Origin of the sequence: Agreia bicolorata (genome assembly GCF_000938265.1) — a bacterium.
Taxonomy (GTDB): Bacteria; Actinomycetota; Actinomycetes; order Actinomycetales; family Microbacteriaceae; genus Agreia; species Agreia bicolorata.
On sequence record NZ_JYFC01000002.1, the window covers coordinates 624,282 to 680,849 of the forward strand.

The 56,568-nt window shown below is 65.2% G+C and carries 57 protein-coding genes, 2 tRNA genes and 1 riboswitch (2 of these 60 running past the window's edge); of the genes, 36 read left to right on the forward strand and 23 right to left on the reverse strand.

The features are described from left to right. Together TZ00_RS06435 and TZ00_RS06440 are read right to left on the reverse strand one after the other, a co-directional pair. Window positions 1-329 carry the 5' portion of a branched-chain amino acid ABC transporter permease gene (locus tag TZ00_RS06435; protein ID WP_044440074.1) on the reverse strand. Its footprint begins 649 nt before the window's first position, so the window shows 329 of its 978 coding nt (coding positions 1-329); its start codon is at window positions 327-329; its stop codon lies beyond the left edge, outside the window. Window positions 330-340: 11 nt separating this feature from the next. Continuing rightward, window positions 341-1,717 (reverse strand): branched-chain amino acid ABC transporter permease, encoded by a 1,377-nt coding sequence (locus TZ00_RS06440; RefSeq protein ID WP_084605941.1) that lies wholly within the window; start codon window positions 1,715-1,717, stop codon window positions 341-343. A 257-nt stretch (window positions 1,718-1,974) separates the two neighbouring features. On the opposite strand from TZ00_RS06440, the gene guaB reads away from it, so the two are divergent. The 8 genes from guaB to guaA all read left to right on the forward strand — a co-directional run bounded on the left by guaB (window position 1,975) and on the right by guaA (window position 11,383). Beyond that, window positions 1,975-3,477, forward strand: a complete 1,503-nt coding sequence (gene guaB / locus TZ00_RS06445; RefSeq protein WP_044440078.1) for an IMP dehydrogenase — start codon at window positions 1,975-1,977, stop codon at window positions 3,475-3,477. A gap of 34 nt (window positions 3,478-3,511) precedes the next feature. Further along, the gene (locus TZ00_RS06450; RefSeq protein WP_044440080.1) at window positions 3,512-4,630 is read left to right on the forward strand and encodes a GuaB3 family IMP dehydrogenase-related protein; all 1,119 of its coding nucleotides are present in this window, start codon (window positions 3,512-3,514) and stop codon (window positions 4,628-4,630) included. A 57-nt stretch (window positions 4,631-4,687) separates the two neighbouring features. Further along, window positions 4,688-6,412 (forward strand): glycerol-3-phosphate dehydrogenase/oxidase, encoded by a 1,725-nt coding sequence (locus TZ00_RS06455; RefSeq protein WP_044440082.1) that lies wholly within the window; start codon window positions 4,688-4,690, stop codon window positions 6,410-6,412. Window positions 6,413-6,534: 122 nt separating this feature from the next. Continuing rightward, a complete protein-coding gene (locus TZ00_RS06460) occupies window positions 6,535-7,068 on the forward strand; it encodes a cation:proton antiporter regulatory subunit (RefSeq protein WP_044440084.1) in 534 nt (177 codons plus the stop codon). Between the two features lie 3 nt (window positions 7,069-7,071). Then, a complete protein-coding gene (locus TZ00_RS06465; RefSeq protein WP_044440085.1) occupies window positions 7,072-8,517 on the forward strand; it encodes a cation:proton antiporter in 1,446 nt (481 codons plus the stop codon). Next, window positions 8,514-9,341: an SURF1 family cytochrome oxidase biogenesis protein gene (locus TZ00_RS06470; RefSeq protein ID WP_152631098.1), complete on the forward strand. Its 828-nt coding sequence runs from the start codon at window positions 8,514-8,516 to the stop codon at window positions 9,339-9,341. Before TZ00_RS06465 ends, TZ00_RS06470 begins: the two co-directional genes overlap by 4 nt. A 4-nt stretch (window positions 9,342-9,345) precedes the next feature. Then, window positions 9,346-9,798 (forward strand): DUF3817 domain-containing protein, encoded by a 453-nt coding sequence (locus tag TZ00_RS06475; RefSeq protein ID WP_044440088.1) that lies wholly within the window; start codon window positions 9,346-9,348, stop codon window positions 9,796-9,798. After that, the gene (guaA, locus tag TZ00_RS06480; RefSeq protein WP_044440447.1) at window positions 9,794-11,383 is read left to right on the forward strand and encodes a glutamine-hydrolyzing GMP synthase; all 1,590 of its coding nucleotides are present in this window, start codon (window positions 9,794-9,796) and stop codon (window positions 11,381-11,383) included. Before TZ00_RS06475 ends, guaA begins: the two co-directional genes overlap by 5 nt. Here guaA and TZ00_RS06485 read toward each other — a convergent pair. Both TZ00_RS06485 and TZ00_RS06490 read right to left on the reverse strand, forming a co-directional pair. After that, window positions 11,367-12,506, reverse strand: coding sequence for a DUF418 domain-containing protein (locus TZ00_RS06485; protein ID WP_052521347.1), 1,140 nt, complete (start codon window positions 12,504-12,506; stop codon window positions 11,367-11,369). The genes guaA and TZ00_RS06485 overlap by 17 nt on opposite strands. A 14-nt stretch (window positions 12,507-12,520) precedes the next feature. Then, entirely contained in the window at window positions 12,521-13,306 is a 786-nt protein-coding gene (locus TZ00_RS06490; RefSeq protein WP_044440090.1) for a Bax inhibitor-1/YccA family protein, read from the reverse strand. Between the two features lie 127 nt (window positions 13,307-13,433). On the opposite strand from TZ00_RS06490, the gene TZ00_RS06495 reads away from it, so the two are divergent. Together TZ00_RS06495 and TZ00_RS06500 are read left to right on the forward strand one after the other, a co-directional pair. Beyond that, window positions 13,434-14,492, forward strand: coding sequence for a glycerophosphodiester phosphodiesterase family protein (locus tag TZ00_RS06495; RefSeq protein WP_044440450.1), 1,059 nt, complete (start codon window positions 13,434-13,436; stop codon window positions 14,490-14,492). Window positions 14,493-14,504: 12 nt separating this feature from the next. Next, the gene (locus TZ00_RS06500) at window positions 14,505-16,919 is read left to right on the forward strand and encodes an ATP-dependent helicase (protein WP_044440092.1); all 2,415 of its coding nucleotides are present in this window, start codon (window positions 14,505-14,507) and stop codon (window positions 16,917-16,919) included. Between the two features lie 66 nt (window positions 16,920-16,985). Here the strand turns inward: TZ00_RS06500 and TZ00_RS06505 are convergent, their stop codons facing one another. Both TZ00_RS06505 and TZ00_RS06510 read right to left on the reverse strand, forming a co-directional pair. Further along, window positions 16,986-17,789, reverse strand: a complete 804-nt coding sequence (locus tag TZ00_RS06505) for an oxygenase MpaB family protein (protein ID WP_238579599.1) — start codon at window positions 17,787-17,789, stop codon at window positions 16,986-16,988. 61 nt (window positions 17,790-17,850) lie between these two features. Continuing rightward, entirely contained in the window at window positions 17,851-19,407 is a 1,557-nt protein-coding gene (locus TZ00_RS06510; RefSeq protein WP_152631099.1) for a hypothetical protein, read from the reverse strand. 256 nt (window positions 19,408-19,663) lie between these two features. Here TZ00_RS06510 and sucC point away from each other — a divergent pair, with 256 nt between their 5' ends. From sucC to TZ00_RS06555, 9 genes are all read left to right on the forward strand, one after another. Further along, window positions 19,664-20,827: an ADP-forming succinate--CoA ligase subunit beta gene (gene sucC / locus TZ00_RS06515; RefSeq protein ID WP_044440453.1), complete on the forward strand. Its 1,164-nt coding sequence runs from the start codon at window positions 19,664-19,666 to the stop codon at window positions 20,825-20,827. A 36-nt stretch (window positions 20,828-20,863) separates the two neighbouring features. Next, window positions 20,864-21,751 carry a succinate--CoA ligase subunit alpha gene (gene sucD / locus TZ00_RS06520; RefSeq protein ID WP_044440093.1) on the forward strand — a complete coding sequence of 296 codons (888 nt, stop codon included), beginning with the start codon at window positions 20,864-20,866 and terminating at the stop codon, window positions 21,749-21,751. Between the two features lie 83 nt (window positions 21,752-21,834). After that, window positions 21,835-22,374: a hypothetical protein gene (locus TZ00_RS06525; RefSeq protein WP_052521349.1), complete on the forward strand. Its 540-nt coding sequence runs from the start codon at window positions 21,835-21,837 to the stop codon at window positions 22,372-22,374. 52 nt (window positions 22,375-22,426) lie between these two features. Next, window positions 22,427-23,758 (forward strand): cell division protein PerM, encoded by a 1,332-nt coding sequence (locus tag TZ00_RS06530; protein ID WP_052521350.1) that lies wholly within the window; start codon window positions 22,427-22,429, stop codon window positions 23,756-23,758. A 2-nt stretch (window positions 23,759-23,760) separates the two neighbouring features. After that, window positions 23,761-24,354 (forward strand): phosphoribosylglycinamide formyltransferase, encoded by a 594-nt coding sequence (gene purN, locus TZ00_RS06535; protein WP_044440456.1) that lies wholly within the window; start codon window positions 23,761-23,763, stop codon window positions 24,352-24,354. Next, window positions 24,351-25,958, forward strand: a complete 1,608-nt coding sequence (gene purH, locus TZ00_RS06540; RefSeq protein ID WP_044440094.1) for a bifunctional phosphoribosylaminoimidazolecarboxamide formyltransferase/IMP cyclohydrolase — start codon at window positions 24,351-24,353, stop codon at window positions 25,956-25,958. Before purN ends, purH begins: the two co-directional genes overlap by 4 nt. A gap of 44 nt (window positions 25,959-26,002) precedes the next feature. Then, entirely contained in the window at window positions 26,003-27,211 is a 1,209-nt protein-coding gene (gene ddaH / locus TZ00_RS20485) for a dimethylargininase (RefSeq protein ID WP_044440095.1), read from the forward strand. A 168-nt stretch (window positions 27,212-27,379) separates the two neighbouring features. Then, on the forward strand, window positions 27,380-29,104 hold the full coding sequence (locus tag TZ00_RS06550) for an ABC transporter ATP-binding protein (RefSeq protein ID WP_084605943.1): 1,725 nt from the start codon (window positions 27,380-27,382) through the stop codon (window positions 29,102-29,104). After that, entirely contained in the window at window positions 29,101-30,915 is a 1,815-nt protein-coding gene (locus tag TZ00_RS06555) for an ABC transporter ATP-binding protein (RefSeq protein ID WP_044440098.1), read from the forward strand. The genes TZ00_RS06550 and TZ00_RS06555 overlap by 4 nt, the downstream gene beginning before the upstream one ends. 7 nt (window positions 30,916-30,922) lie before the next feature. Here TZ00_RS06555 and TZ00_RS06560 read toward each other — a convergent pair whose 3' ends face one another. The 3 genes from TZ00_RS06560 to TZ00_RS06570 are packed head-to-tail and all read right to left on the reverse strand — an operon-like array spanning window position 30,923 to window position 32,165. After that, window positions 30,923-31,327: a hypothetical protein gene (locus TZ00_RS06560; protein ID WP_044440099.1), complete on the reverse strand. Its 405-nt coding sequence runs from the start codon at window positions 31,325-31,327 to the stop codon at window positions 30,923-30,925. Then, window positions 31,324-31,695, reverse strand: coding sequence for an MGMT family protein (locus TZ00_RS06565; RefSeq protein ID WP_044440100.1), 372 nt, complete (start codon window positions 31,693-31,695; stop codon window positions 31,324-31,326). The genes TZ00_RS06560 and TZ00_RS06565 overlap by 4 nt, the downstream gene beginning before the upstream one ends. A 17-nt stretch (window positions 31,696-31,712) precedes the next feature. After that, window positions 31,713-32,165, reverse strand: coding sequence for a GNAT family N-acetyltransferase (locus TZ00_RS06570; protein ID WP_044440101.1), 453 nt, complete (start codon window positions 32,163-32,165; stop codon window positions 31,713-31,715). Window positions 32,166-32,296: 131 nt separating this feature from the next. Here TZ00_RS06570 and TZ00_RS06575 point away from each other — a divergent pair, with 131 nt between their 5' ends. Beyond that, window positions 32,297-33,511: an NADP-dependent isocitrate dehydrogenase gene (locus TZ00_RS06575; protein ID WP_044440457.1), complete on the forward strand. Its 1,215-nt coding sequence runs from the start codon at window positions 32,297-32,299 to the stop codon at window positions 33,509-33,511. A gap of 106 nt (window positions 33,512-33,617) precedes the next feature. Here the strand turns inward: TZ00_RS06575 and nagA are convergent, their stop codons facing one another. Genes nagA through purU form a run of 3 tightly spaced genes read right to left on the reverse strand, consistent with a single transcriptional unit; the run spans window position 33,618 to window position 36,020 of the window. Next, entirely contained in the window at window positions 33,618-34,766 is a 1,149-nt protein-coding gene (gene nagA, locus TZ00_RS06580; protein ID WP_044440102.1) for an N-acetylglucosamine-6-phosphate deacetylase, read from the reverse strand. Further along, window positions 34,766-35,128, reverse strand: a complete 363-nt coding sequence (locus TZ00_RS06585) for a YrdB family protein (protein ID WP_238579600.1) — start codon at window positions 35,126-35,128, stop codon at window positions 34,766-34,768. Before TZ00_RS06585 ends, nagA begins: the two co-directional genes overlap by 1 nt. A 22-nt stretch (window positions 35,129-35,150) precedes the next feature. Next, entirely contained in the window at window positions 35,151-36,020 is an 870-nt protein-coding gene (gene purU / locus TZ00_RS06590) for a formyltetrahydrofolate deformylase (protein WP_044440105.1), read from the reverse strand. Between the two features lie 199 nt (window positions 36,021-36,219). Between purU and TZ00_RS06595 the strand changes: the two genes are divergently transcribed. Then, window positions 36,220-37,455, forward strand: coding sequence for an MFS transporter (locus TZ00_RS06595; protein ID WP_044440107.1), 1,236 nt, complete (start codon window positions 36,220-36,222; stop codon window positions 37,453-37,455). Window positions 37,456-37,495: 40 nt separating this feature from the next. Here the strand turns inward: TZ00_RS06595 and TZ00_RS18730 are convergent, their stop codons facing one another. After that, complete coding sequence (locus tag TZ00_RS18730; RefSeq protein WP_052521351.1) at window positions 37,496-39,412, reverse strand: sigma-70 family RNA polymerase sigma factor; 1,917 nt, start codon at window positions 39,410-39,412, stop codon at window positions 37,496-37,498. A gap of 142 nt (window positions 39,413-39,554) precedes the next feature. Beyond that, window positions 39,555-39,636: riboswitch (ZMP/ZTP riboswitch) on the forward strand. A gap of 68 nt (window positions 39,637-39,704) precedes the next feature. On the opposite strand from TZ00_RS18730, the gene glyA reads away from it, so the two are divergent. The 6 genes from glyA (at window position 39,705) to TZ00_RS06630 (ending at window position 43,860) form a co-directional block, all read left to right on the forward strand. Continuing rightward, entirely contained in the window at window positions 39,705-40,988 is a 1,284-nt protein-coding gene (gene glyA / locus TZ00_RS06610) for a serine hydroxymethyltransferase (protein WP_044440108.1), read from the forward strand. Further along, window positions 40,985-41,869 (forward strand): bifunctional methylenetetrahydrofolate dehydrogenase/methenyltetrahydrofolate cyclohydrolase, encoded by an 885-nt coding sequence (locus TZ00_RS06615; RefSeq protein WP_044440110.1) that lies wholly within the window; start codon window positions 40,985-40,987, stop codon window positions 41,867-41,869. Before glyA ends, TZ00_RS06615 begins: the two co-directional genes overlap by 4 nt. 42 nt (window positions 41,870-41,911) lie before the next feature. Further along, window positions 41,912-42,049: a hypothetical protein gene (locus tag TZ00_RS19930; RefSeq protein WP_161793737.1), complete on the forward strand. Its 138-nt coding sequence runs from the start codon at window positions 41,912-41,914 to the stop codon at window positions 42,047-42,049. Between the two features lie 66 nt (window positions 42,050-42,115). Further along, entirely contained in the window at window positions 42,116-43,033 is a 918-nt protein-coding gene (locus TZ00_RS06620; RefSeq protein WP_044440112.1) for an aldose 1-epimerase family protein, read from the forward strand. A gap of 103 nt (window positions 43,034-43,136) precedes the next feature. Further along, entirely contained in the window at window positions 43,137-43,394 is a 258-nt protein-coding gene (locus TZ00_RS06625; RefSeq protein WP_044440114.1) for a hypothetical protein, read from the forward strand. A 142-nt stretch (window positions 43,395-43,536) separates the two neighbouring features. Beyond that, on the forward strand, window positions 43,537-43,860 hold the full coding sequence (locus tag TZ00_RS06630) for a DUF7882 family protein (protein ID WP_044440116.1): 324 nt from the start codon (window positions 43,537-43,539) through the stop codon (window positions 43,858-43,860). On the opposite strand, the gene TZ00_RS06635 is transcribed toward TZ00_RS06630, so the two are convergent. Continuing rightward, window positions 43,855-44,646: an EI24 domain-containing protein gene (locus TZ00_RS06635; RefSeq protein WP_044440118.1), complete on the reverse strand. Its 792-nt coding sequence runs from the start codon at window positions 44,644-44,646 to the stop codon at window positions 43,855-43,857. The two genes, TZ00_RS06630 and TZ00_RS06635, sit on opposite strands and share 6 nt — an antisense overlap. Before the next feature lie 114 nt (window positions 44,647-44,760). Between TZ00_RS06635 and TZ00_RS06640 the strand changes: the two genes are divergently transcribed. Beyond that, a complete protein-coding gene (locus TZ00_RS06640) occupies window positions 44,761-45,090 on the forward strand; it encodes a hypothetical protein (protein ID WP_139368637.1) in 330 nt (109 codons plus the stop codon). A 16-nt stretch (window positions 45,091-45,106) separates the two neighbouring features. Here TZ00_RS06640 and TZ00_RS06645 read toward each other — a convergent pair whose 3' ends face one another. From TZ00_RS06645 to TZ00_RS06670, 6 genes are all read right to left on the reverse strand, one after another. Continuing rightward, complete coding sequence (locus TZ00_RS06645) at window positions 45,107-46,273, reverse strand: MarP family serine protease (protein WP_052521352.1); 1,167 nt, start codon at window positions 46,271-46,273, stop codon at window positions 45,107-45,109. Then, entirely contained in the window at window positions 46,270-46,953 is a 684-nt protein-coding gene (locus TZ00_RS18735; RefSeq protein ID WP_052521353.1) for a DUF4241 domain-containing protein, read from the reverse strand. The genes TZ00_RS06645 and TZ00_RS18735 overlap by 4 nt, the downstream gene beginning before the upstream one ends. Before the next feature lie 30 nt (window positions 46,954-46,983). Continuing rightward, complete coding sequence (locus tag TZ00_RS06655; RefSeq protein WP_044440121.1) at window positions 46,984-47,871, reverse strand: NAD-dependent epimerase/dehydratase family protein; 888 nt, start codon at window positions 47,869-47,871, stop codon at window positions 46,984-46,986. Window positions 47,872-48,031: 160 nt separating this feature from the next. Further along, complete coding sequence (locus TZ00_RS06660) at window positions 48,032-48,646, reverse strand: DUF4145 domain-containing protein (protein ID WP_161793738.1); 615 nt, start codon at window positions 48,644-48,646, stop codon at window positions 48,032-48,034. 111 nt (window positions 48,647-48,757) lie between these two features. Next, complete coding sequence (locus TZ00_RS06665) at window positions 48,758-49,030, reverse strand: hypothetical protein (RefSeq protein ID WP_044440123.1); 273 nt, start codon at window positions 49,028-49,030, stop codon at window positions 48,758-48,760. A gap of 69 nt (window positions 49,031-49,099) precedes the next feature. Next, window positions 49,100-49,178, reverse strand: a tRNA-Ala gene (locus tag TZ00_RS06670). A gap of 527 nt (window positions 49,179-49,705) precedes the next feature. On the opposite strand from TZ00_RS06670, the gene TZ00_RS06675 reads away from it, so the two are divergent. Together TZ00_RS06675 and TZ00_RS06680 are read left to right on the forward strand one after the other, a co-directional pair. Then, a complete protein-coding gene (locus tag TZ00_RS06675) occupies window positions 49,706-50,833 on the forward strand; it encodes a hypothetical protein (protein WP_152631100.1) in 1,128 nt (375 codons plus the stop codon). Beyond that, the gene (locus TZ00_RS06680) at window positions 50,830-51,300 is read left to right on the forward strand and encodes a hypothetical protein (protein ID WP_044440127.1); all 471 of its coding nucleotides are present in this window, start codon (window positions 50,830-50,832) and stop codon (window positions 51,298-51,300) included. Before TZ00_RS06675 ends, TZ00_RS06680 begins: the two co-directional genes overlap by 4 nt. Before the next feature lie 44 nt (window positions 51,301-51,344). Here TZ00_RS06680 and TZ00_RS06685 read toward each other — a convergent pair whose 3' ends face one another. Continuing rightward, window positions 51,345-51,635 carry a hypothetical protein gene (locus TZ00_RS06685; RefSeq protein WP_044440129.1) on the reverse strand — a complete coding sequence of 97 codons (291 nt, stop codon included), beginning with the start codon at window positions 51,633-51,635 and terminating at the stop codon, window positions 51,345-51,347. Between the two features lie 122 nt (window positions 51,636-51,757). Between TZ00_RS06685 and TZ00_RS06690 the strand changes: the two genes are divergently transcribed. After that, window positions 51,758-52,003, forward strand: a complete 246-nt coding sequence (locus TZ00_RS06690; protein ID WP_044440131.1) for a helix-turn-helix transcriptional regulator — start codon at window positions 51,758-51,760, stop codon at window positions 52,001-52,003. Window positions 52,004-52,075: 72 nt separating this feature from the next. Here TZ00_RS06690 and TZ00_RS06695 read toward each other — a convergent pair. Continuing rightward, window positions 52,076-52,148: transfer RNA gene (locus TZ00_RS06695), tRNA-Lys, on the reverse strand. Window positions 52,149-52,205: 57 nt separating this feature from the next. Between TZ00_RS06695 and TZ00_RS06700 the strand changes: the two genes are divergently transcribed. From TZ00_RS06700 to TZ00_RS06720, 5 genes are all read left to right on the forward strand, one after another. Continuing rightward, window positions 52,206-52,835, forward strand: a complete 630-nt coding sequence (locus tag TZ00_RS06700) for a hypothetical protein (protein WP_044440132.1) — start codon at window positions 52,206-52,208, stop codon at window positions 52,833-52,835. Window positions 52,836-52,986: 151 nt separating this feature from the next. After that, window positions 52,987-53,391, forward strand: coding sequence for a hypothetical protein (locus tag TZ00_RS06705; RefSeq protein WP_044440134.1), 405 nt, complete (start codon window positions 52,987-52,989; stop codon window positions 53,389-53,391). Window positions 53,392-53,526: 135 nt separating this feature from the next. Continuing rightward, entirely contained in the window at window positions 53,527-54,741 is a 1,215-nt protein-coding gene (locus tag TZ00_RS06710; RefSeq protein ID WP_238579602.1) for a glycosyltransferase family protein, read from the forward strand. A gap of 170 nt (window positions 54,742-54,911) precedes the next feature. Then, the gene (locus tag TZ00_RS06715; protein ID WP_078713920.1) at window positions 54,912-55,508 is read left to right on the forward strand and encodes a sigma-70 family RNA polymerase sigma factor; all 597 of its coding nucleotides are present in this window, start codon (window positions 54,912-54,914) and stop codon (window positions 55,506-55,508) included. Continuing rightward, on the forward strand, window positions 55,508-56,338 hold the full coding sequence (locus tag TZ00_RS06720; protein ID WP_044440138.1) for an anti-sigma factor: 831 nt from the start codon (window positions 55,508-55,510) through the stop codon (window positions 56,336-56,338). The genes TZ00_RS06715 and TZ00_RS06720 overlap by 1 nt, the downstream gene beginning before the upstream one ends. 74 nt (window positions 56,339-56,412) lie before the next feature. Here the strand turns inward: TZ00_RS06720 and pstB are convergent, their stop codons facing one another. Then, window positions 56,413-56,568: the 3' end of a phosphate ABC transporter ATP-binding protein PstB gene (pstB, locus tag TZ00_RS06725; RefSeq protein ID WP_044440140.1), read on the reverse strand. Its footprint extends 624 nt past the window's final position; 156 of the gene's 780 nt are visible here — the last part of the coding sequence; its start codon lies off the right edge, out of view — the gene reads right to left on this strand; its stop codon occupies window positions 56,413-56,415.

Genomic DNA, 56,568 nt, shown 5'->3' on the forward strand with positions numbered 1-56,568 from the left:
TTCACGGATAGTCGGATGATCTCGGCTGCCGCGATGGTCACAATGCTCAGATAGTCGGCCCGGAGTCTCAGGGTCGGTATGCCGAGGATCAAAGCGAAGACGGTTGCCCCGGCGATGGCCGCGAGGAACGAGCCCCACAGCGGCCAGTCGTAGATGACGGAAGTGATGGCGAAGCAGTATCCGCCGACGGCCATGAATCCGGCCTGGCCGAAGTTCAGGAGGCCGGTGAAACCGAAGTGGATCACGAGGCCGATCGTGGCCAGAGCGTAGGCAGCCACGGTGGGGTCGAATATCTGCCCGATTGCGAGCCAGATGAAATTGCCGTTCATAAGGACCTTCCCTAGCCGACGCGCTCTTTACGGCCCAGGATGCCCTGGGGCCGGACGAGCAGAATGATGATCATGAGCACGAGCGGGGCGACGAACTTGAGATTCTCCGGAATCCACAGCGTCGACAGGTTCATGATGAGGCCGATGATGACCGCTCCGACGAGTGCGCCATAGGCCGAGCCGAGACCGCCGAGGGTGATCGCCGCGAAGATGAGCAGCAGGATCGACGCCCCGGTGTCCCACCGGAGCGACTGGTAGTAGCCCACGTACACGCCGGCGAGTGCGGCAAGTGCACCTGAGCCGACCCAGACGACGCGGATGACCCGCTCGACGTTGATGCCGGATGCCGAGGCCAGGGCCCGGTTGTCGGATACGGCGCGCATGGCCTTGCCGATCTTGGTCTTCGTGAGCACCAGGGCGACGCCGAGGATGACGATGATCGCGATGACAGCGCCCGCGACGTCGGTGAACTTCAGGCTGACCGAGCCGATGACGAGGAACGGCTTGGTGCTGTTGGGAAGCGTGAGCCGGTCTGGTCCGAAGAGAAGAACGAAGACGTACCGCAGAGCAAGCGAGAGGCCGATGGTGACGATCATCATCGGGATCAGGCCGAGGCCGCGTTTACGGAGAGGGCGCCAGATACCGGCATCCTGTGCCCAGCCGAACAGCCCGCCGAGAATCATCGCGATAGGGATCGCGATGACGGCCGGCAGCCCGATGATTCCAGAGAAGAGGTAGGCCATCAGCGCACCGAAGGTCACCAGCTCGCCGTGGGCGAAGTTGTTGAGTCCTGTCGTTCCGTAAATAAGGGATGCGCCGATCGCGGCGAGGGCGATGAGCAGGCCGAAGATGAGACCCGTGACCAGTTGCGGCCAGAACCTCAGCCAGAAGGTGTCGACCGTGACCGGTGCGGTCGTGGTGGTCGTTCCCGCCTCGTCGGTTGTGCCGGGCGTGGGTGTTGCCGTCGACTCGTCGGTGGGAGCGGCGACGGCACCCTTCGCGTTGTCAGGCGACAGGAAGAAGATGGCGGGCACCTCTGTGTTGCCGGCGAACACCTCGACCTCGGTCGGGTTCGTCGATGGACGCGGGTAACCGGTCTCGGCGGGAAGCGCGTCTTCGTCGATCGTGACGGTGTACTTGCCGGGTTCGCTCACGGGGATGACGGCCTTGCCGTCTGCGCCGGTGACGCCCGTCTCAGCGCCACCCTCGCCGTCGACCGTGATCGAAACGTTCGGCACACCGACTTTGTCTGCGTCGGTGCGCACCCAGACCAGGATCGATTGCTCGGTTGCGGTGGACGTGGAAGCGGTCGTCTCAGCGGCTGACGCGCCGAGGGCGGATCCTCCGAGGACGGCGGATAGACAGAGAACGACCGACGCGATAAGCATCGCGATCAATCGAGCCGACTGCCCGGGTCTTATACCAGCGAGCAAGAGTGCACCTCCTGTGGGAAGCCTCGGATGTAACCGGGCTCCGTTATCTATGGTCGAGCGACGTTGCTAGAACATAGCGCCCCATTGTTGCCTCCATGTTTCGACATTGAAGAAAGCCTGGGGCGCGCAGGTACTTTCTTACACCGGAATAACGCGGGCGCCTAACCGTTACTCTGAACAGGAGAGATTTTTTCTACGAGGCGAGGTGTCATTTGGACCAGGCGGATCCCTTTGGTTTTATCGGATTGACGTATGACGATGTGATGCTCCTACCGGGCCACACAGACGTCATTCCGAGCGAGGCCGACACCTCATCGAGGTTGACGCGTCGCATCGAAGTCTCCACCCCTCTTCTGAGTGCCGCTATGGACACGGTCACCGAGTCGCGCATGGCTGTCGCCATGGCCCGACAGGGTGGCCTCGGCATCCTGCACCGCAATCTGTCGATCGCCGATCAGGCGAGCCAGGTCGACCTCGTCAAGCGCAGCGAGTCGGGCATGGTCACCGATCCTGTCACCACAACCGCCGACGCCACCGTCGCAGAGGTCGATGCGCTCTGTGGCCACTTCCGCGTTTCCGGTCTGCCGGTCGTCGACCAGGCCGGTGTTCTGGTGGGCATCATCACGAATCGCGACATGCGCTTCGTCTCGCCGTTCGAGAAGGCCACCACGCTCGTGCGCGACGTGATGACCAAAGCGCCCCTCATTACCGGTCGCCAGGGCATCGACCCCGACGATGCGATCGCCATCTTCGCCCAGCACAAGATCGAGAAGCTGCCCATCGTCGATGAGCAGGGCCGGCTCACCGGTCTCATCACAGTGAAGGACTTCGACAAGAGTGAGAAGTACCCCTTCGCCACAAAGGACTCGGCCGGACGCCTGCGCGTCGGTGCTGCCATCGGATTCTTCGGTGACGCGTGGCAGCGAGCCACGAGCCTGCTCGAAGCGGGCGTCGACGTGATCGTGGTCGACACCGCCAACGGCGACAGCGCGGGCGTGCTCGACATCATCCGTCGACTGAAGCGCGACAGCGCGTTCGAGGCCGTCGACATCATCGGTGGCAACGTGGCGACCCGTTCGGGCGCCCAGGCGTTGGTGGATGCCGGTGCCGACGCGATCAAGGTCGGTGTCGGTCCCGGGTCCATCTGCACGACCCGCGTCGTCGCCGGTGTGGGCGTGCCCCAGGTGACGGCCGTCTACGAGGCGTCGCTCGCGGCAAAGCCGCACGGCATCCCGGTGATCGCCGACGGCGGCCTTCAGTACTCGGGTGACATCGCGAAGGCTCTGGTCGCCGGCGCCGACACCGTAATGCTCGGCTCGTTGCTCGCCGGATGCGACGAGAGCCCCGGCGATCTTGTGTTCGTCAACGGCAAGCAGTACAAGAACTACAGAGGCATGGGTTCGCTCGGCGCGCTGCAGACCCGCGGAGAGAAGACGTCGTACTCCAAAGACCGCTACTTCCAGTCCGATGTGCCGAGCGACGACAAGCTCATCGCCGAGGGCATCGAAGGTCAGGTTCCCTACCGCGGCCCTCTCGCCAGCGTGGCCTACCAGCTCGCCGGTGGTCTGCGTCAGTCGATGTTCTACACGGGTGCCCGCACGATCGCCGAGCTCAAGGAGAAGGGCCGTTTCGTGCGCATCACCGCGGCAGGCCTGAAGGAGTCGCACCCCCACGATGTGCAGATGGTCGTCGAGGCGCCGAACTACCGCAGGTAGCCTCTCGCTCGACCGGTAGGGTTGTCGGGTGAGTATGGAAATCGAAATCGGCCGCAACAAGCGGGGCCGTCGCGTCTACGCATTCGACGACATCGCGGTGGTGCCCTCGAGGCGCACCCGCGACCCGCAGGATGTGTCGATCAACTGGACGATCGACGCCTATCACTTCGACATGCCCGTGCTGGCGGCGCCCATGGACTCTGTGGTCTCACCGGCCACGGCCATCCGCATGGGACAGCTCGGTGGACTCGGCGTTCTCGACCTCGAGGGCGTCTGGACGCGCTACGAGAACCCGGAGCCGATCCTCGAGGAGATTCGCACGATCGATGCTGCGTCGGCGACGGCGCGCATGCGAGAGATCTACGCCGAGCCGATCAAGCCCGAACTCGTCACGGCCCGACTCGCCGAGATCCGCGCCGCAGGCGTCACCGTGGCCGCGGCTCTGTCGCCGCAGCGCACACAGGAGCTGTACGAGACGGTCGTCGCCGCCGGCGTCGACCTGTTCGTGATTCGAGGCACCACCGTCTCGGCCGAGCACGTCTCCAAGAGCACCGAGCCGCTGAACCTCAAGAAGTTCATCTACGAGCTCGACGTTCCGGTCATCGTCGGAGGCGCCGCGACCTACACGGCCGCCCTGCACCTCATGCGCACGGGCGCGGCCGGCGTGCTCGTCGGTTTCGGCGGGGGAGCCGCGTCGACCACCCGCACGACCCTCGGCATCCATGCCCCGATGGCCACGGCTGTCGCCGATGTCGCCGGAGCGCGCCGCGACTACATGGACGAGTCCGGAGGCCGTTACGTGCACGTGATCGCCGACGGTGGCCTCGGCACGTCGGGCGACATCGTGAAGGCCATCTCGGTCGGCGCAGACGCCGTGATGCTGGGCACCGCGCTGGCCCGGGCCACCGACGCACCCGGTGGTGGATACCACTGGGGCAGCGAGGCTCACCACACCCAGCTTCCGCGTGGAAACCGCGTTCACGTCGGTCAGGTAGCACCGCTGGAGGAGATCCTCAATGGGCCGTCGCCGGTGGCAGATGGAACGGCGAACCTCATGGGTGCTCTTCGCCGCTCGATGGCCACCACGGGATACTCCGACCTCAAGGAGTTCCAGCGCATCGACGTCGTGGTCGCTCCGTATCTCGCCCACTAGCCATCCGCCCCGGGTAAACTGAGGCCACCGATTCTCTTGAGGCGAGGAGGCCTGAAAATGGCTGAAGCGAACAGTGTGTCCAGGTCTGCGAAGCTAGGCCCCGAAGAGCGTGAAGCCGCAATCGAGGCGCTGAAGAGCAAAGAACTCGACATCCTGGTCGTGGGTGGTGGCATCGTCGGCGCCGGCTCCGCACTCGACGCGGCGACCCGCGGACTCCGCGTCGGAATCGTCGAGGCTCGCGACTGGTCGAGCGGAACGAGTTCGCGCTCCTCGAAGCTGGTTCACGGCGGCGTGCGCTACCTCGAGCAGCTCAACTTCAGTCTCGTTCGCGAGGCCCTGATCGAGCGCGGGCTCCTGCTGCAGCGCATCGCACCGCACCTCGTCAAGCCCGTTCGCTTTCTCATTCCGCTCAAGCGCCGATTCATCGACCGCTTCTACATCGGCGCCGGCATGGTGCTGTACGATCTCTTTTCTTACACCGGAGGCCGTCCGCCCGGCGTACCCCGCCACCGGCATCTGACTCGCGGCCAGGTGCAGCGAGCCATCCCGAGCATGGCCCATGACGCACTCATCGGCGGCATCACGTACTACGACGCGCAGGTCGACGATGCGCGCTACGGCGCTAGCGTCGTGCGCACCGCGTCGTTCTATGGCGCCCATGCGGCGAGCCGTGTTCGCGTAGAAGGATTCATCAAGGTGGGCCAGCGGGTCGTCGGCGTTCACGCCCACGACCTGCAGACCGGCGAGAAGTTCGACATCCGCGCGAAGCAGGTCGTCAACGCCACGGGCGTCTGGACGGACGACACCCAGGCGATGGTCGGAGAACGCGGACAGTTCAAGGTGCGGGCGTCGAAGGGTATTCACCTTGTCGTTCCACGCGATCGATTCCAGTCCTCAATGGGACTTCTTCTGCGCACCGAGAAGAGCGTGCTCTTCGTCATTCCGTGGGGCCGGCACTGGCTTGTAGGAACGACCGATACCGACTGGCACCTCGACAAGGCCCACCCTGCCGCCACTGCGGCCGACATCGACTACGTGCTCGAGCACGTGAACACGGTTCTGAATGTGCCCCTCACGCGCGACGACGTCGAGGGAGTCTACGCGGGCCTTCGTCCGCTGCTGGCCGGAGAGAGCGACCAGACCTCCAAGTTGTCTCGTGAGCATCTGGTCGCGCACTCGGTGCCCGGCCTCGTCGTGATCGCGGGCGGCAAGTGGACCACCTACCGGGTCATGGCCAAAGACGCCATCGACGCGGCGGTCTCGGCGCTCGACGGCAAGATCGCCGGCAGCGTCACAGAAGACATCGCTCTGCTCGGCGCAGAGGGCTACCAGGCGGCGTGGAACAAGCGCAGCAAGATCGCCCGCAAGTTCGGTGTGCACACGGTGCGCATCGAGCATCTGCTCAACCGCTTCGGAACGCTGACCGACGAACTGCTCGACCTCATCTCGTCGAACCCCGAGCTTGCCGAGCCGCTTCCGGGAGCCGACGACTACCTCGCTGCCGAGGTCGTGTACGCGGCGAGTCACGAGGGCGCGCTGCACCTCGAAGACGTGCTCGCGCGTCGGACTCGCATCTCGATCGAGGCGTGGGACAGGGGCGTCTCCGCGGCGCCGGTCGCAGCCCGACTGATGGCCGGGGTGCTCGGCTGGGACGAGGCGCGCATCGAACGCGAGGTCGCCAACTATCTTCGCCGGGTTGCTGCGGAGCGTGCGAGCCAGGAGCAGCCAGACGACGAGTCGGCCGATCGCATCCGGCTCGAGGCGCCGGACATCGCTGCGTAGGCGTAGCCCCTTCGACAAGCTCGGGGAACGCCTAGACAAGCTCAGGCAACGGACGTCTTCATCCGTCGCGCCGGTAGACTGGGATCTTCCGCCCGCCGTCAAGTTACCCGAGGAGTTCAGTCATGGTCGATGTCCGACGGGTAAAACTTCCGGGCGTGGGTGTGCTGCACACCTTCGTCACGGCAGACGGCGGCAAGGTCGGCGTCATCGCCCACCGCTCGGGCCACAGCGACTTGATCACGTTCTCCGACGAAGACAACACCTCTGACGCGGCCAAAGTCTCGCTTCGGCTCAGCGAAGACGAGGCACGTACTCTTGCCGAGCTTCTCGGCGGCACGCAGATCACCGAGTCGCTCACGGCCCTCGACCAGATTCCCGGCCTCAGCATCGACTGGTTCACGGTCGACTACGAAGACCACATCGCGGGGCAGCCGCTGGGCAACACGGCTGAGCGCGACATCGTCGGCCTCACGGTCGTCGCCGTCGTACGGGGTGAGTCGGCGAACCCCGCGCCCGCCCCCGACTTCAAGGTCTTCCCGGGCGACACCCTCGTGGTCGCCGGGTCGCCCGAGAAGGTCGCGAAGGCGTTCAATTTCTTCCGCACGGGCGAGATGCACTCCAAGAGCGGCACCGCCGACGGCTCTCCCGGGCGCTAGGCGATGCACTTCGGGCCCGATCTCCTCATTCTGGGCGCCCTATTCCTCATCGCCTATGTTCTCGGCCGGCTCGGCAAGAGCATCGGTCTGCCCGCGATTCCGATCTACATGGCTGTCGGACTTCTGGCGAGCCCCAACTTCCATCTCTTCCCGCTCGAGTTCGTTCACACCGAGTACATCGAGCTCATGGCCGTGTTCGGCCTCGTGCTGCTGCTGTTCAACCTGGGCCTCGAGTTCGATCAAGACGAGTTCTTCTCGAACGCCGGAAAGCTGATCATCTCCGGCGGCTCGTACATCGCGCTCAACATGGGGGCGGGGTTCGCGTTCGGGTTCATGCTCGGCTGGGGAACACGTGAGGCGCTCATCGTCGCGGGCATCACGGCCACGAGTTCGAGCGCCATCGTCACGAAACTGCTCATCGAGCTCAAACGTCTGGCGAACCCCGAGACGCCGATGATCCTCGGCGTCACCGTCGTCGAAGACATCTTCATCGCCATCTACCTGGCGATCGTGTCGGTCGTGCTGTCGGGAGAGACCGAGATCTGGCCTGTTGTGGGCAAGCTCGGCATCGCCTTCCTGTTCCTCATCGTGATGTTCACGGTGGCCCGGTGGGGCGGGCGCTTCGTGTCGCGCCTGTTCCGCACCAAAGACGACGAACTCTTCACAATTCTGTTCTTCGGCCTGGCGATCATGTTCGGCGGCATCGGCGAGATCCTCGGTGTCACGGATGCGATCGGCGCGTTCCTGATCGGCCTCGTGCTGGGCGCGACCCGCTACCGTAACCGCATCGAGCACATCGCGATTCCGTTGCGCGACGTCTTCGGCGCCTTCTTCTTTCTCAACTTCGGCCTTGGCCTCGACCCCACGAAGTTCGCGCCCGTGATCCTGCCCGTTCTCGGAGCCGTGCTGATGACCGTGGTCTTGAACGCGGGAGCCGGGCAGTTCGTCGCGTGGTTGAACAAGCTCGGTCCTCGTGCCGGAATCAACGCGAGCGTGATCCTGCAGAACAGGGGCGAGTTCGCCCTCATTCTCGCGACGCTGTCGCTGTCTGCGGGACTCGATGAACGCATCCAGCCGTTCGCGGGACTCTATGTTCTGATCATGGCGATCATGGGACCGATCCTCGCCGCGAATTCCGAAAAGATCTCGTCGTTGATTCTGCGCCCCAGGTCGGCTGCGGCGAAGGCGAGGAGCGTGCAGAGGACCCGTGACCCGATGCTCGACGAGGAGATCGCCCTCGTCGCCGCGGCCACGGCCGGGCAAGACACGTCATTGCCCAGAGCAGACGACGAATCGGAGCCCACGCTCGATACGACGCCGCGCGCCCAGGCTGCTCCGCAGGAACCAGTAACAGGCGACGTCGACGCCCTCATCGAGCAGGCCATGCGACAGTCGGATGGCCTCGGGCACAGTGATCGCGACACCCGCGAGAGAGACAGTGAATATTGACTCTGTTCAGCGTTATGCGGCGACCGAGATGGATCGCCGCCCTCGTGCTCGCCCTGGCCATCGCAGCCATCTTCGCCGGACTCGGCCAGTGGCAACTCGAACGCGCCGTCTCGAGCGGCCAGGTCGATGACCGGCCCACCGAGACCGTGAAACCTTTATCGGAGGTCGCTTCCCCGCAGCAGCCCGTGCTTGCCGTCGAAGCTGCGCAGAAGGTGCAGACGCGGGGCATCCTCGAGCCTGCCGACTACAGCATCTTGGCCGACAGGTTGAACGGAGATCGGCCGGGCTACTGGGTGATCGCCCATCTCTCGGTCGACGAGCCGGGCACCCCCGCGCTCGCCGTCGCGCTCGGCTGGGCGCCGGATCGTGAGTCGGCCGTCGCCGTACGCGACCGGTTGGCAGCCCAGCCCCGCGCATCCGACCCTGTGGCGGTCGAGGGTCGCTACATCGACCCTGACGCGCCCAATATCGACGACGCCCAGAAAGCGAAGGGCGGCGACTACGACATCACGACCATGAGTCCAGCGGCCCTGGTCAACATCTGGACGGCGTTGACCGATTCAACGGATGTCTATGGCGGGTACGTTATTTCGAGTGCGGCTCCAGACGGGCTCGACCTCATCGCCGCGCCTGAGCCGGACCGCTCGGTCGAACTCAACTGGCTCAATATCTTCTACGCGGTGGAATGGGTGATCTTCGCGGGCTTCGCGGTGTTCCTCTGGTATCGCCTTGCCCGCGACGCATGGGAGCGCGAGATGGAGGAACTCGAGGAGGCCGAACGCGACCTCGACGACCGGAGCCTCGTCGAGCACGGAATACACTAGACGTATGGCTCTCGAACCCAAACCCCGCGATTTTCCGCGTATTCGAAGCGCGGTCAAGCTCTACCGGGTTTCGTCCATCATCACGGGCGTGATGCTGCTGCTTCTCTGCCTCGAGGTCGTGCTCAAGTACGTTCCGGCGTTCGGCGTGGAGCTCGAGTTGGGCGGCCCGCAGGGGTTCCTCGCCCTGGTGCCCGCAGGCACTGTCACGGCCGTCAACCTGTCGACCGGCATCCTCATCGCCCACGGGTGGTTCTACGTTCTCTATCTGTTCGCCGACTTCCAGCTATGGAGCCGCATGCGCTGGCCCTTCTGGAAGTTCGTGCTCATCGCTCTCGGCGGCATCGTGCCGCTGCTTTCCTTCTTCCTCGAGGTCAGAATCGCCCGCGAAGTGAAGACGTACCTGGCCGGCCGTGAGGCCGAGCTGTCCGCATCCGCCCCCGTGGAGGTCACCCATTAGCACGCCCAGCCCCGACAGCCAGTCTCGGCCTGTCCTCGTCGTCGACTTCGGCGCGCAGTACGCCCAGCTCATCGCCCGTCGGGTGCGCGAGGCCAGCGTCTACTCGGAGGTCGTCCCGTCGTCGATCACGGCCGAGGAGGTCGCCGCAAAGTCTCCCGTGGGCATCGTGCTGTCGGGAGGCCCGTCGAGCGTGTACGAGCCCGGCTCGCCCGAGCTCGACCCCGCGATCTTCGACCTCGGCATCCCCGTCTTCGGCATCTGCTACGGATTCCAGGTGATGGCCCGCGCGCTCGGGGGCGAGGTGGCCAATACCGGACTCCGCGAGTACGGGTCCACCGACATGACGGTCACCGGTGAGGGCGGATCGCTCCTTGCCGGCCAGCCCGACTCGCAGACCGTCTGGATGAGCCACGGCGATTCGGTGTCGAAGGCGCCCGAGGGCTTCGAGGTTCTCGCCAGCACCTCGTCGACGCCCGTCGCGGCCTTCGGGTCGAAGGAACGACGCATGTACGGGGTGCAGTGGCACCCCGAGGTCAAGCATTCGGAGTTCGGACAGCGTGTGCTCGAGAACTTCCTGCACGACACGGCCGGCATTCCCGCCGACTGGACCAGCAGCAACGTCATCACCGATCAGGTCGCCCTGATCCGGGAGCAGGTCGGCGATGGCAAAGTCATCTGCGCGCTCTCCGGCGGTGTCGACTCATCGGTGGCCGGCGCGATCGTTCACCAGGCGGTCGGTGACCAGCTGACCTGCGTGTTCGTCGACCACGGTCTGCTGCGCCAAGGCGAGCGCGAGCAGGTCGAGATCGACTACGTCGCGTCGACCGGCGTGCGGCTCATCACCATCGATGCTCGCGAGCAGTTCATGGATGCCCTCGCGGGCGTCACCGACCCCGAGCAGAAGCGCAAGATCATCGGCCGGGAGTTCATCCGCAGCTTCGAGGCCGCCGCCGAGGCGCTCGTGCTCGAGGCCGCTGCGACCGATGGCGAGCCCGTCAAGTTCCTGGTGCAGGGCACCCTCTACCCCGACGTCGTCGAGTCGGGCGGCGGAACGGGCACGGCCAACATCAAGAGCCACCACAACGTCGGAGGCCTTCCCGAAGACCTGCAGTTCGAACTCGTCGAGCCGCTGCGCGCCCTGTTCAAAGACGAGGTGCGCGCCATCGGCCGTGAGCTCGGGCTGCCCGAGGCCATTGTGGGGCGCCAGCCGTTCCCCGGACCCGGCCTCGGCATCCGTATCGTCGGCGAGGTCACGTGGGAGCGGCTCGAACTGCTTCGTCAGGCCGACGCCATCGTGCGCGCCGAGCTCACCGCGGCGGGCCTCGACGACGAGATCTGGCAGTGCCCGGTCGTGCTTCTGGCCGACGTGCGCTCGGTCGGCGTTCAGGGCGACGGCCGTACCTATGGCCACCCGATCGTGTTGCGCCCCGTCTCGAGTGAGGACGCGATGACCGCCGACTGGACCCGCTTGCCTTACGACCTGCTGGCTCGCATCTCGAACCGCATCACCAACGAGGTGGCCGGCGTCAACCGCGTTGTGCTCGACGTCACGAGCAAGCCGCCGGGAACTATCGAGTGGGAGTAACGCTCGGGCTCAGCTGACCCGAGCTCGCTGCGCCACGTGGAGTCCTCCACGGTCGGCGCAGCGTCAGGCGTGCGAAGAGCCATTCGAGCGGCCCCTGCGTGAAACGCAGTCGCCACACGACTGAGAACACGAGCGAACCGGCCGCGAGGCAGAGGAACAGCATCCATGAGAATGCGTCGTCGGGCGCGTCCGGGTGCAGAGCCTCTACCGCGGCGATGGCGAGAACCTGTGCCGTGTAGATACTGAGAGGCATCGCTCCCGCCGCGATCAGAGGCCACAGGAGCCTGCGGCCGACAGCTCCCCTGACGCGTCCGACGCACGCAACGAGCAGCCCGATCACCGCGATGGCGAGCGCCCCGGAGGAGATCGCCTCCGTCGTCGTGTCGGTATGCGCTACAACGGGCTCGCCGAAGGCGCTGGACAGCCCGTATCCGAGCGCGGCCACGGTGACACCTCCGACGATCATCACCAGGTGCACACGAGGTTTCGTGACGCCGAATCGTGCGAGCGCGAGGCCGGCGAGCACATAGGCCAGCCACACCGGTGCGGGGTAGTAGGAGTCGAGCCAGGAGAGGGGAATCGCCAGCGGGTTGTCGTCGGCTACCGGCACTGCGCCATCCCATGAGGTGGCGGCGACGAGCGCGTCGACCACGGCAGGGCCGATGAGGGCGCACACGACGGCCGTGGCGGCCAGGGCCCAGCGGTTCAGGAACAGCAGCGGCACACACACCAGGAACAGAAAGCCGTACGAATCGAGAATGATCGCGATGTTCGTCTCGAGCAACCACAGGCAGAGGCCCAGGGCGATGAGCAGAAGGGCCCGGATGGCGATCGAGAGCCGGGCGCGTGCCCGCGAAGCCCCTGCGGTCGCGGTGCGGTCGACCGGATGCGCGCCGCCGGTCATCAGACCGAGCGAGATTCCGGCGAGCGTGGCAAACAGGATCGAGCTGCGGCCGTCGTAGAAGGCATTTCCGTCACCGGGCAGAGTGTGGGCCGCCAGCATGCCGAGGATGGCCAGACCTCGCGCCGCATCGAGACCCGGGATGCGAGTATCGCCGCGACGGGGAACAACGACGGCGGGGCCGCCCCGAAGGACGGCCCCGCCGTTGTCGTCTGTCGACACGCTGCTTCGAAAAGCTAGTTGCGGAAGATCGCGATGAGGCGAAGCAGCTCGACGTAGAGCCACACGAGCGTGACGGTGAGGCCGAAGGCTGCCGACCAGCCGTACTTGCGCGGGGCGCCGGTCTTGACACCGCGCTGCACGAAGTCGAAGTCGAGCACCAGCGAGTACGCCGCCATGATCACGGCGAGCACGCCGATGATGATGCCGAAGATGCCGGAGCGCAGGCCGAACACGTTGTCGGCGGGGAAGACGCCGGCGATCATGAGCACGAAGTTGAGCAGCGAGAAGACCGCGTAGCCGACCATGGCGATCAGGAAGATCTTGGTGGCCCGCTTGGACGCGCGGATCTTGCCGTTGGCGAAGAGCGCCAGGGTGGTACCGAAGACGGCAAGCGTGGCGAGCACGGCCTGCACGACGATGCCCTCGTACTTGGTCTCGAAGAATGCCGAGATGCCTCCGACGAAGAGCCCTTCTGCCGCGGCGTAAGCAATGATCAGCGCCGGCGACGGCTCGCGCTTGAAGGAGTTGACGAGTCCGAGCACGAGGCCTACGAGGGCGCCGATGATGAACAGGCCGGGCACGATCCAGCCGACGACGGCGCCGGCCAGGAGCACGGCAAACAGCAGCGCGGTCTTGACGATCGCGTCGTCATAGGTCATGCGCGATGTGTCGGCCGGTGTGGCAGACGGGCGCTCGTAGAGATCTTGCAGCTGTGTGCTCGACATCGTGGGCGCAGCATCGGCCGCACCCTTTCCGTTGAAGACAGGGTTGCGTGTGAACGCGGGGTTCGCCGACGGCATGAGTTCCTCTTGTACGTAGGTGGACGGAGTTCAAATCTACCGGGTCGACACGGGACCATGCCCGAGAATGAGGCCATTTCGCAGGGTTTTCGCGCAGGGCGGAGCCGATCCCGGCTACCGTGGTGGCGTGACCGCACCCCGTCTGCCTCTCGTCATCGGACATCGAGGTGCCCCGGGGTACCGCCCCGAGCACACCCGCTCGTCATACGAACTGGCCATCGCACTCGGTGCCGATGCCGTCGAACCCGACATCGTCGCATCCAGAGACGGAATTCTCGTGCTGAGGCACGAGAACGAGATCTCCGGAACCACGGACGTCGCGTCGCGCGCCGAATTCGCATCGCGCCGCACGACCAAGACCATAGACGGCGCACGGCAGAACGGCTGGTTCACCGAGGACTTCACCTGGGCGGAACTGTCGACGCTGCGTGCTCGCGAGCGTCTGCCGAAGATCCGACAGTCCAGCGCCTCGTTCGATCTGCAGGCACCGATCATGCGCCTGTCGGAGCTGCTGGAACTCCTCGATCGCGCCCGCGAAGAGACGGGCAGGCCGGTCGGGCTCGTCGCGGAGATCAAGCACGCGGCATATTTCGAGTCCATCGGCCTCCCCCTCGACGAGTTGGTCGCAGCCGAATTGACGAGCGCGGGGTGGAACTCCGGTGACGGCCGTCTCATCGTCGAGTCGTTCGAAAAGACGGTGCTCGATCAGCTGAGGAGCCGAGGCATCCGGTCGAAGAATGTTTTTCTGCTCGAGGCGGCCGGCTCGCCGCCCGACCTGGTCGCCCGCTTCGGTGCAGCGGCAGACAGCTATGCTTCGTTCCTCACTCGCGACGGTCTTCGGATGCTGCGGCGCGACCTCGAGGGCATCAGCGTCGACAGGCGCTTGATTCTGCCCCGGTCTGATCCGGACTCGAAAACGGCGTCGTCGACGCTGGTCGATGACGCGCACGCCGCTGGCCTCGAGATCTACTGCTGGACCCTGCGTCCGGAGAACCGCTTTCTCGACCGCCCCTTTCGGCGAGGCGACGACCCGTCGGCCTTCGGAGAGTGGCAGAGCGACTACGCGCTGATTCTCGCCACGGGCATCGACGGGGTGTTCGCCGATCAGGCAGATCTTGCGATCGCCGCCCGAGATGCCGTGTTCCGATCGTCTGTGTCGCGGGGAACTGTCGGAGGTTCGGCTTAAACTGGAGCCGACATGACAAGCCTCTTCGACCTTCCCTCGACCGATTCCGGCACCGCCGGCCTGAAGCCCGTCATTCTCGACGGTCAGGGGCAGGGGGCCGCGCACAGCGACCTGCTCGACGGCCTCAATCCCGAGCAGCGTGAGGCCGTCGAATACCGCGGTCCCGCCCTTCTCATCGTCGCCGGTGCAGGCTCGGGCAAGACCCGCGTACTCACCCATCGCGTGGCGAGCCTGATCGAGAGCCGCGAAGCGTGGCCGAGCCAGATTCTGGCGATCACCTTCACGAACAAGGCCGCCGCCGAGATGCGCGAGCGCGTAGAACAGTTGCTGGGCCAGGCCTCTCAGGGCATGTGGATCTCGACCTTCCACTCGGCGTGCGTTCGAATTCTGCGCAGAGAGGCCGAGAATTTCGGCTTCACCAAAAGTTTCACCATCTACGACTCGGCCGACAGTCGTGTGCTCATCAAGCGCATCATCAAGGAGCTTCAGGCCGACACCTTCGGGTTCACCGTCGGCTCGGTCTCCGCCAAGATCTCGAAGCTCAAGAACGAACTCGCCGACGTCGAGAGCTACGCGCGCACGGCGAATTTCGCCGACCCGCAAGAGGCCCTCTTCGTCGAGATCTTCCGCCAGTACACGCGCAGTCTGCAGGCGGCGAATGCCTTCGACTTCGACGACCTGATCAGCCAGACCGTGTTCCTGTTCCGCGCTTTCCCTCAGGTGGCCGAGCAATATCGGCGTCGGTTCCGGCACATCCTCGTCGACGAGTATCAAGACACGAACCACGCGCAGTACTCCCTCATCCGCGAGCTCACCCTGTCGCCCGGGTCGGTCGACCCCGGACAGCCGCCCGTCGCGGGCGCCTCACTCACGGTGGTCGGCGACTCCGATCAGTCGATCTACGCGTTCCGTGGGGCCGACATCCGCAACATCGTCGAGTTCGAGCGCGACTACCCGGGCGCCAAGGTGGTTCTTCTCGAACAGAACTACCGCTCGACCCAGAACATTCTCTCGGCGGCCAACGCCGTGATCTCGAACAACTTCGATCGCAAAGACAAAAAACTGTGGACTGCGATCGGTGACGGCGACAGAATCCTCGGCTATACGGGCTATTCGGGCCACGACGAGGCTCAGTTCGTGGCAGACGAGATCGCCAAGCTGCACGACGCAGGAACCGCCTACAAAGACATCGCCGTCTTCTACCGCACGAATGCGCAGACGCGTGCGCTCGAAGAGATCTTCATCAGGTCGGCTCTGCCGTATCGGGTGCTCGGCGGCACGAAGTTCTATGAGCGCGCCGAGATCAAAGACGTGATGGCCTATCTGATCTCCGTCGCCAACCCGCAGGATGCGCTGGCGCTCCGGCGCATCCTGAACAGCCCGAAGCGGGGAATCGGCCCCGCGACAGAAACCCAGCTTGCGAGTTTCGCCGAGGCCAACGAGATCACCTATCGTGAGGCCATGCGCCAGGCGGGCTCCCTTGGCCTGGGGCCCAAGGTCACGTCGGCGATCCTGCAGTTGGCGGGGCTGCTCGACGAGGCATCCGAACTCATCGATCCCGAGCGTGAACAGGGCCCCGCCCCCGTGTTCGATGTTCTTGCCCTTCTGCTCGAGAAGAGCGGCTACCTCACGGCGCTGCGTGCCAAGCGTGACCCGCAAGACGAGGCGCGGGCCGAGAACGTCGAAGAACTTCTGGCGGTCACGAAGGAGTTCGGCAAGAACAACCCCGACGGCGGGCTCATCGACTTTCTCACCGAGGTGTCACTGGTCGCTGCGGTCGACGACCTCGACGACTCCAGCGGAACCGTGTCGCTGATGACGTTGCACACGGCCAAGGGGCTCGAATTCGAGGCCGTGTTCCTCACCGGCATCGAAGAAGATCTGCTTCCACACCGTATGTCGGCGAATGAGCCGGGCGGGCCGGCAGAAGAGCGTCGCCTGTTCTACGTGGGCATCACCCGCGCGCGCAAGCGCCTCTATCTGTCGCTGGCCATGACCCGCGCCCAATACGGCGAGACCGCGGTGGCGATGCCCAGCAGATATCTGCAGGAGATCCCGGCCGAGCTGATCGAGTGGGTGCAGTCTCCCGGCATGGCCACGTCGCGCGGCGGCACTCAGCCGCGCGCACTCAACGCGAATCGCTCGTCGCGGCAGGGGTGGGGGTCGACCGGCTCTCAAGGCTCGAGCGACTTCCCTGCTCTTCCGCCGCGTCCGAAAGCAGAGTGGGCCAACACGATCACCAACAAGGTGCGGGACAACGGCGACCTCGAGCTGGCCGCCGGTGACCGCATCCGGCACAGCGATTTCGGTGAGGGCCGGGTGAACCAGGTCACAGGTGAAGGAACGAAGCGCGTGGCACACGTGATGTTCGAGAGCGCCGGCGCCAAGAAGCTGCTGATCAAGATCGCGCCGATCGAGAAGGTCTGATCTAGAAAGGCCAGCTCGAGAAGATTCAGATCGACAAAACCCAGCGTCGACCCGCGGCTTGGCTGCTTATTTCGACACCGACCTCAGGGCCTGGTCGCGGGGCAGATGCCGCAGTGCACGCGGCAGGCGGGGGTACACGGCGCGAGTGATCGCCATGATGCAGCCGAAGAAGCGTCGTCGGGCGGGCGACCACGGCAACTGGAACGCCTGCCGAATCGACGCGGGTAGAAGTCCTGCGGTCACGAGTCGAGCTAAGGGCATGGCGGCTGTGAGCCACAGTGGCGCCGCGGCCGGGTGAAGGAGGGCAGCCGCAACCCGTCTTATCGTCTCGTCGGTCTGCAGCGTCTCGAGTTCGTGTGAGAAGTAGGCACGGAAGGCGGCTCTGTCTGCGGGCCACATTTCTCGGGGAACCTGAAGCGCGGTTCCGAGTACCGCGTAGTCCTGATAGATCCGTTCGGCAGACGCATCGTCGAGCGCCCCGTATACGCGTTCGTGCATGTCTATCGCCGAGTCATAGAGAGTTGCCGCTACCCACAGTTGCAATCGGGGGTCGAAGGCGGAGTACGACGGGCCGACCGCATCCGCTGCCCCGCGCACCGGTCCGTGTGCACGTGAGACCGAACGAACCACCGCGTCGACCTGGGCAGAGGTGCCGTAGACGACCGTGTAGACGTACTCGAGGGTGCGGGCGAGCCGATCGAGTGGACGTGCGGCGAAGTCGCTGTGCTCAGCAACCCCGCGCCCCACTGCCGGATTGGCGAGTTGCAGCAGAATGGCGCGACCCGCGGCGCCGACCAGCACCGACTCGGCGGCGATGTCGCGGATGCCCAGGCTGCCCGACTCTGTTGCGCTCGAAAGGGGGTCGGCCACGGGGTTCCTCTCTGACCAAGGCATTGGATGCGGCGCGGGACCGGAGAGGAACCCCGACGGCTCAGTCTGTTGCCGGCTGCATAAGGCGGGTCGTCAGCCGACGACGCAACAGTACCCCGATGCCCAGGAGAGTTCCCAGAGTCAGCGCGGCGCCTGACGCCAGCGCCAGGGTGCCGGTTCCGGCGGCGCCGGTGTCGGCGAGAACGGGTGCCACTGCCGGCGCCACTGGAGCGGGCGGAACCTCAGGCGCGGGCGGTGGGGCGACGAACGTGACCTCGCTTGCCGTGCCGAAGGCCGATTGCCACGGCAGGATTCGCGTGCCGCCCTGTTCGACCGGAGTCCGGGAGGGGCTGATGCGCTCGACCCATACGAAGTAGCCGCTGCCGGGAAGAATGCACTCGGGCGTTCGATAGGTTCCCGGCCCGGTCTCGATGCGCACTTCGACGGTGCAGACGACCGGTGCCCCTGTCGGCGGCTCTGCGGCGGGTGCGATGGGATCGCTGAACGGGCCGAGGAGCGAACTCTCGACCACAACCGGAATAGGAAGCATGCCGTTCTCGTCGACGGCCGGAACGGCGCCGGCGGCCGGGGGCGTCGACGGCCGGTAGAGACCCCAGCCGGGCAGCAGATCGCCACGTGTCTCGTCGACCAGCGCCGACACGGTGAGCTCGTCGCTGATCGCCTCGCCTGCGCCGGCCGTGGCCGCGCTGGTCTTCGTCGCCACGATGGGCTGGAAGCTCTTGGTCGAGGGAACAGTGGACGTGACTGTCGCGCTGCCCGAGGCGGAGCCTGGACGGGCGACGAGCACCTGCTGCACGTCGTCGCCGGCGTGGCCTGCAGTGAACGCGGAACCGTAGGGGAGGTCGTTGTAGCGCACCGAGGCGACGACCGTAGAAGTCGGGTCGGTTCCCGTTGTCGTGATGGACAGGGTCTCGCCATTCGATATCGTGCGTTCGGCCTTTCCATCGTCGAAGACGGCTCCGGACAGGCTCATCGTGCCCGAGTGGCTGTTGGGTGCCAGCGCTGTAGGTCCGGTCGACAGAAAGTCGACGGTCAGACCGCTGGTGACGGTCATGCGCCCGTCGTCGTCGGCGGGTGTCAGCGCGACCGAAGCCATGACCCCTCGCGATGCGCCCGACGGTGCGTCTGCCGCCGCAAGAAGCTGGCTGCTCCTGTCGAGCACCGCCTGCCCTGAGGCGCCCGCTCGTTGCGCGTAGTACTCGGGGCTTCGGCCGTCGAGCCCGGCGATTCTCCAGGTCGCGAGCTGACCGGCTGCGGCTTCGGTGGGATCGGCGGAGGGCGCAGCGGTGCGAGAGATGTATGCCAGGCGAGCGAGATCGTCTGTGGCGAAGCGGCCGAGGGCAGCCCCATCGACGAACTGGTAGTCGTGCCCGGTGGGAGCCTTCTTGCCTACCTCGAGGCAGAACACGAGTGAGCCGTCGTCGAGTCGGTATGAGCCGATCCATGAGACGCCGTTCTCGGAGAGATGGCCCACCCCGTGCCCGGTGGATATGGCGGCGGTGGCAGGAGGAGCTCCCGCGAGGAGAAGACCGAGGGTCGTCGCGACGGTGGTGAGTGCGGTGAGTATGGCGGCGGACCGCCGGCGTGGTTGTGTCATGCCGATCACCCTCTCGGACCGGGCCAGAGCAGTGGGGCCCTGGACCGCCCTCCGTGGAATGCGGTCTCGCTTGCGGGATTGTGGAGGACGAGGCATCCTGTGACTCGCATGTGGCCCTCTTCTTCGGGCGGTAAGGTGGCAGACGGCGAAAGTCTGCGGCGGAGCAGCAAATCTGTCGGCCGTGACTCGCAGGAGTACTCTTCGAGCCGAGCACCAACCCCCGTGCTCGGCTGAGACCTAAGCGGATTGGATGAGCGTGGATCTGTTCGAATACCAGGCACGAGACCTGTTTGAAAGCTATGGGGTTCCGGTCCTTCCGGGTATCGTCGCGGACACACCCGATGAGGTGCGTGCCGCGGCCGAGAAGCTCGGTGGCGTGACCGTCGTCAAGGCGCAGGTCAAGGTCGGAGGCCGCGGAAAGGCCGGCGGCGTCAAGGTCGCGAAGGACCCCCAGGCGGCGTTCGAGGCAGCCGAGTCGATTCTCGGCCTCGACATCAAGGGCCACGTGGTGAAGCGCGTCATGGTCGCGGGCGGTGCGCGCATCGCCGAGGAGTTCTACTTCTCCGTGCTCCTCGACCGGGCCAACCGCTCGTACCTGTCGCTGACCAGCTACGAGGGCGGAATGGAGATCGAGCAGCTCGCCGTCGAGCGCCCGGAAGCGCTCGCGCGCATCGAGGTCGATCCCATCGCCGGCATCGACCTGGAGACGGCCAAGTCCATCGCCGTGGCCGCGAAGTTCCCCGCGGAGCTCGTCGACAAGGTCGCCCCGGTCTTCGTGAAGCTCTGGGAGGTCTACAAGGGTGAGGACGCGACGCTCGTCGAGGTCAACCCGCTCGTTCTCACCGAGGAGGGCGACATCATCGCCCTCGATGGCAAGGTGACTCTCGACGAGAACGCCGGATTCCGTCACCCGAACCACGAGGCTCTCGAAGACAAGGATGCGGCAGACCCGCTCGAGGCCAAGGCGAAGGCGGCCGACCTCAACTACGTGAAGCTCGACGGCGAGGTGGGAGTCATCGGCAACGGTGCCGGCCTCGTGATGTCGACCCTCGATGTCGTCTCCTACGCGGGCGAGAAGTACAACGGCGTGAAGCCGGCCAACTTCCTCGACATCGGCGGCGGAGCATCGGCCGCTGTCATGGCCGCGGGCCTCGACGTGATCCTCGGCGACGAGCAGGTCAAGAGCGTCTTCGTCAACGTCTTCGGCGGAATCACCGCGTGCGACGCCGTGGCCAATGGAATTCTCGGCGCCCTCGAGGTTCTCGGCGACTCCGCGACCAAGCCGCTCGTGGTCCGCCTCGACGGCAACAAGGTCGACGAAGGCCGCGCGATCCTCGCCGCAGCCAACCACCCGCTCGTCACACTGGCGACCACCATGGACGAGGGCGCCGACAAGGCCGCCGAGCTCGCCTCCCTCTGACGATTTCCTCGCGACGAAGTAAGGACCACAACAAGAATGTCGATTTTCCTCAACAAGGACTCCAAGGTCATCGTGCAGGGCATCACCGGAGGTGAGGGCACCAAGCACACCGCCCTCATGCTGGCCGCCGGCACGAAGATCGTGGGCGGCGTGAACGCGCGCAAGGCGGGAACGACCGTCACCCACGGCGAACTCGAACTGCCCGTCTTCGGCACGGTGGCCGAGGCCATCTCCACCACGGGCGCCGACGTGTCGATCGCCTTCGTTCCGCCGGCCTTCGCGAAAGACGCCATCATCGAGGCGATCGACGCGGAGATCCCGCTGCTGGTCGTCATCACCGAAGGCATTCCCGTCGGTGACGCGGCGGAGGCCTGGGCCTACGCCAAGCAGAAGGGCAACAAGACCCGCATCATCGGTCCGAACTGCCCCGGCATCATCACGCCCGGCGAGTCGCTGGTCGGCATCACCCCTGCCAACATTACGGGCAAGGGCCCGATCGGCCTCGTCTCGAAGTCGGGCACGCTGACGTACCAGATGATGTTCGAGTTGCGCGACCTCGGCTTCTCGACGGCCATCGGCATCGGCGGAGACCCCATCATCGGCACCACGCACATCGATGCACTCGCGGCATTCGAGGCAGACCCCGAGACGAAGGCGATCGTGATGATCGGCGAGATCGGCGGAGACGCCGAGGAACGCGCCGCAGAGTTCATCAAGGCCAACGTGACGAAGCCTGTCGTGGGCTACGTCGCCGGATTCACCGCGCCCGAGGGCAAGACGATGGGCCACGCCGGCGCCATCGTCTCCGGCAGCGCGGGAACCGCGCAGGCCAAGAAGGAGGCCCTCGAGGCCGCCGGGGTGCGCGTCGGCAAGACGCCGAGCGAAACCGCTGCGCTGTTGCGCGAGGTCTACGCGGCGCTCTGATCTCGAGCACGACCGGCGGCGGGCATCCTCTTCTCTAAGATGAGGATGCCCGCCGTTCTTGTGGCCCGGGAGGAGGGGTATCGATGTCCGAATCGCTGGGGGCCGACCCCGCCGAGCAGCCGATGGCACAGCTGAGCCGATGGCATCGCATCCGGCACGCGCTGGTGACGCCCGAGCTGATCTACGGAACCATCATGAGTTCCGCGGTGATCGCGGTCGCTGAAAGCGACGATGACGACTTCGACGTCTTCGTGGTCACGATCGTGACGATGCTCGTGTTCTGGGCGGCCCATGTCTTCGCGACCGCTGTGGCGAACCACGGCGTGCGCGGCGGCCGAATCATCGGCATCGGTCAGGCATTCCGCGACGGCGTGCATCACTCGAAGGGTCTGCTGTACGCCTCGGTCGTGCCACTGGTCTTCCTCATCCTCGGAGCAACGGGCGTGCTCGACGAGACCGTGGGGTATTTCGTTGCGCTCCTCGTGGGCATGGTGGTGCTGGGCATTCTCGGGTGGATGGCCTTCGCCGACCGAGGCAGCCCGTGGCCTGTGAGACTGCTCGGCAGCATAGGAACGGCGCTCTTCGGACTTGTCATCGTCGTGTTGAAGGCAGTCCTTCACTAGAGCGGCGGGGTGAGGCGTCGACTCAGCCGACAGGGGGTACGCTCGGCACGGCATGAATCGACCATTTACCGCATTCCTCGCGTTCCTCGACGCACTCCTCGTCGGGGCCCTCGGCCTTGGAATCCTCCTGATTCCCCTGACCGTCCTCTGGCTCACCCAGTTCGAGCTCGCCGTCGACTACGGCGCGTTCTGGAGAGTCGCGGCCAACTTCTGGCTGCTCGGCAACGGCGTCGATCTGCTCGTCACGATCGATCCGACTCTCGCGCTGCAACTTGCCCTGCAGGGCGCTGGCGTGCCCTTCGATATCGGCTTCGCCCCGTTGGGTGTGGCCGTGCTGACGGTTCTGCTCGGGTGGAGGTCTGGCCGGCGGCTCGCCGACTCGGAGCATCGCCTGCTCGGCTCGGCCGTGGGCGTTCTGACCGTTGCGGCGATCGGATGGCTGGTCGCCGTCGGGGCCGGCTCCGACAGCGCCCGGCCGTCGGTCATACAGGCATTGGTCTTCCCGGCGGCCATCTACGCGATCGGCATGGCGACGAGCCTGTTCTCCCGTTCCGATTTCTCAGCCGCGGCCGATCCCGCGGGCCAGGCCGTCGACATCCTCGCCCGTAGCCTTCGTGAGATCGTCGACCGCACGCCGGCGCCTCTGGCGACCGTGCTGTCGCTCGCGGCCCGCGGCGGTGCCATGGCTGTCGCCGGTCTCGTGGCGGTCGGCGGGATCGTGGTCTTCGTGCTCATTCTCGGGCACTACGGTCAAATCATCTCGCTGTACGAGTCCCTCCAATCGCAGCTCGTGGGGGGCATCGCTCTGACCGTCGGTCAACTCTCGATCGTGCCGAACATGGTCATCTGGGCCACCTCGTGGTTGCTCGGCCCCGGGTTCACCCTCGGCTCGGGCAGCATCGTGTCACCGCTCGGAACGCAGGTGGGTCTGATCCCCGCGCTGCCGATTCTCGGGGCCCTGCCGCAGGGGGCGCCTGCCCTCGGCTACGCGGTGATCGTGGTTCCCGTCATCATCGGCTTCGTGGTGGGCGTTCTGCTGAAGCCTCGGCTCACGACCGCGGGCGCTGCGGCGTCGCCCGTGGTTCTCGTGCTGTCTGGCCTTGGAGTCGGTGTCGTCGGTGCCAGCTTGCTTGCCCTGCTCGCTATCTGGTCGGGAGGAGCCGCGGGCCCCGGAAGGCTCGTTGACATCGGCCCTGATCCGGCGGCCGTCTGGCTGTGGTCGGCGCTCGAGCTCGCTCCCAGCGCCGTGCTCGGACTCACCGTAGGCCTCACCCGACGTCTGTTCTCCCGGTCTTCGGGGGCCTACGGGGTCGACGGCGGCACTGACGAACGTCTCGCTGGCCTCGGCCGCGCGGGCTCGGAGTCGGATACCAATAAACTGTGACGGTGCTGTCGCTGGTCGTACTCATCTCCGGCGGAGGGTCCAACCTCCGCGCCCTCCTCGACGCGCAGTCCGACGCCGAGTTTCCGGCCCGGATCGTGGCCGTCGGGGCAGACAATGACGCTGCAGGCCTCGCCCACGCCGAGGAGTTCGGAATCCCCACCTTCACGGTGCCACCGACCTCGTTCGAGTCGCGTGCGGCCTGGGGAGACGAACTGCTTGAGCAGATCCAGGTGTGGAACCCCGACCTCGTCGTCTGCGCCGGGTTCATGCGCATCCTGCCGCCGCGCGTCGTGGCGGCCCTGTCTCCGCAGCTGATCAACACGCATCCCGCCTTGCTTCCCGCCTTTCCCGGCGCCCACGCCGTGCGCGATGCACTGGCCGCGGGAGTCGCGCAGACCGGAGTCACCGTGCACATCGTCGACGAGGGTGTCGACACCGGCCCTGTGATCGTGCAGGAGGCCGTGGCGATCGAGCCCGGCGACACCGAATCCGAACTTCACGAACGAATCAAGACGATCGAGCGGCGCCTCCTCACCCAGGCCGTGCTCGACATCGCGAACAGCAGAGTCAACCTCAGGGAGCTAGCCACAGCATGAGCGGTCCAATCCACGATCCGAACCTCTACACCCACCGCGATGTCGTGCGCATCGAGCGGGCACTGATCTCGGTGAGCGACAAGACAGGGCTCCTCGAGCTCGCCGCGGCCCTCGCCGACGTGGGAGTCGAGATCGTGTCGACCGGTTCGACCGCCCAGACCATCGCCGACGCGGGCTTCGCCGTCACCGAGGTGAGCCAGGTCACCGGCTTTCCAGAGTCGCTCGACGGTCGTGTCAAGACGCTGCACCCGGCTGTGCACGCCGGCATTCTTGCAGACCTCCGGCTCGAGTCGCACAAGGCTCAGCTCGACGAGCTCGGCATCCGTGCGTTCCAGCTCGTTGTGGTGAACCTCTACCCGTTCCGCGAGACCGTTGCATCGGGAGCAGAGGGCTCCGCCGTGATCGAGCAGATCGACATCGGGGGACCGGCGCTCGTGCGTGCGTCGGCCAAGAACCACGCCAACGTCGCGATCGCCGTCTCGCCGTCGAGCTATGCCGGCATCATCGAGTCGCTGCCCGCCGGCACCACGCTCGAGAGCCGTCGAGCCCTCGCCGCTGAGGCGTTCGCCCACACGGCCGCCTACGACACGGCCGTGGCCGCGTGGTTTGCCGACACGGCGACGGATGGCGTGGCCGCCGAGACGGCCGGCCTCGGCGACGCGGTGACGATCGAGGGCACCCGGTCGGCGACCCTGCGTTACGGGGAGAACTCGCACCAGCCCGCCGCCCTGTACGTTCGCGACAACGGGCAGGGCATCGCTCAGGCGACCCAGCTGCACGGCAAGGAGATGTCGTACAACAACTACGTCGATGCCGATGCCGCCGTGCGTGCTGCTTTCGACTTCGCAGAACCCGCCGTGGCCATCATCAAGCACGCCAACCCGTGCGGCATCGCCGTGGCGCAGCCGACCGACGAGGATGCGATCGCGGGCGCGCACGCCCGGGCCCACGCGTGCGACCCCGTGTCGGCCTTCGGCGGCGTGATCGCGGCGAACCGCACGGTGACGCGCGCCATGGCCGAGGGCGTCGCCGAGATCTTCACCGAGGTTCTCGTAGCCCCGGACTTCGAGCCCGAGGCGCTGGAGATTCTGCAGATCAAGAAGAACCTCCGACTGTTGAAGCTTCCGGCAGGGTTCCACCGCGATGAGACGGAGATCCGCCAGATCAGCGGAGGTTTCCTCGCCCAGAAGCCCGACGGGTTCGACGGGTTCAGCTCGGTGAAGTGGCAGCGGGTGGCCGGCAAGCACGTCGACGACGCCACCCTGGCCGATCTCGAATTCGCCTGGAAGGCGTGCCGCTCGGTCAAGTCCAACGCGATCCTGCTTGCGTCCGACGGCGCATCCGTCGGTGTCGGAATGGGCCAGGTCAACCGGGTCGACTCCTGCCATCTGGCCGTGACGCGGGCGGGCGACCGTGCCGCTGGATCCGTCGCAGCATCCGATGCCTTTTTCCCCTTTGCAGACGGACTGCAGGTGCTCATCGACGCGGGTGTGACAGCGGTTGTTCAGCCTGGCGGATCGGTTCGTGACGCAGAGGTGATCGAGGCAGCCCAGGCTGCGGGAGTCACCATGTACTTCACAGGTGAGCGCCACTTCTTCCACTAGCAACGCCCGTCGTGCGCACAGAAACCCGAAGTAAGGTCGCACCCATGCATTTCCTCCGCCCGAGACCATTGATCGCGTCCGCTGTTGCGGCGCTGCTGGTCGCTGCGATCACGCACCTCGCCACGATGCTGTCGTTCTTCGTCGGTAATGATCCGCAGTCGATCGTGCTGCTGCAGATCAACAACTTCTTTGTGCCGGCGACGGTGATGCTCCTGCTGCTCGTCTTCGTCTTCACCATGGTCACCCGACTGGCGCGCTGGTATACGGCCGCCATCGCCGGTCTGGTATCGGGGGTCATCGCGGCTGTCGTGGGCACGGGCATCCAGACCCTGGTGCAGGGAAACGCACTCGATGGCCGCGTCATCGCCTACGTTCTCAGCACCCTCGGCAACATCAATCTCATCTTCGTTCTCACGGCCACGGTGGCCACGGCCACGCTGGGGCGTCGGGTGTACTCGGCGCTCAGCCATTCGGAGGTGCCGCCGCGCACTGTTTCCGGAACAGTTCTGGTGCGGCGGCCATCCGATAATCTCGCGGAGGGCATCGTGACGCACCTCGAGCGCGCCGAGGTCGACTCGGCACTCGCCGACGAGCAGTGGGAATCGTATGTCGCCGCTCTGATCGGTGCGGGGTGGAAGCCCGTCGAGGTCGAGCGTGCCGACGGGCTGGCCGACTCCGTCTTCGTCGAGGATTCCGTTGTGATGTTCGGTCGACTTGCCGTGCTGGCGAGTCCGGGCGCTCCGACCCGTGTCGCTGAGATCGACGGCGTGGAGAAGAGCGTTCGATCGCTCGGGCTCGATGTGACGCGCATCGTTCAGCCCGGCACTCTCGACGGCGGAGACGTGCTGAAGATCGAGAAGCGTGTGTATGTGGGGCGCGGTGGCCGCACGAACGCCGAGGGAATCAGACAGCTCCGGCACATTCTGAGCCCCCTGGGATACACCGTGATCGCCGTGCCGATCTCGAAAGTGCTGCACCTGAAGAGCGCGGTCACGGCGCTTCCCGACGGCACGGTCATCGGATATCCGCCGATCGTCGACGATCCCAAGATCTTCGACCGCTTTCTCGCCGTGCCGGAAGAGGCGGGCGCGCACGTCGTCATTCTCTCCGACGACACGGTGCTGATGTCGTCAGCCGCTCCCGAGTCGGCGCAGCTCATCGAGAGCCTGGGCTATCGAGTGATCGCCGTCGACATCTCGGAGTTCGAGAAGCTCGAGGCGTGCGTGACCTGTCTTTCGGTGCGAGTGCGCTGATCTGCTCGCCGAGCGTTGCGCACACGCACGACTCGAGAGTAGCCTGGGAGGCTGCCCGGATTCGGGCGGAATCCCACCCCCTTCTCTCGAGGTTTCTTCGTGTCAACGCCCCCGCCCCCGTCCACTCTGGCCTCCCTCGGACGGCTGTACCGCTACGCGAAGCCGGCGATGCCGCGCATCTACGTGGCGATCGTGGCGTCTCTTCTGGCGAGCCTCGTGGCGCTGGCGATTCCGCAGGTGATGCAGTGGCTGATCGACGGACCGCTCACGGGTACCGACGTCTCGCTCGTCTGGTTCTCGGCCGGACTGGTGCTTGCCTTGGGCATCGCAGAGGCCGGATTGATCGCCCTGCGCCGCTGGCTGGTGCTGACACCGGGAACCCATGTCGAGGCGCACATGCGCAACAGCCTCTACCGCCAGTTGCAGCGCCTCCCCGTCGCCTTCCATGACCGGTGGCCGAGCGGCCAGCTGCTGTCGCGCGCCATCGGCGACCTCAATCTGATTCGTCGGTGGATGGCCTTCGGCTTCGTGATCCTGATCGTGAACTCGCTGACCCTCGTGATCGGGTTCGTCATTCTGGTCTCTCTCAACTGGATCCTGGGGTTGATCTTCGTCGTCGCATCGGTTCCCGTGCTCATCTACGGCTACGCGTTCGAGAAGCGCTATTCCCTGGCTGCTCGCCGCGGACAGGATCAGCAGGGAGACCTGGCGACGGCCGTCGAGGAGAGCGTTCACGGCATCCGGGTTCTCAAAGCCTTCGGGCGCGGCTCGCACGCGCTCAAGCGGTTCGAGACGCAGGCTGAAGAGCTGCAGGGCACCGAGCTAGAGAAGGCGCGCGCTGTGGCCGGCATCTGGCTGTGGCTTCTTCTCGTTCCCGATGTCGCCTTCGCGGTGGCCCTCGTCGTCGGTGTGTGGCTGGCTCAGTCCGGCCAGTCGAGCGTGGGCGAGTTGGTGGCGTTCTTCGCGACCGGCACGGTGCTGCTCTTCCCCATCCAGTCGATGGGCTACTTCCTCGCCATGACGATCGACGCGAAGACCGCGACCAACCGCTTCTTCGAGGTCATGGACGAGACAAATACGATCGTCGACCCGGTGTCACCGAAAACGATCGCCAAGCCCGAGGGGCGGTTGGTCTTCGCCGACGCGCACTTCCGCTACCAGGATTCGCCGAGCCGCTTTCCCGATCTGCTCGACGGAATCGATCTCCTGATCGAGCCGGGGGAGACGATGGCGCTCGTTGGGCTCACCGGATCGGGCAAGACCACGCTCACCGCTCTGCCGACGCGTCTCTACGACGTCACTGGCGGTTCGGTCACGCTTGACGGCATCGACGTGCGCGATCTTGCGCTCGACGAGCTGCGAGCGCACATCGCTATGGCGTTCGAAGATGCGACGCTCTTCTCGGCGACGGTTCGCGAGAACGTGCTGCTCGGCAGGCCGGATGCGACCGATGCCGATCTCGAAGAGGCGCTCGACATCGCGCAGGCCCAGTTCGTCTTCGACCTGCCGAATGGGCTCGACACCCGCGTCGGTGAGGAGGGGCTGAGTCTCTCAGGAGGCCAGCGCCAGCGTCTCGCTCTCGCCCGTGCGGTGGCCGCGCGGCCGTCGGTCCTCGTGCTCGACGATCCGCTGTCGGCTCTCGACGTGACGACTGAGCAGCTGGTCGAGGCGGCCCTCCGCCGCGTGCTCGCGTCGACCACGGCGCTGATCGTCGCCCACCGACCCTCGACGGTGTCGCTCGCCGACAGGGTTGCCCTGATGCAAGACGGGCGCATCACCGCTGTGGGCACCCACAGCGAACTCATCGCGAGCAATGAGCACTACCGTTTCGTGATTTCGAGCCTCGACAACCAGACGCAGGCCCAGCCTGCACACACGGAGAACCCCTCATGAGCCAGTCCAGCGTCACCGGCACCAGCGGTGAGGAGCGCGATGACTTTTCGCGTGCCGAGAGCCGTCAGATCCGCGCCCGCAGCATCCATCTTTTGGGCTCTCTGCTCGCGCCACTCCGCGCCCGCCTGATTCTGGGCATCGTCGTGATCATCGTGTCGACGGCTGCGCAGGTGGCCGGTCCCGCCCTGATCGCGTTCGGCATCGACAGCGGCCTGCCGGCCCTGATGAAGAACGACTGGATGCCGCTGGCGCTCGCGGGAGCGGCATACCTCGCCACCGGCGTGATCGGCGCCGCTCTGGTCGCCTGGTTCACTGTTCTCTCCGCTCGCATCAGCCAGGCCGTGCTGCTCGACCTGCGACGCCGGGTCTTTCTCCAGACCCAGCGCCTCAGTCTCGAGTTCCACGAGAGCTACACCTCGGGTCGCATCATCTCGCGTCAGACGAGCGATCTCGATTCAATCCGCGAACTGCTCGATTCGGGAATCAACAACCTGGTTCAGGGCGTGTTGTACATGGTCTTTGTCGGCGTAGCCCTGCTTCTGGTCGATCCCCTCAGCGCAGCGGTCCTTGCCGTGTCTCTCGTTCCACTCGCGATCCTCACGCGATGGTTCCAGCTTCGATCGCAGCGGGTTTTCCGTCAAACACGCACAGCCTCGGCGAACGTCATCGTCAAGTTCGTTGAGACGATGACGGGCATCCGAGCGGTCAAGGCGTTCCGTACCGAGCCGCAAAACGAGCACGTCTTCGGCGAACTGGTCGAGGAATATCGTCAGGTGAACGCCAGGGTCATCCGCCTCTTCGGAATCTACAACCCAGGGCTCGTTCTCATCGGCAATGTGACGGTTGCCGTCGTGCTGCTCGTGGGCGGCCTGCGTGTCTTCGAGGGTCAGCTGGCGGTGGGAGCGCTGCTCGCCGTGGTGCTCTACACCCGTCGGTTCTTCGATCCGATGGAGGACATGGCGATGTTCTACAACTCCTATCAGTCGGCGGCGGCCGCCCTCGAGAAGATCTCAGGCGTTCTCGAGGAGCGCCCCAGTGTTCCCGATCCGACGACCCCGATCGACCTCTGGACGTCGAAGGGCCATGTGCGGTTCTCGGATGTGGAGTTCGCCTATTCCGGCGATCGCGTCATCCTGCCGACCTTCGATCTCGATATTCCTGCGGGTCAGACCATCGCCCTCGTCGGGTCCACCGGTGCCGGCAAGTCGACGCTGGCGAAGCTGGTGTCGCGGTTCTACGACCCGACCACGGGCGAGGTGTCGCTCGACGGCGTCGACCTGCGCGCGCTGCATCCGAAGGATCTGCGCCGAGCGATCGTTATGGTGACACAGGAGGCTTATCTGTTCTCCGGAACGGTCGCGGACAACATCGCCATCGGCAAACCCGAGGCCTCATTCGACGAGATCAAGGCGGCGGCCAGAGCAGTCGGTGCCGACGGGTTCATCGAGGGTCTGCCGAATGGCTATGAAACCGATGTGAACAAGCGGGGAGGGCGTGTCTCGGCCGGTCAGCGGCAGTTGATCTCGTTCGCGAGAGCGTTCCTGGCCGACCCGGCCGTCCTCATCCTCGACGAGGCGACGGCATCGCTCGACATCCCGAGCGAGCGCCTCGTGCAGGATGCGCTGCAGACGCTGCTGGCTGATCGCACGGCGATCATCATCGCGCACCGCCTCTCGACCGTTGCAATCGCCGATCGCGTTCTGGTCATGGAGCACGGGCGGATCGTCGAAGACGGAACTCCGGCCGATCTCATCGCCGGAACGGGACGTTTCGCTACACTCCACGCCTCGTGGCGTGAGTCGCTGGCGTGAGCGAGGGCTACGGAGTCCAGGCGAAGATGTTCTGCCCGACGACGTAGATGTGCCAATCGCCTGAACAGGTGATGGCGGCGTCGGTCGGAATGGATTCGACCCACCAGGTGTCGTCGAGGGCAGGGGTGCTGGCGCTGGCACAATCCGAGCCGATCGGAGCGGCGAGGGGAGCCGGGATGCTGTATCCCAGGATCTTGGTGTTGTCCGCGGTGTCGGTCTTGATACGAATCGTGGTGGCGTCGGCCTGCACGAAGTCGGGCAGCGCGACGTTGCCGGTCGCGCCGGATGCCTCGGGCTGCGTCGCGTAGATGGCGCTCTCGATGGGCGGATTGATCGCATTCGCCAGCGTGCATCCACTGAGGAGCGCGGTCATGGCGAGGACGGGGGCGGCAACAAGCAGACGACGCTTCACTGCTGCTCCTTCTGTTGGCTGACAGGACTGTTGGTCGATGGTTCAGATGGAATCCACCGTGCTACAGCGTAGTCGACGCGATAGCCGCAGCCTGTCGACGTACGTACGAGAGGGGTCGCCTCTGCCAGGTAGTGCTCACGGGCACTGGCTTCATGGCCTGTCGGCGGATGTCCGCCGGATCGAAGCACGCGCCACCACGGATGCTCGCCACCGGACTCCCTGAGCACGGCGCCTACACGTCGCGAGGCGCGTGAGCCCAGCATCGACGCGACCTCGCCGTATGTCAGAACCTGGCCGGGCGGAATGGAATCGACCAGATCGAGCACGTCGAGGGCGAACTCGTGCGGCGAAGAGCCAGTCGTGCCCACAGCGGGAGAGTCAGAGATCAGAGGGAGAGTGCGGCGATGGTCTCGCCGTACTGCGTCTCTCCGATGCTGGAGAAGCCGAGACGGTAGAAGAAGGCCTCCGGGCCGTCTTCGCCCGGCTCGAACATCACGGTGATGCGGTCGTAGCCGCGGGAGCGTGCCTCCTCGGCGAGCGAGAGAACCGCGAAGCGGCCCACTCCTCGGCCCTGGGCCGTCGCCGCCACGTTGATGCTCCAGATGCAGCCCTTGAATTCTTCGTGATCGCTGTCGGGATCGAAGTTGCCCTGGATGAAGCCCACCACGTCGTCGCCGTCGAGCACGACACGGGGCCAGGCAGTGATCGGGTTGACGTACGCCTCGGCGATGGAGTGCGAAACGGGCGCCACATACTGTTCCTGGCCGGGCTTCAGCGTGAGCGAATTCGCCGCCACGATGTTGCTCGCCGACAGCTCAACCAGTCTCAATTCACCCATGGGGCAAGGCTAGTCCGCCTCGAAGGCGCCCGCCACCTTCATCTCTGCGAGAGACATATATCTCGACGTAGAGATATATCTGCGAGCGGCTAAGCTGTGGAACAGTCCGAAAACACGTGAAGGAGTGGCCGTTGTCCAAGATCAAGGTTGAAGGAACCGTCGTCGAACTCGACGGAGACGAGATGACACGAATCATCTGGCAGGCGATCAAAGACACCCTGATCCATCCCTATCTCGATATCAACCTCGAGTACTACGACCTCGGCATCGAGAACCGTGACGCGACCGACGACCAGGTCACCATCGACGCGGCCCACGCCATCCAGAAGCACGGCGTCGGTGTGAAGTGCGCGACGATCACGCCGGATGAGGCCCGCGTCGAAGAATTCGGCCTCAAGAAGATGTGGAAGTCGCCGAACGGCACGATCCGCAACATCCTGGGCGGCGTCATCTTCCGCGAGCCGATCATCATTTCGAACATCCCGCGCCTGGTGCCCGGATGGAACAAGCCGATCATCATTGGCCGTCACGCGTTCGGCGACCAGTACCGCGCCACGGACTTCGTGTTCAAGGGCAAGGGCAAGCTCACGGTCGAGTTCACCCCGGAGGACGGCTCCGAGCCGATGAAGTTCGACGTCTACGATGCACCCGACGACGGCATCGCGCAGGTTCAGTACAACCAGGACGCGTCGATCCGCGACTTCGCACGCTCCAGCCTCAACTACGGCCTCAGCCGCAACTACCCGGTCTACCTGTCGACGAAGAACACCATCCTCAAGGCCTACGACGGTCGTTTCAAGGACATCTTCGAGGAGATCTTCGAGGCCGAGTTCAAAGAGAAGTTCGAGGCCGCGGGCCTCACCTACGAGCACCGTCTCATCGACGACATGGTCGCCTCGGCCATGAAGTGGGAGGGCGGTTACGTCTGGGCCTGCAAGAACTACGACGGAGACGTGCAGTCGGACACTGTAGCCCAGGGCTTCGGCTCGCTCGGCCTCATGACCAGCGTGCTCAGCGTGCCCGACGGATCGGTCGTCGAAGCGGAGGCGGCTCATGGAACCGTGACGCGTCACTACCGCATGCACCAGCAGGGCAAGCCCACGTCGACCAACCCGATCGCCTCGATCTACGCGTGGACCCGTGGCCTGTCGCACCGAGCGAAGCTCGACGACAACCCGGCCCTGGCCGAGTTCGCCGAGACCCTCGAAGACGTGGTCATCAAGAGCGTCGAGGCCGGCCACATGACGAAAGACCTCGCGCTGCTCGTGGGACCGGAGCAGAAGTGGGAGACCACGGAGGAGTTCCTCGACACGCTCGACAAGAACCTCGCGGCCCGTCTGGCATAGCGTTCACTCGCAGAACGAATCGGCGTCGCGCCTCCCCACTGAGGGAGGCACGGCGCCGATTTTGTTGTGGCGGTCAGACGAGGACGCGATGGCCGGGTAACCGCCGTCACACCAGGCGCAGGCCGTTCGCGAACACCTCGGTGGATCGCCACTGCTCGTCGAGCAGCACCGCGTCGGCCGCATATCCGGGACGCAGATAGCCCAGCCGCTCGTCGAGACCGAGGGCACGGGCCGGGCTGGCGGTGACCGCCCGAACGGCGAGAACGGGATCGATCTGTGCGAGTTCGATTGCGTTGGCAAGAGCAGCGTCTTGCGTGAGGGTCGATCCGGCGAGAGTATCGGTGCCGCTCAGCATCGCCTCGCCGTGCGACACGGTCACATCGAGTGAGCCGAGCCGGTATTGGCCATCGGGGGATCCCGCCGCGGCCATGGCGTCGGTGACGAGAATGACGCGATGAGGCGCAGCCAGAAATGCGAGCCGCACGACTTCGGCATGGACATGCACGCCGTCGAGGATGAGCTCGAGGGCGACCCGCGGGTCTTCGAATGCCGCGATGACCGGGCCGGGAGCCCGGTGGTGGATGGGCCGCATGGCGTTGAACGCGTGGGTCAGCACCGTGGCGCCGTGTTCGAAGGCCCTCTTGGTGACGTCGAGTCCCGCATCCGTGTGCCCGACCGCCACGACGACCCCCGCGGCCACGAACCGGTCGATGGCGTCGATTGCGCCCGGCAGTTCGGGCGCGATCGTGATCTGCCTCAGTGTGCCGCCGGATGCCTGCAGCAGCGCCCCGACGGACTCCGCCTCGGGCGCCACCAGATGGTGAGGGTCATGGGCGCCGCGGTGCAGTGGAGAGAGAAATGGGCCTTCGAGATGAGACCCGAGGATGAGCGGGTCGCGCGAGGCAAGGTCTGCGATGCCCCTGAGGCTGTCGGCCAGACGATCGAGGGGGTTCGCGACGAGGCTCAGCACCGACCGGGTCGTTCCGTGCGCACGATGCACTGCGAGAGCCGTGCCGATGGACGCCGCGCCGTCGTCGAACGAGGCCCCGCCTCCTCCGTGCTCGTGAAGATCGATGAATCCGGGAGTCAGCCAGCGGCCGCGTGCGTCGACCCTCGCGCTATCGGCGACCGAGGGAGCAAGCGCTTGCCAACTGTCTCCGGTGCCCGTCGTCGCGATCGTGTCGCCGACGAACAACACCCAGAAGTCGTCGACGATTCCATCGGCGTCGAGCTTACGAGCGCCGTGCAGCAGCATCAGCTGAATTCTTTGCGTCCGTAGAGCACGCCGCTTACGGCCGCCACCACGCCGAAGACAGCCGCGACGATCGGCTGCCCAAGAGCAAGCCAAGAGATGGCCGCCGACCCCATGATGAGGATCTCGATGAGGGCTTTGCCGAACGCGTCGAGCCGCACGACGGCGCGAGGCGAGCGGAACAGGGCCCAGACGAGGATGGCGAAGATGGGGGTGGCGATGCCCAGGATCACGTTGAGCCAAGGCCCGGGCCACGCAAGGAACCCCCAGATACCGAGGCTCACGAATGCGAACAGTTCGAGAACGAACCGGATCACCTCGTTGGCGCCAATTCTGTCGACGGCAGACTCCATCTGTTGATTCACGGTTCCCAGCGTACCGATCGCGTCAGCGGAAAATGATCGTGCGGGCGCCGTCTTGCAGCACCCTGTGCTCAGAGAACCACTTGACCGCCTGCGTCAGAGTTCGGCTCTCTTCGTCTTGACCGATCGACACGAGTTCTGCGGCGGTTCGTGAGTGATCGACCCGCACGACGTTCTGCTCGATGATCGGACCCTCGTCGAGGTCGCTCGTCACGAAGTGCGCCGTCGCGCCGATCAGCTTCACGCCGCGCGCGTGAGCCTGCTTGTAGGGATTCGCGCCCTTGAATCCGGGCAGAAAAGAATGATGGATGTTGATGGCCCGGCCGGCGAGAGCGGCGCAGAGTTCTGGAGAGAGGATCTGCATGTACCGCGCCAAGACGACGAGTTCGACGTCGTGCTGCTCGACCACCTCGAGAACCCGACGCTCGAACGCGGCCTTGCCCTCGGCATCCGTGACCGGCATCGATTCGAACGCGACGCCGTAGAACCCGGCGAGCTCGGCGAGAACGGAGTGATTGCTCAACACGAGCGGAATGTCGACGGCGAGCTGGCCCGCGCGCTGGCGGAACAGCAGATCGTTGAGGCAGTGCGCAGCCGTCGATCCGAGAACGAGGGTGCGCAGCGGGCGACCGACGACATCGAGCTGCCAGTCCATGTCGTAGCGCTCGATCACAGGAGCGAGGGCATCTTCGAAGACGGCACGATCGGAGTCGGACTCGACCTGCAGGCGCATGAAGAACCGGCCCGTGTCAGCACTCGAGAACTGCTGGCTCTCGGTGATGTTGCCACCCGATGTCACGACCGCTCCGCTCACCGCGTGCACGATGCCGGGGAGGTCGGCACAGACGAAGGTCAACACCCAATGGGAACTCGTCAACGTTCTCGCCTCTTCCATACGATTCTGCCTCCCGATACACTAGCGGGTGGCCGACGGATCTCGTTCGGCCCCGGGCATGCACGACGTCGTCATCGGTTCCTGAGGCCTGGTGCCCGTCGTGCGGCATCGTCCGATCCTTTCCGATGCCGCCCTCGTCAGGCTGGCGTGACGCCGCCTCTGTTCGCCTTCTTTCGTTAGTTTGGTTCGTTCAACCGCAGTGACTCAGCCGTTCACCTCTCCTATTGCCGTCGTCCCCTCAGGTGCCCCCGGGCGACCGTTTCCCTGGGGCGGGCTTCTCGTGCTCGCCTCCGCCGTCTTCCTCTCAGTGACAGCCGAGATGCTGCCGACAGGCCTTCTGCCCGAGATGAGCAAAGAACTCGGGGTGGGCGAGTCGCAGATCGGCCTTCTCGTATCTGTCTTCGCGTTCGCGGTCGTGCTCACGAGCATCCCGCTGTCGCGCCTCACCCGAAACGTGTCTCGGCACCGCCTCATCGTGCTCGTTCTCATCGTGGTCTCGCTGTCGAGCGCGGTCACCGCGATCGCGCCGACCTTCGAGATTCTCGTGGGCGCCCGCATCGTGGGAGGAATGGCGCACGGACTCTTCTGGGCCGTTATGGGCGCGTACTCGGGATATCTAGTACCCAAAGAGCAGCTCGGGCGGGCTGTCGCCATCACCACCGGCGGAGGCACGCTCGCGTTCGTACTCGGTGTTCCTCTCGGCACCGTTCTCGGCCAGGCGATCGGATGGCGCAGCGCCTTCGGAGCGATCGCTGTTCTCTGCATCATCGGAGCCGCGCTGATGCTCTGGCTGCTGCCCCGGGTCACGCGCCCGGCCAAGTCTGACGCGCTGCCTGAACGGCATCCGTCGGGCCGTCGCAAGCTGGATGCGACGGTTCCCGCCGTGGCCCTGCTGTGCCTGCTGGCCGCCGTCATCATGATCGGCCACTACTCCTTCTACACCTTCATCGCCCCTTATCTCACCGGCGAACTCGGTGTCGAATCGAGCCAGGTGGGTCTGCTGCTCGCGATCTTCGGTCTGGCCGGCGCGGGAGGACTTCTGCTCGCCGGCACCGTGTTCGGTCGTCGCCCCACTCTCGGCGTTGTCATCGGGGTCGCCGTTACTGCCGTCTCTGTTACCGTCATGGCGGTGTTCGCGGCGAACCCCGTGATTGCGATCCCCGCCTTCGTGCTGTGGGGACTCGTCTTCGGAACCCTGCCGCCGCTGCTCGGCGCCCGACTCTTGCACATCGCATCGGTCGACATCCGTGACACCGCCAGCGCGTTCTATTCGACGTCGTTCAACATCGGCATCGGCGGGGGAGCACTCGTCGGAGCAGCCCTGCTCGACGGCTTCGGACTGACGTCGTTGCCCGTGGCGTATCTCATCACGCTCGGGCTGGCTGGTGTTCTTCTTGTGGCGGGGGAGCTCTACTCGCGCCGCGCTCGCGGCTGACTCGGCTCGTTCCCTGAGACTCAGGGCAGCAAACGCGCGATCATAGAACGTTGTACGTGATCCACGTTGTGATGCCGAACCGAGAGGTGTTGGGGTCGAAGTAGCGCATTCCGACCCGTGTCTCACCGGATTGGTCAGCCGTGAACGATCCGGTCCACGATCCGGCCGGGTTGCCGATTTCTCCGAGCACGTGGATGTCTGGGCGCACCACGATTTCGCCGTCGATGTCCCTCAGCCTCTGAAAGCTCTTGCCGTCTGCCCCGGTGACCGTCAGGTCGTAGGGCTGGCCCAGGGGAATGCCCTGACCGTTCGGCGCGGGATCGTCGATAGAAGGACCGTTGAGCACGGTCAGATGGTGGGTCATGGCGGAGTCTGAGACCGCACCGCCGGTCGTGGTCTGTCGAACGTATGCATCCCTGCCCTCGGGTGCTCCCGTGATCGAGGAGCCGAAGTCGTTTATGGTCCACGACCCTGTTGTGCCAGCGACGGTGGATGCGAGCACATTATTCGCAGAGTCGACGATGTCGACGGTGGCACCCGGTTCTGCCGTGCCCGAATACTGCGGGAATGTCAGTAGATCGTCGTTCTGAACAAAGCTCGTAACGGTCGGAGCAAGGGGATCCTGCGGGTCGACCGGTGGGGTCGTTGGTTCGACCGGCGGCTGGGACGGCTCGACCGGCGGGGACGTTGGAACGGGCGTTTTCTCGGGTTCGGCTGGTTCCGTGGGCGGTGTCGGTTTAGTGGGTGTGGCCGGAGGCTGCGGTTGCTCTGGAGGGGATGTCGGCTCTGTCGTCGGTGCTGGTGCTGGTGCTGGTGCTGGTGCCGGTGCCGGTGCCGTGGTCTGCTGAGGCTTGACCGCGGGGGGAGCGGCTACCGTGGCGGAGTCGTCGTCGGACGACGCGTCGCTCGAGGTGGCGGTTGTGCTCGCGGGTGCGTTCCACAGCCCGGGACCGAGGGTCACAGCAGCGACGACCGTGGCCGCCAGTGCCAGCGCGCCGACGACGCCACCGACGACGACGGCGGCGCCGAGTGCCGTGCCGCCACCGGAGGACGAGGACGACGAGGATGTGCCGCTGTTCGGCGCGACAGCGTTTGACGATCCTCCGACGACGTTTCTGGGAAGTTCAGCAGCGGCAGCCATGCCGCCCGCTGCCCCGCTGCCCGCCTGGGTCCAGGACAGGAATCCGGCTGCCCCTGACACGCCGGCAGCCAGGGGAAGAAGGACGAGGGCGAGGCGCGATCCGACCTGGCGGGCCTCGTCGGCGACGATCGAGCATGATGTGCAGCCGCTGAGGTGCTCGCGTACGCGCTTCGATTCTCGCGCGCCGAGAGTGCCGCGGGTGAATGAACCGAGACGCTCGATGGCCACGGCGCATTCGGGGTCGGTCGTGCGCTGGAGGTGGGCCTGGATCCAGGCTTGTCTTAGGCCTTCGCGCGCGCGATATGCCAGCGCGGAAACGGCATTGGCCTTCATGCCGAGGAGAGGGGCGATCTCCGCCGAGGTGAGCTGCTCGACCTCGCTGTACCAGAGGGTTTCCTGCCAGCGAGTGGGCAGGCTGCGGAACGCGTTCACGGTGAGACTCTTGTCGAGTGCGGCGAGCGATGCGTCTTCTTCTGTCGACGGATCGGCGATGAGATCGAGATCTTCACTGGCGTCGGCGTTCTTGGCCCTGGCCCACTGCATCGACACGTTCCGGATCGTGGTGAACAGATAGGGGCGGAATGCCGCGGTTGGGCCCCCACCCGCCGAGATGGCCTGGAACACTCGGGCGAATGCCTCGGAGAGGAGATCGTCGGCATCGAAGCGGTGACTTCGAGCCACGGCGCGGCCGGCGCGGGAGTGACGGACCCACAACTCGCCGAACGCGGCCGAGTTGCCTTCGCGGGTGTACTCGACCAGCTCCATGTCTGATGCGTCGCCGAGCGACCGGGAATGCGGATCGAGGTGGGCGGCCATCAGGCGCACACTCCTTTTTTCAAGGGGAATAGGACGAATACTGCAGGGGTCCCCATTCCCCCCTCACGCGTTAAAGACACGCGAGGGCGACGTCTATGACGCCACTTGTACCAGAAATCTTAGTGGATGGCTGTTGTAGGCTTCTTTCTGTCGCAACTGGCGTTCAGATGGTCACCATCGGGAAGCGACTGACACGAATTCGGCCGCGCGCCTGGGTCGATCCGGATACTGCTTCACCCCGTCGTTCGCGCGGCGGCATCTTTCCGTTTCTGTCATTTTTTAGGAGCCAGCCTTGCCTGATCACACGTCTTCCTCATTCAACGAGCCCCTCGAAACAGTCGATCCTGAGATCTACGCCGTTCTCGAGAAAGAACTCGGTCGCCAGCGCGACACGCTCGAGATGATCGCCAGCGAAAACTTCGTTCCGCGTGCCGTGCTGCAGTCGCAGGGATCGGTTCTCACGAACAAGTACGCGGAGGGGTACCCGGGGCGCCGCTACTACGGCGGCTGCGAATTCGTCGACATCGCGGAAGAACTGGCCATCGCTCGGGCGAAGAGCCTCTTCGGCGCCGAGTACGCCAACGTGCAGCCGCACTCCGGCGCCACGGCCAACGCGGCCGTTCTCTCCGCGATCGCCACTCCGGGTGACACCATCCTCGGACTCGAGCTGAGCCACGGTGGGCACCTCACCCACGGCATGAAGCTCAACTTCTCCGGCAAGCTCTACAACGCGGTCTCGTACGGAGTTGACCCCGAGACGTTCCTCGTCGACATGAACGTGGTGCGCGACAAGGCCCTCGAGCACCGCCCTCAGGTCATCATCGCGGGATGGTCGGCGTACCCCCGTCACCTCGACTTCGCGGCGTTCCGGGCCATCGCCGACGAGGTGGGCGCCAAGCTGTGGGTCGACATGGCGCACTTCGCCGGGCTGGTCGCTGCGGGCCTTCACCCGTCGCCCGTGCCCTTCGCCGATGTCGTGTCGTCGACCGTGCACAAGACCATCGGCGGCCCCCGCTCTGGCTTCATCGTCAGCCGCGATACAGAGTTGGCCAAGAAGCTCAACTCGAACGTCTTCCCCGGACAGCAGGGCGGGCCGCTGATGCACGTCATCGCGGCCAAGGCGACCGCGTTCAAGCTGGCTGCCGAGCCCGAGTTCCGTGACCGCCAGCAGCGCACGATCAACGGCGCGCGCATTCTCGCCGAGCGGCTCACTGCCGAAGACTCGCGCGCCGGCGGTCTCGACGTTCTTACGGGTGGAACCGAGGTGCACCTCGTGCTCGCCGATCTGCGAAACTCGCCCCTCGACGGGCAGCAGGCCGAAGACGTGCTGCACGAGGTGGGCATCACGGTCAACCGCAACTCCGTGCCGTTCGATCCTCGCCCCCCGATGGTGACCTCCGGGCTGCGCATCGGAACGCCCGCACTTGCGACCCGTGGATTCGGAGACGTCGAGTTCACCGAGGTTGCCGACATCATCGCCGCCGCGCTCAAGCCCGGTGCCGACACGGCTGGCCTGCGCACCCGCGTCTCCGCGCTGGCCCAGGCGTTCCCCCTCTACCCGGGACTCGTTCAGTGACGGCCGTCGTCCTCGACGGCGTCGCCACGGCGTCGGCGATCAAGGCGGAGCTCGCCGAGCGTGTCGTTGAACTGAAGAAGCAGGGTATCCACCCGGGCCTCGGAACGCTTCTGGTCGGCGACGACCCCGCATCCCGTTCGTACGTTGCGGGCAAGCACCGCGACTGCGCCGAGGTCGGCATCGAGTCGATCCGAGTCGATCTGCCGGCCACGGCGAGCGAGCAAGACGTACGAGACGCCATCGTGGCGCTGAACGCCGATCCTCGCGTTACGGGCTACATCGTGCAGCTTCCCCTGCCGAACGGCATCGACGAGAACGCCATGCTCGAGCTCATCGATCCGGCGAAGGACGCCGATGGCCTGCACCCGACGAACCTCGGGCGTCTGGTGCTCACGGTCGATCCCGCGTCGAGCTCCGGCCGCCCCGCCCCGCTTCCGTGCACGCCCGCGGGAATCGTGGAGATTCTGCGTCGCTATGACATTCCGCTGAGCGGTCAGCACGTGGTGATCGTCGGCCGCGGACTCACTGTCGGCCGGCCTCTGGGGCTGCTGCTCACCCGCAAGGGCATCGACGCAACCGTGACGCTCACGCACTCACGCACGCGTGATCTCGAAGCCGAGGTGCGTCGCGCCGACGTCGTGGTCGCGGCGGTCGGAGTTCCCGGTCTCATCAAGGCCGAATGGATCAAGCCCGGTGCAGCCGTGCTCGACGTGGGCATCAGCCGGGTCGTCGACGCCGAGACCGGCAAGGCCAGGTTGAAGGGCGACGTCGATCCCGGTGTGGCGGATGTCGCCGGCTTCCTGTCGCCGGTTCCCGGTGGCGTGGGGCCCATGACTCGGGCTCTGCTGGTACAGAACGTGGTCGACGCCGCGACGCCGTAGTCGAGGCGCGAGAGCACGACCCCACCAAAGAAGGAGGAACGCATGACGCACGAACATCCCAAGCCTCACGATCCGGGCAAGAAGACGGTCGACGAGAAAGTGGACGCCGTTCTCGAGGAGATCGAAGAGTCGTTCCCGACCGACCCTGAACCCACCGACGGGCCGGCGCCCGCCGCCTGACCCGGCATGTCGCCCGGCCCTCGGCATCCGGATGCCCGGGGTCGGGCGACACCGTAGGCTTGTGTCGTGAGAGCAGCGACAGGCACCCAGTTTTCCGTGGAATTCGGCGATTCCCGAGCAACCATCACCGAGTTGGCGGCGGGCCTTCGCGGCCTTGTGCTGGGCGGCGTCGAGATCGTTCGGGAGTACCCCGAGCAGTCGTTGCCACCCATGGGGCAGGGCATGGTTCTCGTGCCCTGGCCCAATCGCATCGCCCAGGGCGCTTGGGTGCTCGACGGCGTCACACAGCAGCTCGACATCACCGAACCCTCGACCGGAAACGCCACTCATGGTCTGCTGCGCAACACGGCTTACACGGTCGCCGAAGAGGGGGAGGGCTTTCTGACGCTGAACGCCCGCGTCTTCCCTCAACACGGCTATCCGTTCCTCCTCGACACGTCCGTGAGCTACGAGCTCAGCGAAGCAGGACTCACCGTGACGCACGCCATCACCAATGAGTCAGATGCGCCGGCGCCGGTGGCGGTCGGTGCGCACCCGTACTTCGTCATCGGATCGATCCCGACCGAAGACCTGATGCTCACCATCGCGGCCGACACGGTCTACGAATACGATGACGCGTTCATTCCGACCGCCGAGGTTCAGGTCGAGGATGCCGGACTGGATCTGCGCGCCGGTCGACGTCTGGCTGACGTCGACCTCAACCACGCGTTCGGCTCGTTGACGGGAACGGGTGGACAGAACATTCACTCCCTCGTGTCGCCCGACGGCCAGCGGGTCGAACTGTGGACCGATTCGAACTTCGCCTACGTTCAGGCTTACAATCCCCGCCAGTTCCCTTTCGAGACGGGAACGGGGATGGCCATCGCGCTGGAACCGATGACCGCTCCGGCCAATGCGTTCAACACGGGCGAGGGCCTTCGCTGGCTCGAGCCCGGAGCGTCATGGATGCTCAGCTGGGGCGTGCGCTACCGCCCCGCTTCGTAACGCGGCGCCCGTAGCGGGTGGCGGAGGCTCCGTAAACCCCTTGTTGGGGGTGATCGCCGCGCCTAGCCTGAAGACATCAAGCAACTCTGAAAGGAGTGGATTTATGTCTCTCGTCATCGACAGCACGCCGTCGGCGCCGACGGCCTCCGACTCCGTCGCAACAGAAGGTGCCACGACGCATCTCCGTTGGCAACTCGTCTTCGACGGGGTGTGGCTCGCCCGTCGAGACGGACGATTCGCCGGAATGGTACAGGGCCTGCCTGGCCACCCCGCAAAACTCACGGATGCCTGCGGCTATCTCTGCGGTCTCTATAGATCCGTCGACGACGCGAAAGGCGCACTGCTCGCCCTCTCGCGATAGTCGAGCACTCGGATCGCATTGCACAGATGGTTCTGAATTGGCAACCCTGAAAATTAGGCATTTCCAGCGACTACCTTGGTAGGAGAGCTCACGTGGAATTGGATCCGCGTGGGCCTTTTGTCAGGAACGGACGTTTTTTCACATGGGCAGACTGATCTACGGCACCGGAGACACCGACGTCGAGTTCGAGGATCGGCTGCTCGCCCACCTCAAAGTGGTGATTTCGACCAAGCTGCGGCGCAATGAGGCATTTATGCTGTCGTGGGAGCACGGAACCGAAGAAGGCAGCGGTCGCAGCACCATCTGGATCCACCCGTCGATTCCCCTCCACTTCCGCTTCTACGGCAACAAGGCGCCGGCGCTCAACCGCGTCTGGATTGAGGATCTGATGCTCGCTGCCAACAGCACAGGTGGCCTCAGACCGGTTCCGGAGCCCGACGAACACGCCGAGCCCGGCGCCTCATAGAACGGCGACGCCAGGCGTGTCGTCTTCTGCGAGCGCCTGACGTGAGAGCAGCGCTCCTCCGGCGACCGCAGCGGGCATAACGAAGACGGCGCCGAGCGGAATAAGGAACACGAGATAGCTCGCCACCCCGAAGCCGAGAGCGGTCGGCCTCATGGCGGCCAGTGCCTGTCGTCGCTGACGTAGCGAGCGACCCCGCGCGTCGAAGGCCTTGCCCGTCAGCTCCACGGCGAGGAACCATCCGGCGATCGCCGCGCCCAGCACCGGAACGACTGTCTGGCCCACGACGGGTATGAATCCCAGGGTGAAAAGGCAGATCCCCAGGAGGGCGGTGGCGAGCAGGATGCGCAGTGCATCGACGACGCCACGCAAGACAGACGGCCAGAACGCCGTCTCCACCTCGTTGCGGATGCCGCCCAGCCGGTTCTCGACGCTTCGCCAGATCTTCTCGTAGAACGGGTCTCCGACGGCAAGAGTGATGGCCGTATAGGTGTAGACGACAAGGAGGGCGCCGAGAGCGAGGAAGGCGATGACGGCGGTCACGCGCAACGTCGTTCGCCAGCCCTCGTCCCACTCGTCGGCGAACGGCGTCGCCCACTCGGCCAGTGTCGGAGCGTTGATGAACAGCACGATGAGCACAGCGGCATAGACGACAGCGACGATGAGGGCGGGCAGAGCCCCGAAGAGCATGAGTCGCGGATCGCTTCCCCACATCTTCAATCCACGGCCGAGGTACGCGACGCCGTCGAAGAACTGGCGTGTGACACTTCGAGCAGATGATGGCGACATGGGTCTTCATCGTACGGGCGCCGCTGAAGCGAACAAAGCGCGGCGCTGTTACCTCAGGAGGAGAGTTGCCACAATGCCCGGGTCGAGGGCATCGCAATGCGTAACCCTTGAAACATGAAAAGGATGAGCTACGCGGGTGGGACGTTCGTCACGAGCGACGAGGTGGCAGACGCTCTTGTGCATTTCTCGGCAACTGTCCCGCGCAATCGTCGCAATCAGGTGGTGCTGGTGCCCGGCTTCGACGCAGACGGCATGCCGACCCCGGTGGCGCTGGTTCTGGGGCCGAGCAGCCAGATAATGAGTCAGCATGAGGCCGTTTCGTACGCTGAGCCCGAAACGCAGGGAGTTGCCGAGCGGGTGCGTGAGCAGGCGCAATCGCACGAGAACATTGCGCGCATCGACAGCGGTCATGGCAGAGCGAACCTCGACTACGACGTGTTCTGAGTAGCCGGAGACCGGATCAGGCCGAGCACGCTCCGGTGCTCACCGGCGCCGTCAACCCCGACGCCTGCGCGGCCACGGGCGAGAGCTCCTGCATCGTGAGCGCATAGCCGACATTGCTAACGGTGCTGGCTCGCGCAAAGACCACGCCCGCGACCTGCCCGTCGACAGTGAGGAGCGGACCGCCTGAGTTGCCCGGCTCGATGTCTGCGGCCAGCGTGTAGGCATCTCGCGTTGTGCCGACCGCACCGTCGGCGATCAGCTGCAGGGGGCCCGCAGCTATGACCTCGGCTCCGGCGATCGAGAAGGGTCCGCCGAACGGGTAACCGGCGACGACCGCGGGGCTCCCGGGCTGCAGAGTAGCTGTTAGCGGAAGAGCATCTGCGGGTAGACCATCGACCGCTATCACGGCGAGATCCGCCGCAGGGTCGAAGTAGACGATGCGACCCGATCGCGGCGATTGGCCGGGAACCTCGACTACAGGCTCGGAGATTCCCGCCACCACGTGGGCATTCGTGACGACTCTGTCCGTTGCAACCGCGAAACCGCTCCCCGACATGGTGACGCCGCACTCGTATGCCGTTCCGGTGATGCGCACGATCGATCGGGCTGCAGCGGTGAGGGCGGGGCTGTCGGTGCTGATCGTCGGAATCGACGGAGCCGTTGTCGGCGCCCCCAGCGCGTCGATGACCCACGGTGCGCCATCCGTGACCGCGGCGGTGCGCAACTGGGCCAGGAAGTTCGTGACCTGAGGGGGAACGATGCCGTCGATGGTTCGCAGGATCGACGACGACGCGATGGCCTGGGTGAGTGGCGCGACGCCGAGAGTCGAGACACCGGATGCGACGGTCACCACGACGAGCGCGGCTGCGACACCGCTGCCGATGAATCCGAGCGCACGGTCGACGAAGCGGAGTTTCGCCTTCGCGACGCCTCGACCGATCGCCCGTCCGATCGTGGCCCCGAGCAGATATCCAGCGGTGACCAAGACGAACGCCGTGCCGATCACGCCGGCGATTCGCCACTCGGGCTCAGGAATCCAGGCGACGACGGGCGGGATGGCGAAGTACGCGGCCACGCCCCCGGCGATCACTCCGGCGAGCCCGAGCAGCGATCTCACGATGCCCAGACGGTACCCAGCCACGGCGCCCGCGATGAGCACGATCACCACGATGACGTCGATCACCGGCGGGCCTCGTCGCTCTCCGCCGGCGGAGTCGTGACCACCTGCAGATCGATGTGCACGCCGGTGAGGCGACCCTCGGCATCCAGGGTCTGAACGACCGGGTAGACGCCGTCGCCCCAGCCCGAGTGAGCGAGGACGACGTTCTCACCCGCCGTAGCGAGCGGCATCTCGATGTTTGCGGCACCTGGCCGGAGCGGCGTCTCGGCATCCATGATGTCGAACCACGACCCGGGTTCGCCCGTGTTGAACACCTCGTCGTACCAGTCGTCGCCGTCGCCCGGCATCGACGTCTCGACGGCAGCGGCGTCGAAGAAAGCGACCGTTCCCGCGTCGACGGCGACCCCGAAGTACGAGCCGTTTTCAGGTGGCCCGTCGGGCCCGTGCACAGGCTCGATGGAGGCGGCGGGCGCGTCGGAGAGGATCAGCGACAGGTAGGCCTCGCGGAGGTGCGAGCCGTCTTGCTCGCTCGATACGTCTGCGATCGTGACGGCGACCGGGTAGTCACCCGGCGGAATCTGCACGGTGAGGGGCAGATCGAGGGCGACGAAGGGGTCGGCGGCCCCAAGAGTTCCCGATGGAACGCGCAGAATGCCGAGGTCATGCACCGTCAAGACGCCCGGGGAACCCGTGACGAGCGGGGCAGGGCCGGAAGCGAGAGCGAAGAAGTCGGAGAGCTGCACCGAACAATGATGCCAGCACGGCATTCGGATTTACTTCGAGATGAGCAGGTCGCTGAGCCCGAAGCCTCCACGAGGCGGCAGCGCCGCGCGGATCTGTTCTGCGGAGAAGTCGAGCCGAGGGCGGAGATCGTGCGGCAGCTCGGGCGTCGGGGGAGTGGCGACGGACACGCCCTCGGCGAGCATCGTCGCCTGGGCCTTCGCGATCAGGGGAACTTTCATGGTCGACTCCGTGAGCTGCGCGATCACCCGAATCGCCCAGACGGGTGCCGGAACGATGAGCACTCGGCGACCGACGAGACGCGCGACACGTCGCACTGCCTCGCTCAGCAGCAGCTCCTCGTGCCCGGTCACGGCGACCGTCGCGTTCGGCAGGCGCCCCTCGATGGATGCGACGAGCACGTCGACCATCTCGCTCACGGGAATCGGGCGGATGCTCTTCTCTCGCAGTCCGACAGTAGCGAAGAGCGGCAGCGTCTGAACGGAGTGGCTCAGATGGTCGACGAGATGATCGCCGTGCCCATAGATCATTCCGGCTTTCAGTACGGTGAAATCGAGGCCGCACGAGCGGATCATCTCTTCGGCCGCCCATTTCGATTCGTGATACGCCGAACCGCAGTCGGCACGCGCTCGGAGGAAGCTGAGCATCACGATGCGTGCGACACCGGCGCGCTTGGCGGCCTCGATGACCGCGCGGGTTCCCTCGATGTGCACTTTGTCGTACGTCTGATCACCGATCTCGCGGTTGATGCCGGCGCAGTGGGCCACGGCGTCGCATCCGGCGAACGCGGCGGCCAGAGCATCGATATCGGTGATGTCGGTGCCGGTTCGGCGCGAGACGAGAACGACCTCGTCTGGGGCGAATCGTTCGGCGAGATGGCGGCCGACGAAGCCGGCGCCGCCGGTGATGGCGATCTTCACATGCCTCCTCGCCGCACAATCAGTGCGGAAAAATCTCAGATCCCGACGGCAGCCTGAAAGCTGAACTCAAGGCACTGCTCGCCTGAGCCGGCAACCACCGCTTTACAAGAGCGGTGAGCAACAAGGGGCAGTCCAATCGGGCTGCCCCTTCCCAGTGGGGCTACTGCTTGTTGCTCGGCAGCTTAGATAGCGCGCTCTCCCGCACTCCGTCCGGTAGCTTCTCGAAGAAGCCACGCACGCGCTTCGGCTTCGTCACGAGCTCATCCACTAGCTCGTTGATGGCCTCGAACATCGCCTCGGCCAGCTCGGTCCCGCCGTCGTCGAGGTAGATCGCAACGAGCCCATCGGCCTCGTCGTCGACGTGGACGGCCTTGTTCCCGACGTGGCGTAGGACCGTGAGTAATTCCCATAGCGATGAGCTGACCCGCGACTCCATACGCGCGATTCGTTCGTCGAGTTGTGTCTTGCCGGCTTCGGGGTCGAGGGTGCGGAGAAGGCGTTCCAGGGTTGCGCGTCCGAGAGCGGCGCCAGCTCGCCGGCTGTGCGGCAACACCTGCCGCGCTTCCTCGTAAAGAACGGCAGCATTCGCTGGCATGTCATTCGCGGGTGGCGGTATGAGGCTCGCTGACGGGTACATCAGGACATCGTTTCGCCACACGGACATCTGATTGCACGATTCGCACCGGCTCATCGTCCAGTCGCCGTCGAAGCCCATGGAATGTTGGGTGTCGTAAACATGGTGCGAGGCGCCGAACGCCTTGTAGAAGACTTCCAACCAGGTCTGCGCAGCAAACGCCTCACATCGCGGACAAACGAAGCGGGGTTCGTCTTTTGCAGGAGCATTCCTGTTACCTGTCATGGCTCACACCCTAGCGACGAAGATGGCTCAGCGACCGACGAACAGTGCCACGACAGCGACCATCACCGCGACAACAGATAGGCCAGTCGTCATGACAGTCAGCCAGTACGTGCGCTTCGCCAGCTCCTGGGTCTCAGCTGCCAGCCTGTTGCTCGCCTCAGTCGCGCGCTCACGAGATCGACGCTCGAGCTCGTCCATGTAGTACGCCGTGCCCACGACAGTGTGCACCGCGTGCCCGTCGTGCTCGGCGATCAGTTCCTCATCAGTTCGGGCCCGCAACTGCTCAATCGAATAGCTCATGCCAGCACCGTAGCTCTAAGGGGACGGAGAAAAGGGAAAGGTCTGGGAGCACAACACTCCCAGACCTCCCAAACCCCGACAGGATTCGAACCTGCGACCTCCAAGGTGCGAACCAAGGCGCTCTGTCCAGCTGAGCTACGGAGAGTCTGTGCGACCAAGTCGCGTCATCAGCCTACTGACGCGACGACTTCAATCGTTCCCCCCCACTTCTGGGCACAGTACGACCTACCGCCGCTTTTGAGGATTCGCCGAAAGGTACGAGCTCACACCGCCGTCGAACCCCGGAGCATCAGGAGCCATCCCCCCCCGGCCTTCAACGCCGACCGCTTCGCGTTCTGCTGCTCGCTGCGCGCGCAGGTCTGGGGGGTTCGTTTTTCGGGGTCCGAGAGGCTCCGATCCCTGTAACGGCGGGGATCTGACCCGATCTGAGGAGCCGAAAACAGGCCTTTTCGACGCCTAAACTGGCAGTTTTTGGCTCTTTTCGGGGCAAGAATAGGCGCCTTATCAGGGATTTCGGGCGTCCAATTGAGAATTCGATCGGCGGGATCGCCCGACGGTGGCCGTCCGAGTAGGGGCGCTTGACCATTCCGGACGAGCGGGCTCCATGGGACCGGAGAGTGGAGGCGAGTTGCTCTTTCGCGGGGCAGGGTCGTCTGGTTGCGCTATGTTCAGTGCGTGGATGGGCGCCCGATCTTTGCGAAGATCACACTCTCGGGGGAACGATTCGCCGGCGGCATTTTGCCTGTCGGTTCCCTCAGCGAGCTGCAGCGTTACCAAGAGGTTGTTCTGCATCTAGCCGAGATCGAATGGCATCGCGAGCACCCGAACCAAGACTTACCCGATGACTTCGCTGATGATTTCCAGCTAGTGATCGAGGGCATCAACGATGGAAGTGCGGAGGTGTTGCTCGCGCTCGAGCAGCGCACCGCTTATGTCGAGTACCAAGAAGAAGCACGATCGGCGTTCGAAGTCGCGATCTCAGCGGCGTACGGCGACCAACCGATTCCAGAACTCCCCACGGCAGTTGCTGAAGAGGTAGCCGGTATTGGGTCGACGCTGGCTCCCAATCAACGTCTGTCGTTCTACCCCGCGGACGATTCAATACCCCCGACGGTTGTGACCGTAGAGACACGCGTCCAGGCCGTCGAGAAGCTGCAGTTGGCCACCTTCTGGGCGACAGAGGACCCCGATACGTCTAACCGTCTTGTGGCGACTCCTGACGTCATCGCCGGACGGATTGTTGAACTCGATCCCGACAAGCAGAGCTTCCGGTTCAATAGTTTGCAGTTCGGGGAGATGCGCGCTCACTATAAGAATGCCGATCTCACCGCGGACATGCGGGCGCTTCTGGACTCGACCTCGGAGGCGCCAGTAACGCGCCTCGAGGGCGTCGTTCAGTACAGGAACGGTCAGGCCTGGCGTATCAAAGACACGTTCGCGGTGGCGAGACTTGAACTTGACGAGCGCTCGTGGACGGGGCGCGTCGCCTCGTTGGCCGGCCTCCGCCCCGGGTGGGGAGACGACAGCAGTTCGCAGGCGATTTCCTTCGTTGCGCTCGATGCCGCACGCGAGATTATGACGCGCGTAGAGGACTCCAACGGGGTCTTGCCGTCGGTGTTCCCGGTCGAAGAAGGCGGGGTACTTCTCGAATGGGCTAACCCCGACGAAGTGAAGAGCATCGAGATTGGCCCGGACGGAGACTTCGAGCTGTTCCACCTGCCACCACGCTCGTTCGATTCCACCTACGAAGAGACCACGGACCTCGCCGCGGCGATCAAGTTTGCTCTCGGTGGTACAGAGTGAAGATCAGGGATGTCGACATAGGCGAAGGACAGTCGCTCTTGACGGAAGACTTCGATGAGGTGCTCTACCGCCAAATGACCGAGCACGTGTTCGACGTCGACAAGAGAGTGCCGGCCAGTCATGCATTCGGGCCATCGACAGCTGACCATGGAATGCCTTCCTACTCGCGCTCGACTTTGATCAGCGCCCAGGATGCTCGAAATTGGCACACGTCGTCGGCAAAGTCGCCGTCATTCGGTGTTTTTGGTGTCTCGACCGGCGAGGTTATCGAGGCCGGCACGGTGGCCTTAGACGACTCGGAGTCGCCGGATCAAAGCGGAGACGTGAAAGCTCCGGCTCACTGCTTCGTTGACTACCGCGGCCTAGCCAAGCCCGATATAAAGCTGGTCCGTGCGGTCCTTCTTCGGCACGCACTGTCCCGCCGGGAGATCCCGACAGTGCACCAGGACGAGGTGACCCTCATCTAAGTGCTGCCGTGGCTGGTATGCACGTTTGCGGTCGACTGGTCGAGCTACGGTCGCCGCTTGCTTACGAGGATACGGATTCCTTCGTCGAGCGTCCGGACTGTTGCGCCCAACGCGACGCCAATCGCAAAGGGTTCGAACGCGTACATCAGGCCGCCCGAGGCATCGATGAGCCCGAAGAGGTGTCCGTCGGGTGCCTGGACGGCGTACCAACGGCCGGTGGGGATAGGTCGTCCCTCGACAGAGTCTGATTGCCATCGCGAAATGATGACGGGCGTACCCTCGATATCTACCGGTCCGTAATTACCGACCTGATCGACCTGCTCGATTGTTGGCATGCTCGCCCTTTCGTGGAATGACTCAGCAACTTTCTCAGGGCCAACACCTTGGCGCAGGCCCCAGAAGTAGTGACAACGCGCGCGAATCGAGCGCCCTGCCCTGCTAGGCGTAATTATCATGCATGTATGACGGAATCCCGAAGTTCCTCAACATCAGAGCCTCAGCTAGGCGGGTGCAGCGAACCCGGCACACGATCTACCGGTGGGTGGCTGAGGGGATGCCGCATCAGGTCGACGGCGGCCGCATGTACATCCTCGAGGAGGATCTGCTCTCGTGGTGGCGCAGCAAGATGATCGCGCAACGACAGAGCAGGTTCGTAGCAGGCGGCCACAGAGTGCGTACGGCATCTCTGGAGGGGCCAGCCTGAATGATTCCGCGGGGTTTGTGCGGGGATGAATAGAGCGCTATCCGGAAGATCGCCGGAAATTGGTGGATACGGTGGGCCCCGCGGGGCTCGAACCCGCGACCCGCGGATTAAAAGTCCGATGCTCTACCAACTGAGCTAGAGGCCCGCAGCCACTAATCTAGCGTGTCTTTGCGCTCGGATCGAACCGAGGCAGGATGGACGCATGACAAGCGAGCATCGCAAACCCGCCCTCTTCGGCGGATCGGAGTTCGAGGCCTTCAAGGGCGGCGAGGATCCCGCCCAGATCTCGCGCCTCGCCCACGACACCGCCAGTGCGCTGCTGGGCCGGGTTCGCGCCGATCCAGACCCTGGCGTCATCGACAGGCTCATTGAGTACACCGACCTGCACGGCATCGACGCCATCGCCGAACTCTGGTCGCGGGCATCGTCGCACAGTCTTCCCGGCGCCCTCTGGCGCATCTATCTGCTGCGCGCACTGATCCGTCAGGATCCCGAGCAGTCGAGCTATCTGTTCCAGAAGGGCAGTGAGCTCAGCATCACCATCGATCCGGTGGTCGCCGGCGCGACCTCGCCGACGGGGCCGAAGGAGATCACCGACCTTGCCGACCAGATCCTGCGCGGCATCTTCGACGGCGACTTCGCTGTGGCGCTCGAGAGAGCTGCCGCGTTCTGCCGCATCATGTCGCTCGGAACGGCCGCCGAGGCCGACGATACCGAATCGGATTCGGCGGAGCGCGCATCCGAATTCACTGTGCGGGCCAACCGCTTCGCGGAGACCGCCTCGGAGTTCGCTATCTGCGCAAAGTTGTGGAGAACGGACAGCCTCGACTGAAGTCGGGTAAAGTCGTATCTCGCCGGGCCGCGGTAACCCCGGGCTCCAATTTCCGCCGTTACGAACGGCCTTCCGCCGAGAGGCGTTCCGCGGCCTGGCACTAATTCTGACCGAGAGCCTCGAGGCCGAGTCACCAGGCAGGCACACCGTCATGGCATTTCGAGTCGCCGCCGTCATCTGGACCGCCATCGCGCTCGCGGTCGCCGCCGTCGTGCACTTCTTTCTCGCCCCCCAATTCGATCTGGTCCAGACGAGACTCGAGGGCGGCTTCGTCGTGACCGTCGGCCAGCTCTTTCGCGTCGCCGCGGTCACGAACGGCCTCCTCGCCGCCCTCATCCTTGTGAGGCCGCGCCGGTGGTCTGCGTTGCTTGTGACTGCCGCATCCCTGGCGGGTCTCGCCCTGACGGTGTCGAGCACCGTCGGGCCCATCGAGCTTCCGTTCGGTCTCCCGACGATTCCGGTCGGCACGTGGTTGCAGCTGCGTGTCGTCGCTGCTGCCGCTGAGGCGCTCGCCGTCGTCGGTTCGATCATGATCGCGAGCCGTCGAAGCCGCTGATCGCACAACGCACGTAGGCCAGCTTCGTCGGTTTGGCAAGGGTCAATTCGCGCCCCGCGTTCGGGTGACATGCTGAGCAGGCGTCCGATGCACCACTTCGCACGGCGCACAACAACCCATGGAACGGAGGCGGCTATGACGAGCCTTCTTTCGCATTCTTATCGCGACGGCTCCGCTCCCGAGAAATCGGTCGCGCCTGAAATCCGTCCCGCTCTCGAGCCGCAGCTGGTGCGGGTGGCGTCCGTTCCCGCATCCTCTGTCTATGTACGTCACATCTCGCCGATCGACGGTGACGTCGCGCAGCCCGGCGGGTCAGCGGCCGCGTCCCGCGATGGCGGCGTGCGCGTCACGCGGCTGCCCGACCCCGATGACCCGGTCCGATCCGCCCAGCAACGCTGGTGGCCGCCGACGATGTTCGAGGCGGAGTGGGTGCGCGCTCACGCCGACGACTTCGACGTCTTTCACCTGCACTTCGGATTCGACGCCCGAACCCCCGAGCAACTGCGCGACCTCGTCGAAGAGTTGCGTCGCCTCGGCAAGCCGCTTGTCTACACGGCGCACGACCTGCGCAATCCGCATCACCAGAGCCCGGTTGAGCACAACGCCCAGCTTGACGTTCTCGTGCCTGCGGCCGATGCGATCGTCACCCTGACCGATGGCGCCGCCTACGAGATAAAGCGTCGCTGGGCCCGTCGGGCGATCGTGCTCCCACACCCGCACGTCGTCGACTTCGAGACCATGCGTCGGGTTCAGCGCGCCCGACTCGACGGGCGGCACGACCGCGACGACGCCGAGTTCCGCATCGGCCTGCATCTCAAGAGCCTGCGCGCCAACATGAATCCCGTTCCTGTCGTCGGTGCGCTGCTCGACACGATCGAGGCGCTGCCCAACGCGGTTCTCCAGATCGACGGCCATCGCGACCTTCTCGAGCCGACCGGCCTCCGTTACGACGAGGGCCTCGCCGACCTTCTGCATGAGGCGGCGGACGCCTGTCGCATCGACCTGCGCATCCATGACTCTTTCGACGACGAGCATCTCTGGGAGTACCTCGCCTCGCTCGACCTCTCGGTGCTGCCCTATCGCTTCGGCACGCACTCGGGCTGGCTGGAGGCCTGCCGTGACCTGGGAACCCCCGTGCTCGCGCCCACCTGCGGCTACTACCGAGATCAGGCTCCGGTGATGCTCTACCTGCACGACGACGACGGCCTCGACGCGGACTCCCTGGGCTGCGCCGTCGCCCGCGCATACTACGACCGGCCCTCCTTCTCGATCACGGTCGACGAGCGTCGGCGCCAGCGTGAAGCGGTGTCAGACGCGCACGCCGCGCTCTACCGCGATCTGCTTCGATGAAGAGGGCTCTCCGCATCTGACGTCGGCGCGCGCCCGGAGCAGCGGTGTGCGAGAGCCGTTCCAACCATCGGCACGAAAGCTCTGACGCGCGACCAATCCGACATCGTACCCGCGCCGAATCATTGGTGTGAACGGACCACGAACAACAGGCCTCAGGTCGGAAACCTGTCATGCTTAAGCTTGTGACCTCTGATAGCGACCACGACGGTACCCCGATGGAGGCACTCGACTCAGTCGAGAGCCTGCTGCTGCGGGTCGCCGACGGCGATCAGAGATCATTCGCCGAACTGTATGACCGCATTGCACCGCGAGTTCTCGGCCTCATCAAACGACTGCTGATCGACCACGCGCAGTCCGAAGAAGTGGCTCAAGAAGTGTTTCTCGAGATCTGGCGCACGGCAACACGGTTCGATCCACAGCGCGGCGCCGCCCTCTCCTGGGTTCTCACGATGGCGCATCGCAGGGCAGTCGACCGCGTCCGCGCGTCGCAGTCCTCCCACGATCGCGATGTCAAGATCGGTATCCGCGATGTAGACCGTGAATACGATCAGGTGGCCGAATCGGTCGAGATCAGAATCGAACATGAAAGGGTGAAGAGAGCAATGACTCAGCTGACTGAATTGCAGCGCGAAGCCATCTCTCTGGCGTACTACGGGGGATACAGCCATAGCGAGGTCGCCAAGATCCTGGCCATTCCGATCGGCACTGTGAAGACACGGCTGCGCGATGGCATGATCCGCCTTCGAGACGAAATGGGAGTTGCCTGATGGCCACGAATGACGACTCTCGTATGAACACCGGAGCGTTCGCCCTCGGAGCTCTGAGCCCTGAAGAGCTCGAACGATTCCTCGCGGCGGCTGAGTCCGATCCAGAGCTCGCGGCCGAGGCAGACGGCCTCAGCGCCACGGCCGTGCTCCTCGGTCTCGCGTCTACTCCGGTCGAGCCTTCCGCGAAGCTCAAGGTCGACCTGATGGCCGCCATCGCGTCAACGCCGCAGCTGCCCCGCGAAACGGCCGGCCCGGTTGCTCACACGGGTGACGCCGTGCCGCCGGCATCCACCGGTGTCGAGGATGCCCGACCGCGGCCGGTCGATGCCGGCGCGGCTGAGCAGAAGGCTCGCATCCGCTGGTTCGCCCGACCTGCCACCCTGCTGGTGTCGGCTGCCGCGGCCATCGCCCTGTTCGTCGGCGGAGGGTTCGTGGGATCCGCGTTGTCGGGAGATACACCCGTGGTCGTCGATCAGCAGGCCGCCGGGCTCGCTGAGATCTATGCGGCATCCGACGTGCAATCGGTTCGCAGCGAAGTCGAGGGTGGCGGCGTCGCCACCCTCGTCTGGTCGGGAGAGCTCGGACGCTCCGCCGTCGTCGTCGACGGTCTCGCACCGTTGCCCGCCGGAAGCGTCTATGAGGCTTGGTACATCAACGACGCGGGAGCCGCTCCCGCGGGCACCTTCGACGCGACCGGCGCCCACAAGACGTCGTGGCACCTGCTCGACGGAACGATGTCGGCTGGAGATACAGTGGGCGTCACGGTCGAGCCGGCCGGCGGATCCAAGACGCCGACCACGACGCCGATCGTGGCGATCGCCAGCGCTTAGCCACCTGCAGCACGAACAACGAAGGCCCCCTCGAGATCGAGGGGGCCTTCGTTGTTCGTGCTGCAGGGTTCTCGCTATCCGAAGCGACCCGACACGTAGTCTTCGGTGTCCTTGACAGTCGGGTTGGAGAAGATGGTGGTGGTGTCGTCGTATTCGATCAGCTTGCCTGGCTTACCCGTGCCGGCGATGTTGAAGAACGCCGTGCGGTCAGACACGCGGCTGGCCTGCTG

Excerpts from the sequence above, each read along its gene's own strand:
- TZ00_RS06440 (WP_084605941.1), bottom strand. The coding sequence starts at position 1,717 with ATGCTTATCGCGTCGGTCGTTCTCTGTCTATCCGCCGTCCTCGGAGGA.
- TZ00_RS06450 (WP_044440080.1), top strand. The coding sequence starts at position 3,512 with ATGGAAATCGAAATCGGCCGCAACAAGCGGGGCCGTCGCGTCTACGCA.
- TZ00_RS06455 (WP_044440082.1), top strand. The coding sequence starts at position 4,688 with ATGGCTGAAGCGAACAGTGTGTCCAGGTCTGCGAAGCTAGGCCCCGAA.
- TZ00_RS06460 (WP_044440084.1), top strand. The coding sequence starts at position 6,535 with ATGGTCGATGTCCGACGGGTAAAACTTCCGGGCGTGGGTGTGCTGCAC.
- TZ00_RS06465 (WP_044440085.1), top strand. The coding sequence starts at position 7,072 with ATGCACTTCGGGCCCGATCTCCTCATTCTGGGCGCCCTATTCCTCATC.
- TZ00_RS06475 (WP_044440088.1), top strand. The coding sequence starts at position 9,346 with ATGGCTCTCGAACCCAAACCCCGCGATTTTCCGCGTATTCGAAGCGCG.
- TZ00_RS06490 (WP_044440090.1), bottom strand. The coding sequence starts at position 13,306 with ATGCCGTCGGCGAACCCCGCGTTCACACGCAACCCTGTCTTCAACGGA.
- TZ00_RS06500 (WP_044440092.1), top strand. The coding sequence starts at position 14,505 with ATGACAAGCCTCTTCGACCTTCCCTCGACCGATTCCGGCACCGCCGGC.
- TZ00_RS06510 (WP_152631099.1), bottom strand. The coding sequence starts at position 19,407 with ATGACACAACCACGCCGGCGGTCCGCCGCCATACTCACCGCACTCACC.
- sucD (WP_044440093.1), top strand. The coding sequence starts at position 20,864 with ATGTCGATTTTCCTCAACAAGGACTCCAAGGTCATCGTGCAGGGCATC.
- TZ00_RS06525 (WP_052521349.1), top strand. The coding sequence starts at position 21,835 with ATGTCCGAATCGCTGGGGGCCGACCCCGCCGAGCAGCCGATGGCACAG.
- TZ00_RS06530 (WP_052521350.1), top strand. The coding sequence starts at position 22,427 with ATGAATCGACCATTTACCGCATTCCTCGCGTTCCTCGACGCACTCCTC.
- purH (WP_044440094.1), top strand. The coding sequence starts at position 24,351 with ATGAGCGGTCCAATCCACGATCCGAACCTCTACACCCACCGCGATGTC.
- ddaH (WP_044440095.1), top strand. The coding sequence starts at position 26,003 with ATGCATTTCCTCCGCCCGAGACCATTGATCGCGTCCGCTGTTGCGGCG.
- TZ00_RS06550 (WP_084605943.1), top strand. The coding sequence starts at position 27,380 with ATGCCGCGCATCTACGTGGCGATCGTGGCGTCTCTTCTGGCGAGCCTC.
- TZ00_RS06555 (WP_044440098.1), top strand. The coding sequence starts at position 29,101 with ATGAGCCAGTCCAGCGTCACCGGCACCAGCGGTGAGGAGCGCGATGAC.
- TZ00_RS06570 (WP_044440101.1), bottom strand. The coding sequence starts at position 32,165 with ATGGGTGAATTGAGACTGGTTGAGCTGTCGGCGAGCAACATCGTGGCG.
- nagA (WP_044440102.1), bottom strand. The coding sequence starts at position 34,766 with ATGCTGCTGCACGGCGCTCGTAAGCTCGACGCCGATGGAATCGTCGAC.
- purU (WP_044440105.1), bottom strand. The coding sequence starts at position 36,020 with ATGGAAGAGGCGAGAACGTTGACGAGTTCCCATTGGGTGTTGACCTTC.
- TZ00_RS18730 (WP_052521351.1), bottom strand. The coding sequence starts at position 39,412 with ATGGCCGCCCACCTCGATCCGCATTCCCGGTCGCTCGGCGACGCATCA.
- TZ00_RS19930 (WP_161793737.1), top strand. The coding sequence starts at position 41,912 with ATGACGCACGAACATCCCAAGCCTCACGATCCGGGCAAGAAGACGGTC.
- TZ00_RS06625 (WP_044440114.1), top strand. The coding sequence starts at position 43,137 with ATGTCTCTCGTCATCGACAGCACGCCGTCGGCGCCGACGGCCTCCGAC.
- TZ00_RS06630 (WP_044440116.1), top strand. The coding sequence starts at position 43,537 with ATGGGCAGACTGATCTACGGCACCGGAGACACCGACGTCGAGTTCGAG.
- TZ00_RS06635 (WP_044440118.1), bottom strand. The coding sequence starts at position 44,646 with ATGTCGCCATCATCTGCTCGAAGTGTCACACGCCAGTTCTTCGACGGC.
- TZ00_RS06640 (WP_139368637.1), top strand. The coding sequence starts at position 44,761 with ATGAAAAGGATGAGCTACGCGGGTGGGACGTTCGTCACGAGCGACGAG.
- TZ00_RS06665 (WP_044440123.1), bottom strand. The coding sequence starts at position 49,030 with ATGAGCTATTCGATTGAGCAGTTGCGGGCCCGAACTGATGAGGAACTG.
- TZ00_RS06685 (WP_044440129.1), bottom strand. The coding sequence starts at position 51,635 with ATGCCAACAATCGAGCAGGTCGATCAGGTCGGTAATTACGGACCGGTA.
- TZ00_RS06690 (WP_044440131.1), top strand. The coding sequence starts at position 51,758 with ATGTATGACGGAATCCCGAAGTTCCTCAACATCAGAGCCTCAGCTAGG.
- TZ00_RS06700 (WP_044440132.1), top strand. The coding sequence starts at position 52,206 with ATGACAAGCGAGCATCGCAAACCCGCCCTCTTCGGCGGATCGGAGTTC.
- TZ00_RS06705 (WP_044440134.1), top strand. The coding sequence starts at position 52,987 with ATGGCATTTCGAGTCGCCGCCGTCATCTGGACCGCCATCGCGCTCGCG.
- TZ00_RS06710 (WP_238579602.1), top strand. The coding sequence starts at position 53,527 with ATGACGAGCCTTCTTTCGCATTCTTATCGCGACGGCTCCGCTCCCGAG.
- TZ00_RS06715 (WP_078713920.1), top strand. The coding sequence starts at position 54,912 with ATGCTTAAGCTTGTGACCTCTGATAGCGACCACGACGGTACCCCGATG.
- TZ00_RS06720 (WP_044440138.1), top strand. The coding sequence starts at position 55,508 with ATGGCCACGAATGACGACTCTCGTATGAACACCGGAGCGTTCGCCCTC.